Annotated in this window: 45 protein-coding genes and 3 riboswitches; of the genes, 7 read left to right on the top strand and 38 right to left on the bottom strand. The window is 38.6% G+C overall.

The genetic code is table 11. The annotated features are described in order from the left end of the window. Nucleotides 1-145 precede the first annotated feature (145 nt). Nucleotides 146-385, bottom strand: coding sequence for a YuzB family protein (locus ASU02_RS23435; RefSeq protein ID WP_057767844.1), 240 nt, complete (start codon nucleotides 383-385; stop codon nucleotides 146-148). 353 nt (nucleotides 386-738) lie between these two features. Here ASU02_RS23435 and ASU02_RS23430 point away from each other — a divergent pair, with 353 nt between their 5' ends. Further along, nucleotides 739-1806: an NAD(P)/FAD-dependent oxidoreductase gene (locus ASU02_RS23430; protein WP_057767843.1), complete on the top strand. Its 1068-nt coding sequence runs from the start codon at nucleotides 739-741 to the stop codon at nucleotides 1804-1806. Nucleotides 1807-1926: 120 nt separating this feature from the next. On the opposite strand, the gene ASU02_RS23425 is transcribed toward ASU02_RS23430, so the two are convergent. Together ASU02_RS23425 and ASU02_RS23420 are read right to left on the bottom strand one after the other, a co-directional pair. Beyond that, the gene (locus ASU02_RS23425; protein WP_057767842.1) at nucleotides 1927-2382 is read right to left on the bottom strand and encodes a helix-turn-helix domain-containing protein; all 456 of its coding nucleotides are present in this window, start codon (nucleotides 2380-2382) and stop codon (nucleotides 1927-1929) included. A gap of 308 nt (nucleotides 2383-2690) precedes the next feature. Further along, nucleotides 2691-3014, bottom strand: coding sequence for a YuzD family protein (locus ASU02_RS23420; protein WP_057767841.1), 324 nt, complete (start codon nucleotides 3012-3014; stop codon nucleotides 2691-2693). 163 nt (nucleotides 3015-3177) lie between these two features. Between ASU02_RS23420 and ASU02_RS23415 the strand changes: the two genes are divergently transcribed. Next, a complete protein-coding gene (locus tag ASU02_RS23415; RefSeq protein ID WP_057767840.1) occupies nucleotides 3178-3417 on the top strand; it encodes a NifU family protein in 240 nt (79 codons plus the stop codon). Nucleotides 3418-3556: 139 nt separating this feature from the next. Here ASU02_RS23415 and thrB read toward each other — a convergent pair whose 3' ends face one another. From thrB to yutH, 4 genes are all read right to left on the bottom strand, one after another. Then, nucleotides 3557-4480 (bottom strand): homoserine kinase, encoded by a 924-nt coding sequence (thrB, locus tag ASU02_RS23410; protein ID WP_057767839.1) that lies wholly within the window; start codon nucleotides 4478-4480, stop codon nucleotides 3557-3559. After that, on the bottom strand, nucleotides 4477-5538 hold the full coding sequence (thrC, locus tag ASU02_RS23405; RefSeq protein WP_057767838.1) for a threonine synthase: 1062 nt from the start codon (nucleotides 5536-5538) through the stop codon (nucleotides 4477-4479). The genes thrB and thrC overlap by 4 nt, the downstream gene beginning before the upstream one ends. After that, the gene (locus ASU02_RS23400) at nucleotides 5535-6833 is read right to left on the bottom strand and encodes a homoserine dehydrogenase (protein ID WP_057767837.1); all 1299 of its coding nucleotides are present in this window, start codon (nucleotides 6831-6833) and stop codon (nucleotides 5535-5537) included. Before ASU02_RS23400 ends, thrC begins: the two co-directional genes overlap by 4 nt. A gap of 192 nt (nucleotides 6834-7025) precedes the next feature. After that, the gene (gene yutH, locus ASU02_RS23395; protein ID WP_057767836.1) at nucleotides 7026-8033 is read right to left on the bottom strand and encodes a spore coat putative kinase YutH; all 1008 of its coding nucleotides are present in this window, start codon (nucleotides 8031-8033) and stop codon (nucleotides 7026-7028) included. A 390-nt stretch (nucleotides 8034-8423) separates the two neighbouring features. Here yutH and ASU02_RS23390 point away from each other — a divergent pair, with 390 nt between their 5' ends. Next, complete coding sequence (locus ASU02_RS23390) at nucleotides 8424-8924, top strand: phosphatidylglycerophosphatase A family protein (RefSeq protein ID WP_057767835.1); 501 nt, start codon at nucleotides 8424-8426, stop codon at nucleotides 8922-8924. A gap of 190 nt (nucleotides 8925-9114) precedes the next feature. Here the strand turns inward: ASU02_RS23390 and ASU02_RS23385 are convergent, their stop codons facing one another. The 3 genes from ASU02_RS23385 to ASU02_RS23375 form a co-directional block, all read right to left on the bottom strand. Next, nucleotides 9115-9882, bottom strand: coding sequence for a TIGR01457 family HAD-type hydrolase (locus ASU02_RS23385; protein ID WP_057767834.1), 768 nt, complete (start codon nucleotides 9880-9882; stop codon nucleotides 9115-9117). A gap of 89 nt (nucleotides 9883-9971) precedes the next feature. Next, the gene (gene hepT, locus ASU02_RS23380) at nucleotides 9972-10409 is read right to left on the bottom strand and encodes a type VII toxin-antitoxin system HepT family RNase toxin (protein ID WP_057767833.1); all 438 of its coding nucleotides are present in this window, start codon (nucleotides 10407-10409) and stop codon (nucleotides 9972-9974) included. Nucleotides 10410-10427: 18 nt separating this feature from the next. Further along, complete coding sequence (locus ASU02_RS23375) at nucleotides 10428-11732, bottom strand: EAL domain-containing protein (RefSeq protein ID WP_057767832.1); 1305 nt, start codon at nucleotides 11730-11732, stop codon at nucleotides 10428-10430. A gap of 182 nt (nucleotides 11733-11914) precedes the next feature. Here ASU02_RS23375 and ASU02_RS23370 point away from each other — a divergent pair, with 182 nt between their 5' ends. Continuing rightward, nucleotides 11915-12181: a DUF3055 domain-containing protein gene (locus tag ASU02_RS23370; protein WP_057767831.1), complete on the top strand. Its 267-nt coding sequence runs from the start codon at nucleotides 11915-11917 to the stop codon at nucleotides 12179-12181. 99 nt (nucleotides 12182-12280) lie between these two features. Then, nucleotides 12281-12574, top strand: coding sequence for a hypothetical protein (locus tag ASU02_RS23365; RefSeq protein WP_057767830.1), 294 nt, complete (start codon nucleotides 12281-12283; stop codon nucleotides 12572-12574). Nucleotides 12575-12765: 191 nt separating this feature from the next. Here ASU02_RS23365 and ASU02_RS23360 read toward each other — a convergent pair whose 3' ends face one another. Beyond that, nucleotides 12766-13041, bottom strand: coding sequence for a YutD family protein (locus tag ASU02_RS23360; RefSeq protein ID WP_057767829.1), 276 nt, complete (start codon nucleotides 13039-13041; stop codon nucleotides 12766-12768). An 86-nt stretch (nucleotides 13042-13127) separates the two neighbouring features. Here ASU02_RS23360 and ASU02_RS23355 point away from each other — a divergent pair, with 86 nt between their 5' ends. Beyond that, on the top strand, nucleotides 13128-13739 hold the full coding sequence (locus tag ASU02_RS23355; protein ID WP_057767828.1) for a YhcN/YlaJ family sporulation lipoprotein: 612 nt from the start codon (nucleotides 13128-13130) through the stop codon (nucleotides 13737-13739). A 128-nt stretch (nucleotides 13740-13867) separates the two neighbouring features. Here ASU02_RS23355 and lipA read toward each other — a convergent pair whose 3' ends face one another. Further along, nucleotides 13868-14785 (bottom strand): lipoyl synthase, encoded by a 918-nt coding sequence (lipA, locus tag ASU02_RS23350; RefSeq protein ID WP_057767827.1) that lies wholly within the window; start codon nucleotides 14783-14785, stop codon nucleotides 13868-13870. A gap of 489 nt (nucleotides 14786-15274) precedes the next feature. Here lipA and ASU02_RS23345 point away from each other — a divergent pair, with 489 nt between their 5' ends. Continuing rightward, on the top strand, nucleotides 15275-16210 hold the full coding sequence (locus ASU02_RS23345) for a M23 family metallopeptidase (protein ID WP_057767846.1): 936 nt from the start codon (nucleotides 15275-15277) through the stop codon (nucleotides 16208-16210). Nucleotides 16211-16259: 49 nt separating this feature from the next. Here the strand turns inward: ASU02_RS23345 and ASU02_RS23340 are convergent, their stop codons facing one another. From ASU02_RS23340 to ASU02_RS23215, 26 genes are all read right to left on the bottom strand, one after another. Further along, nucleotides 16260-16967, bottom strand: coding sequence for an ABC transporter ATP-binding protein (locus tag ASU02_RS23340; RefSeq protein ID WP_057767826.1), 708 nt, complete (start codon nucleotides 16965-16967; stop codon nucleotides 16260-16262). Next, a complete protein-coding gene (locus ASU02_RS23335) occupies nucleotides 16960-17748 on the bottom strand; it encodes an ABC transporter ATP-binding protein (RefSeq protein ID WP_057767825.1) in 789 nt (262 codons plus the stop codon). The genes ASU02_RS23340 and ASU02_RS23335 overlap by 8 nt, the downstream gene beginning before the upstream one ends. 1 nt (nucleotide 17749) lies before the next feature. Further along, the gene (locus ASU02_RS23330; RefSeq protein WP_057767824.1) at nucleotides 17750-18697 is read right to left on the bottom strand and encodes a branched-chain amino acid ABC transporter permease; all 948 of its coding nucleotides are present in this window, start codon (nucleotides 18695-18697) and stop codon (nucleotides 17750-17752) included. A gap of 12 nt (nucleotides 18698-18709) precedes the next feature. Next, nucleotides 18710-19585, bottom strand: coding sequence for a branched-chain amino acid ABC transporter permease (locus ASU02_RS23325; RefSeq protein WP_057767823.1), 876 nt, complete (start codon nucleotides 19583-19585; stop codon nucleotides 18710-18712). A 131-nt stretch (nucleotides 19586-19716) separates the two neighbouring features. Beyond that, the gene (locus ASU02_RS23320; RefSeq protein WP_057767822.1) at nucleotides 19717-20916 is read right to left on the bottom strand and encodes an ABC transporter substrate-binding protein; all 1200 of its coding nucleotides are present in this window, start codon (nucleotides 20914-20916) and stop codon (nucleotides 19717-19719) included. Between the two features lie 312 nt (nucleotides 20917-21228). After that, nucleotides 21229-22800: a Na+/H+ antiporter NhaC family protein gene (locus ASU02_RS23315; protein ID WP_057767821.1), complete on the bottom strand. Its 1572-nt coding sequence runs from the start codon at nucleotides 22798-22800 to the stop codon at nucleotides 21229-21231. Nucleotides 22801-22944: 144 nt separating this feature from the next. After that, a riboswitch (Lysine riboswitch) is annotated at nucleotides 22945-23151 on the bottom strand. A gap of 144 nt (nucleotides 23152-23295) precedes the next feature. After that, nucleotides 23296-24381: an HD-GYP domain-containing protein gene (locus ASU02_RS23310; RefSeq protein ID WP_057767820.1), complete on the bottom strand. Its 1086-nt coding sequence runs from the start codon at nucleotides 24379-24381 to the stop codon at nucleotides 23296-23298. A 203-nt stretch (nucleotides 24382-24584) separates the two neighbouring features. Continuing rightward, complete coding sequence (locus ASU02_RS23305; RefSeq protein ID WP_057767819.1) at nucleotides 24585-24887, bottom strand: YunC family protein; 303 nt, start codon at nucleotides 24885-24887, stop codon at nucleotides 24585-24587. 65 nt (nucleotides 24888-24952) lie between these two features. Continuing rightward, complete coding sequence (locus tag ASU02_RS23300; protein ID WP_057767818.1) at nucleotides 24953-25792, bottom strand: DUF72 domain-containing protein; 840 nt, start codon at nucleotides 25790-25792, stop codon at nucleotides 24953-24955. Nucleotides 25793-26312: 520 nt separating this feature from the next. Further along, complete coding sequence (gene sufB, locus ASU02_RS23295; RefSeq protein WP_057767817.1) at nucleotides 26313-27710, bottom strand: Fe-S cluster assembly protein SufB; 1398 nt, start codon at nucleotides 27708-27710, stop codon at nucleotides 26313-26315. A gap of 87 nt (nucleotides 27711-27797) precedes the next feature. Then, on the bottom strand, nucleotides 27798-28229 hold the full coding sequence (gene sufU, locus ASU02_RS23290; protein ID WP_057767816.1) for a Fe-S cluster assembly sulfur transfer protein SufU: 432 nt from the start codon (nucleotides 28227-28229) through the stop codon (nucleotides 27798-27800). Further along, nucleotides 28219-29448 (bottom strand): cysteine desulfurase, encoded by a 1230-nt coding sequence (locus ASU02_RS23285; RefSeq protein ID WP_057767815.1) that lies wholly within the window; start codon nucleotides 29446-29448, stop codon nucleotides 28219-28221. The genes sufU and ASU02_RS23285 overlap by 11 nt, the downstream gene beginning before the upstream one ends. Continuing rightward, nucleotides 29448-30758: a Fe-S cluster assembly protein SufD gene (gene sufD / locus ASU02_RS23280; RefSeq protein ID WP_057767814.1), complete on the bottom strand. Its 1311-nt coding sequence runs from the start codon at nucleotides 30756-30758 to the stop codon at nucleotides 29448-29450. The genes ASU02_RS23285 and sufD overlap by 1 nt, the downstream gene beginning before the upstream one ends. 18 nt (nucleotides 30759-30776) lie before the next feature. Next, entirely contained in the window at nucleotides 30777-31562 is a 786-nt protein-coding gene (sufC, locus tag ASU02_RS23275; protein WP_057767813.1) for a Fe-S cluster assembly ATPase SufC, read from the bottom strand. Between the two features lie 457 nt (nucleotides 31563-32019). Then, nucleotides 32020-32226, bottom strand: a complete 207-nt coding sequence (locus tag ASU02_RS23270; RefSeq protein WP_057767812.1) for a hypothetical protein — start codon at nucleotides 32224-32226, stop codon at nucleotides 32020-32022. A 221-nt stretch (nucleotides 32227-32447) separates the two neighbouring features. Next, on the bottom strand, nucleotides 32448-33287 hold the full coding sequence (locus tag ASU02_RS23265; protein WP_057767811.1) for a MetQ/NlpA family ABC transporter substrate-binding protein: 840 nt from the start codon (nucleotides 33285-33287) through the stop codon (nucleotides 32448-32450). A gap of 16 nt (nucleotides 33288-33303) precedes the next feature. Continuing rightward, entirely contained in the window at nucleotides 33304-33969 is a 666-nt protein-coding gene (locus tag ASU02_RS23260) for a methionine ABC transporter permease (protein WP_057767810.1), read from the bottom strand. After that, a complete protein-coding gene (locus tag ASU02_RS23255; RefSeq protein ID WP_057767845.1) occupies nucleotides 33962-34987 on the bottom strand; it encodes a methionine ABC transporter ATP-binding protein in 1026 nt (341 codons plus the stop codon). Before ASU02_RS23255 ends, ASU02_RS23260 begins: the two co-directional genes overlap by 8 nt. A 148-nt stretch (nucleotides 34988-35135) precedes the next feature. Then, nucleotides 35136-35242, bottom strand: a riboswitch (SAM riboswitch). 167 nt (nucleotides 35243-35409) lie between these two features. Continuing rightward, on the bottom strand, nucleotides 35410-36726 hold the full coding sequence (locus ASU02_RS23250) for an O-acetylhomoserine aminocarboxypropyltransferase/cysteine synthase family protein (RefSeq protein WP_057767809.1): 1317 nt from the start codon (nucleotides 36724-36726) through the stop codon (nucleotides 35410-35412). A gap of 147 nt (nucleotides 36727-36873) precedes the next feature. Beyond that, nucleotides 36874-36976, bottom strand: a riboswitch (SAM riboswitch). Nucleotides 36977-37063: 87 nt separating this feature from the next. Beyond that, nucleotides 37064-37432, bottom strand: a complete 369-nt coding sequence (locus ASU02_RS23245; RefSeq protein ID WP_057767808.1) for an SCP2 sterol-binding domain-containing protein — start codon at nucleotides 37430-37432, stop codon at nucleotides 37064-37066. A 119-nt stretch (nucleotides 37433-37551) separates the two neighbouring features. Beyond that, on the bottom strand, nucleotides 37552-38823 hold the full coding sequence (locus tag ASU02_RS23240; protein ID WP_057767807.1) for an MFS transporter: 1272 nt from the start codon (nucleotides 38821-38823) through the stop codon (nucleotides 37552-37554). A gap of 126 nt (nucleotides 38824-38949) precedes the next feature. Continuing rightward, nucleotides 38950-39258, bottom strand: coding sequence for a thioredoxin family protein (locus tag ASU02_RS23235; RefSeq protein ID WP_057767806.1), 309 nt, complete (start codon nucleotides 39256-39258; stop codon nucleotides 38950-38952). A 6-nt stretch (nucleotides 39259-39264) separates the two neighbouring features. Further along, nucleotides 39265-39621 (bottom strand): toprim domain-containing protein, encoded by a 357-nt coding sequence (locus ASU02_RS23230; RefSeq protein WP_057767805.1) that lies wholly within the window; start codon nucleotides 39619-39621, stop codon nucleotides 39265-39267. A gap of 377 nt (nucleotides 39622-39998) precedes the next feature. Beyond that, on the bottom strand, nucleotides 39999-40238 hold the full coding sequence (locus ASU02_RS23225; protein ID WP_057767804.1) for a YusG family protein: 240 nt from the start codon (nucleotides 40236-40238) through the stop codon (nucleotides 39999-40001). Between the two features lie 106 nt (nucleotides 40239-40344). Continuing rightward, nucleotides 40345-40728 (bottom strand): glycine cleavage system protein GcvH, encoded by a 384-nt coding sequence (gene gcvH / locus ASU02_RS23220; protein ID WP_057767803.1) that lies wholly within the window; start codon nucleotides 40726-40728, stop codon nucleotides 40345-40347. Nucleotides 40729-40797: 69 nt separating this feature from the next. After that, on the bottom strand, nucleotides 40798-41157 hold the full coding sequence (locus tag ASU02_RS23215) for an arsenate reductase family protein (RefSeq protein WP_057767802.1): 360 nt from the start codon (nucleotides 41155-41157) through the stop codon (nucleotides 40798-40800). Nucleotides 41158-41557 lie beyond the last annotated feature (400 nt).

Below are 41557 nucleotides of genomic sequence, written 5' to 3'. Positions count from 1 at the left end.
TGAGGACTTTTTTGCTCTTTTCCCGCTCATTTCGGGAATCAATACCCCTTATTGAGGAGTGTTTTGCTCTCTTCCCGTTCATTTCGGGAACCAATGCCCCTTATTGAGTACTCTCTTCCCCGCTCATTTCAGAAATCAATCCCAATTAAAACATCGGATTATCCTCTATAAATTGATATATATTTTTTACCAGCTCTTCTGGTGTTTCACCTGTTACTGGTTCTCCATTTACAAGTGCGAAAAGAGAATTTGCACACTTTCCACAATAGCCAAGACAGCCATACTCAATGACATCAAGATCATAATCCTTTTCTAGGATTTCTAAAGCCTTTTGTGAACCGCTTGCCAGATTGCTGAAACAAAACTCTATGATTGGTTTTATCACTTCGATCACCTCTTACCTAAATTGCTATCTATATAAACGCTTATTCTATGAGTAATTGATTAGTCTTCCACTGACTCGATCATATTTGCAGTCATGATAATGCTACCTTTTTTATTATTTTTCCGCAATTATTTTTACTTTAATATCCCCTCAACACTTAAGCACAATTACTATTTACTGCCTTGTTTTGTCAAGTTTCATCCTATAGTTGTTGTGATTTTGTCACAATTTCGTTATACTTTCTATGAATAAAGGGTATTAGATATTTATATTTATAGAAAGTTTTTTAATTTTTTTACAGTTATTTTTCTGAAAAATCACTACTTTAGATTTGACTTAAAGGGGAATGTAAAATGAAGAATCTTGTTATCCTTGGCGGAGGCTATGGCGGGATGAGAGTATTAGCCAGACTTTTGCCAAATCACCTTCCAGAAGATGTGTCCATTACGCTTATTGACCGTGTTCCATATCATTGTTTAAAAACGGAGTATTACGCCTTAGCTGCTGGGACCATTTCAGACCAGCATGTTCGCGTGGCATATCCTGAACATCCACGATTGACAATTAAGTATGGAGAGATTACTGGCGTAGATATTGAGAATAGACAGGTACAATTGCAGGGAGAAAATTCTGTTTCTTATGACGATTTAATTATTGGACTTGGATGTGAAGATAAGTACCATAATGTACCAGGAGCAGATGTTTATACTTACAGCATCCAAACGATTGAAAAATCCCGCGCCACTTATCAAGCGTTGAACAATTTAACTCCAGGCTCAGTTGTAGCAATCGTTGGTGCTGGCTTAAGCGGAGTAGAAATCGCTTCTGAGCTTCATGAAAGCCGTCCAGACTTAAATATTAAATTATTTGATCGTGGAAGTCACATCTTATCAGCCTTTCCTGAAAGACTTAGCAAATATGTTGAAAATTGGTTTGGTAGTCATAGTGTGGAAATTGTCAGTCACTCGAACATTACACGTGTAGAGGAAAATACTCTTTTTAATCATGATGAGCCTATCTCCTGTGACGCAATCGTTTGGACTGCAGGAATCCAGCCGAATAAAGTCGTAAGAGAGATGAAAGTTGAAAAAGATTCACAAGGTCGAGTCGTTTTAACGAAGCATCATAATATTCCAACAGATGAGCATCTTTATGTTGTCGGCGATTGCGCAAGTCTTCCACATGCACCAAGTGCCCAGCTTGCTGAAGGACAAGCTGAGCAAATTGTACAAATTCTTCTGAAGCGCTGGAAAGGTGAAGAACTACCTGAAGAAATGCCAACAATTAAGTTAAAAGGGGTTCTTGGTTCACTTGGAAAAAAACACGGATTCGGCGTTGTTGCAGAGCGTCCAATTACTGGGCGGGTTGCCAGAATGATTAAATCAGGAATTTTATGGATGTATAAAAATCATCGAGGATAAGTGGAGTCACTGTCTGCTTAAGAATAGCTAAATCGAAATTGATTTAGCATCTATTATGTCGGTAGATATAAGGCTTGTTTTAATTCACGAGAAGGCAGCACTTACGCTGCCTTTAACTTACTAATTGATATATTTATTTTTTAACTGATCTGAACCAACTCCGCCAATTATCATTAGAGCTAATGGCAAGAAATTAGAGATGATTTTTGGTACGCCACCTGAGATATTAATATTAGTACCAACAAAATAATTTAATCCCATAATAATTAACTTTGCTGCTAATAAAAATATGCCTGCTAAAAACACACTATCGAAGAATGTTTTCCATTTCGGATACGCCAATTTCTTACTATCTCGAATTACTTTTTCCTTCAATTCTTCATCACTCCTCAACATTTCATCTATTGTAATACCGAATAAATCACTCAAACCAATGATAACTTCGATACTTGGATAGTTCTTACCAGTTTCCCATTTTGAAACTGATTGACGACTAACATGAATTTTTTCAGCGAGGTCCGTTTGTGACCATCCTCTTTTTTCTCGTTCCTTCTTTATGCGTTCACTAAAAATCATGTTATACATCACCTTCTCTTATTTTCATTATTGATAGCTTATATAGCAAAGTAAAGATAGTTGTAGGTGCTTCAAGGCGCAACCTCTTGTTGCCACCAAAAAATTGTCTTCTATCCTTACTGTTTTAAAAATAAGAAAGTCTTGACGATTATGTTCTTTAAAAAAATAAAAAAGGAGCGAAGGGAAATTAGATCCTGCTCCTTTTTGCTGCTTATTATATTGTTTATTTAGTTCAGTTTTTGTATGGCAATTTATTGTTTCTTTCTTCTTTTTGCACTCAAAAGAGTTGCATCCAAGAGCTTTATTTTTTACTCTGCTTTATACCCATGCTTTTCCATTTCAGCATAGATTGTTTTCAATCTCGGATTGCCTTCACCAACTAGCTGATCTTCTATTAAGACAACAGGGTAAAACATTTCCTCTTCAATAACCTTTTCTGCATAGCTTCTTTTCTCTTCATCCGCAGGCGGATTATAAATATCTACATACATTATCTTAAATGGCTGGTTAGGATATTTCCTCTCTAGAGCTGCTTGAAGCCATTCATATGTTTCTTTTGAAGAAGGAAGGTTTACACAGCTTGGGCATAACTGCTCAGCTCCATATACATTTATTTCAACCTCTCGATTCATTTCTTTTCCCCCTTATAAAAAATGTTTATCTCCTTAATCCTATTTTACAATATTATAATAATAGAAACTCAAGTAATTTCTCATTTAGTGGAAATCCGTGTCTTTAAATAGATTTTTGCAGAGAGAATGATTATAATAATTAATAAGAAAGGGGTAGATACAAATGGCGGAACAAGCAACAATCATTGAGCAAGTTCAAGAAGTATTAGATAAATTGCGTCCATTCCTACTACGTGATGGAGGAGACTGTGAATTAGTTGATGTAGAGGATGGCATCGTTAAGCTGCGCCTGCTTGGCGCTTGCGGTTCATGCCCAAGCTCAACAATCACATTAAAGGCTGGAATTGAACGCGCGCTATTAGAAGAAGTACCTGGCGTTACAGAAGTAGAACAAGTATTTTAATATGGAAGCTGGAGTGCCTCGGTCATCCTCTACAAGCACAAGATAGGCCTATCGGAAAAGTGTTCTTTACCTTTCCTGGTGGATTGACTTGTGACCTCGAGGGGGTAGGCACTGGAGCTAGACAAGTAGAAAAGCGATGTCATTGAAGACATCGCTTTTTATTTGGAACATACACCTTGCTTCCAGATTGTTCAATGCTTAAATAGCGATACGCCATTTCTGGCAGCACCTTTTCTAGCCTCGTTGCCAAATCCATGCCAGCACCCTTTTCTGCCAAGCATAATACCGTTGGTCCTGCTCCGCTTAAAGCTACTCCAAATGCTCCTAAGTCTGGTGCCAGTTCTTCAATATCTTTTAAATGCGGCACAATTTCTTTTCGATATGGATGGTGGTATTGGTCAGCCCTCATCATCTTTCCGACCTGCTTATAATTCCCATTTAGCAGAGCAGCAATCATCACATTCCCGATCGCCCCAGCTTGTACAGCTTTTTCATATGTAAGGGTTTGCGGCAATACACCCCTTGAATGCTTTGTTAAGAGTTCTTCCTTTGGAATCACTGCTACAATATCCATTTCAAGATGATGAAAGGATTCAATACTCACTTCATCTTCAAACTGGCAGCCTATAACCAACCCGCCCAATAGGCTGGCACCCACATTATCTGGATGTCCTTCAATATTAGAAGCCCATTCCAATTTTTCTTGTATAGACAGATGAAGTTTACATAGGACATCGGCTAACTCAATTCCTGCGACAATTGCTGCCGCACTGGAACCAAGACCTCTTGCAAGCGGAATATCACTTTTCACTTTAATCCGGCATGCTGGCAGCTTTTTATTGTATTTTCCGGCAGTATCTATGGCAATTTGAAAAATATAATTTGTTTCATCCTTCGGAAAAGCGTTCAATTCTTCAGAAAGAGAAATAACCTCCCAATTCTCTGCCAATTCTACTTCTAATGTTAAATACACATTCAATGCTAAGCCAATTGAATCGAAACCTGGCCCTAAATTTGCTGAGCTTCCGGGAACTTTAATGATGAGCATTTCACCTTCACTCATACATGGACAACTCCCTTAATATGCTCGGCAACTGCAAACTCATTATTTGGCAGACAAACAGGTTTTACAGGACTGCATTCCATTGCAGCATTTGGATCTTTAAGTCCATTTCCTGTCAAAATAGCAACAACTCTGGATTTATGCGGGATTTTCCCATGACGCAGCTGTTTATATATGCCCGCAAGTGATGCACAAGAAGCAGGCTCGGCAAAGATTCCTTCGGATGAAGCTAATTTTCTATACATACAAAGGATTTCCTCATCACTCACTTCATCGATTTTTCCATCAGATTCATTTAATGCAGCTGTTGCTAAATGCCAGCTTGCAGGATTGCCAATTCGGATGGCTGTTGCCACAGTTTCTGGATTCTCAAACACTCGATTGTGCACAATCGCTGCCGCTCCTTCAGCCTCAAACCCATGCATATGAGGCAATCCTGTTTGTTTTGCTGCATGATATTCTTTGAATCCCTTCCAGTATGCACTTATATTTCCTGCATTGCCCACAGGAAGTGCCAGAATATCCGGTGCCTGCCCCAATTGATCGCAAATTTCAAATGCAGCTGTTTTTTGGCCCTCTAAACGGTAAGGATTAACTGAATTTACTAGAGTAATAGGTTCAGTCTCACTAATGGTTCTAACCATAGCCAATGCCTCATCAAAGTTTCCTTCTATAGAAATAATTTCAGCCCCATAGATGACAGCCTGAGCAAGCTTTCCCATCGCTATTTTCCCCTCTGGAATAACAATGATGCATCTTAATCCGGCTCTTGCTGCATAAGCTGCTGCCGCTGCTGACGTATTGCCTGTAGAAGCACAAATAATCGTGTCACTGCCTTCTTCCTTTGCCTTCGCAACAGCCATAACCATTCCTCTATCCTTAAATGAACCGGTTGGGTTAGCCCCCTCTGTTTTGACATACAGGTCTATCCCCCATTCATCGGATAGTTTATTAAGCCGAATGAGAGGCGTATTCCCTTCATTTAATGTAAGTAATGGCGTGTGCTCATTCACTGGCAAATACTCTTTATAGGCTCGTAATAGCCCTTCCCATCTCATACATTTGCACTCCCTTCCACCCGGTATGAACTTTCAATTGTCTGTACGGCATGCAAATCTCTTAATTTAACTAAACTATCCTCGTAATCTTGCAAGGAAGCTTGATGGGTAACAAGTACAATTTCTGCAAGTCCCTGTTTCTTTAAAGGCAGCTGGAGGATTTTTTCGAAGCTGACCCCATGTTCTGAAAAAATAGAAGTAATCTCAGCAAAAACACCAACCTCATCCTTCACATGAAGACGTAAAAAGTATTTAGAATAAATTTCTCCATGCTTCTTAAGATGTTTTTTATACTGAGGAGTAACTGCACTTTTTCCTGTTACGCCTAAACGCATATTCTTCATTACGCCTACAAGGTCTGAAACAACAGCGGTTGCAGTCGGCAAGCTGCCTGCTCCAGGGCCGTAAAACATCGTTTCCCCAACAGCTTCCCCATAAACATAAACAGCATTAAATTCATCTTGGACTGATGCAAGCGGATGTGATTCTACTAATAAAGTAGGCTGAACACTGATTTCAACCTTTTCTCCTTCTCTATGAGCAATACCGATCAACTTCATTGTATACCCAAGCTGCTTCGCATATTCTAAATCATTTTCTGTAATTCCTGTAATTCCTTTTACCTTTACATCATCCAAATCAATCTTCATCGAAAACCCAAGTGTAGACAGGATGGCCATTTTTCTCGCTGCATCCAGCCCTTCAACATCTGCGGTCGGATCCGCTTCTGCATAACCGAGCTCCTGAGCTTCCTTAAGTACATCTTCATAGGCACTTCCAAACTTAGCCATCTTCGTTAAAATAAAATTAGTTGTTCCATTCACAATTCCCATCATCTTTGTGATCCGGTCAGAGGCTAGCCCATCAACAAGACTTCTTAAGATCGGAATTCCGCCGGCGACACTCGCCTCATAGAACAAATCACAGCTATTTTCCGATGCAATTGTCAGTAGCTCAGCCCCATGTAGGGCCATTAAATCTTTATTAGCTGTAACAATATTTTTCCGATTACGCAATGCTTGTTTTAAGTACTTTTTCGTTTCATCAATTCCGCCCATGACTTCAATAATGACATCAATTTCCGGATCATTTAGAACTTCATCAGGATTTGTTGTAAGCCTTGTCTGTTCTACTTGAACAGCACGCTCTTTATTTATATCCTTCACAAGAATCTTTTTTATCTTAACAGGACAGCCTACTTGGTGAATAAGCTTATCCTGATGATTCTCAATGATTTTCACAACACCTGATCCGACTGTTCCTAAACCTAATAATCCGATTGATATTTCTTCCATTTTTATTCCCCTCTCGTTCAATCACCGTTGTTCTTTCTATGTGTACATCTGTATTTGTATAGTAGACATTATAGTGCTGATTCCAAGTGATTACAACAGTTTTCTCTAATAATTCTGACGAAATATACTTTAACCTATTTAAAGTAGAAAAAAATACACCCTTTAATAGAAAAGGTGCACAAATATACAAGCTTACTTTTTTAGCCATTCAACCAAGGGGATCTTCCACTTTTGGACTGGGACTTCAGCGAATTCATAAAAACGGCCTAGAAAGCGCTCATGATCATCTGATTGCTGCAGGAACTTATGCAGATTTTCTTCAAGGAGCTTTTTCTCTTGTTCTGATTCTGCACCATAATACGCTTCGATACAAGAAAAATAATGGAGCGGAAACAGAATACGTGCATAATAAAGCCGCCATGAAAACGAGGATAATGGGGCAATACTTTGATAATCGGCAATAAACTTACGCATCTCTGGCTCATATGTTTTTATGTTATGGAAATACTTAGCTCTTGTCCATTCGGCAAGATCTCTGGAGGAATGGTCAAAAACCCAATCAAAAGGGTTCTTAATATAATAGGAGTTTCCCCACGTATCATCTGTGAACCGGTTATGGCAGACCGTCCCGCTATCCATGAAAGAAGGTTCATCATCCAGCTCAGTATCTACCAGGTATTGAATCGAATTTTCTGCTATGCCCCGATAGTAGGGAAATGATTCTAAAAACATCCGTTCAAAATCATTATCAGGCTGCTGAAAGAGCATATCATTCCATACCTTTTCCATTTGGTCCAATCTCATTTCCCATAATTGCTTCCATTGGCCAATTCGGCTTAATTTATTGACTGAAAATGAAACGGAACGGCCCCGATAATGAAACTTTGCTAATTTTCTTCCATGACGATTGACCTTACGATTCTGAATATGCTCGTTTTTTAATACACAATATTGCCGATTTTCCCACTCACTTATTTGTTGGCCCTCTGTAGTTTTTAAAAAAGTGCTGCAATATTTTTCACCGTTCCTTACAAGATGGTCAGCTAGCATTTCTAATTCAGTCAATTCATCTGCCTCATATCCTTCTACAGGAACAATTAAATAGATTTGCCCCTGTTTTCTGCATGCGTGGTATTTACCAACACGAATTTCTTCATCAAACTGAATTCCATATTGTTTTTCAAGCATATGGTTTAACATTTCTCCACCTCTTTTTTCAGGCACCTTAGGTCATATATATGAATGAAGAAAGCAAAACTTGATCTTTTCTTGATTAATATGGAATGAGTCGGATATGATAAAGTCAAACTTCAATCAGTAAGGATTTTCTTCATCCTGACTGATCGCAGTTGAACGAATCATGCTCAGAAACGCTTTGTCCTATGGTCTAAAATCCTGTCCGCCGTCGAGCTTTTACGGTCTGTAATCCTCTAACTTTAATTTTTATGGTCCCACAGCTTCTTGAAATGGGATCTTACAGCCCCTAAATTGCGAGAAATGGGTAGATATTTCCATGAGGACTGTTATGGCATAATTCATAGCGGGATCGTATATATTTAAGGAAAATAAAACAGAAAATAGGTGGAGCCGATGAATGAAGAAAAGTCAGTTGACCCAATTGAACTAACAGCGAGAAAATGGCTGCATGACCGTGGAGTAGAAATTAAAGATATTGCTGATTTAGTCTATTTTCTACAAGAGAAGTATCATCCCGATTTGCAAATGGACGTTTGCATCGAGAATGTCGAACGCGTTCTTTCTAAAAGAGAGGTGCAAAATGCCGTTCTGACTGGCATCCAGCTCGATATGCTTGCTGAAGAAAAGAAGCTCCTTGAACCTTTGCAGCATGTAATTGAAATTGATGAAGGTCTTTATGGAGTGGATGAGGTTTTAGCATTATCTATTGTTAATGTATATGGATCGATCGGATTTACTAATTTTGGCTATATCGATAAATTAAAGCCTGGAATTTTAAAGGATCTTAATGATAAAAGCTCAGGAAAGTGCCACACTTTCTTAGATGATATTGTAGGAGCGATTGCTGCCGCTGCTTCTAGCCGGCTAGCTCATCGTGCCCAAGGGACAAAATAAGGATGGATGGCAAATCTCCATCCTTTTTCCGTTGTCCAAGAAATTGATATTGTGACCTTATGATAAACTATCTCCCCTGTAATCGCACAGAACAAGTATAACGATTATAGGAGAAGCGCCGAAGATAATCCTCGCAGGAATAATCAATTGTTTGATTATTCCAAAGGTGCTTGTCACATTTGGTTTTTATCTACAAGAATTCCCAATGATCAAGTGAATCGACCACAAATGTCGGCTGTTTCTCGTAGCTTGAGAGAAGCTCCTTCGTTGTGACTCCTGTATGGACAAGAAGTGTGTCCATTCCTGCATTCATCCCTGCTAGTATGTCTGTGTCGTAATTATCTCCCACCATCAGTGTTTCTGATTTTTTTGTACCAAGTACCTGTAACGCTTGTTCCATAATAATTGATTCTGGTTTCCCAATAAATATCGGTTTTGTTTGAGTCGATACGGTTATTACAGATGTTAATGACCCGTTACCAGGCAGAAGACCTCTTTCCGTCGGAATAGCGATATCACCATTTGTTGAAATAAAGGTTGCCCCATTCCGAACGGCTAAACAAGCAGTGGCAAGCTTTTCGTAACTTATCGAGCGATCAATCCCGACGACAACATAATCTGCATTTTCTTCTGCTGCTATTAATCCTTTGTCTGCCAGTGCTGTTCGAATCCCTTCCTCCCCAATCACATAGACAGAGGCATCATTCTTTTGTTCGTAAATGTAATTAGCCGTTGCCATACTTGTTGTAAATACTTGCTTTGATGTAGCAGGAATCGAGAACGAACAAAGCTTCTCTGCAACCTGCTGTGGAGTCCTTGAAGAGTTATTCGTGACAAAGAGATAAGGCAAATCCAGCTTGATCAGTTCATTTACAAAGTCTGCCGCTTCCTTGATGAGTTCTGTCCCTCGATACATCGTTCCGTCCAAATCAATTAAATACCCTTTATATTTTTTCATTTCCATCACTCCTGACTTTATCATCACCAATTCGTATAACAATCATTAGAAAAAGGCCGGATCATTTCCGGCCTTTTCGGCTTATATTTTTAATTTCGAAAGGCTGAAACCGGACCTAGTTCATTTAATAAGTATGCCCTTACACTCGCTGGGAATTGCTTAATAACAGGCAAATGTTTTGCAAACACCTCAGCGACTTCCGAATGATTAATCTCAGTATAATCTTGTACTAGCATTTTTCGATACTTAATGATTTCTTTACAGCTGCTACTCAATTCCTTATGTATAACCTTTTCATCGTCTAAAATATCAACAATATCTTCGTAGCTTCCAGGGTCTCGCATAATAAATCCATCAATCATTGAATTTCCAACATCAAGAATGGCTTCAATCATTAAATGACTCACACGCTCCATTGCTGCTTTTTCAATCGGTGAATCCCAATTTTTAATTTGCTCGAAAAGGAAAAATTGCTGTTCTAAAAACACAAGTGTTGTTTCAATCTTTTCCCTGTCAACAAAATACATATTTTTCACCCTTCTCAATTATGATGATTTGAGGCCTTGAGTAAGTGCAGTCGGGCGAGAATAGTAATACCCTTGCGCTAGGTCAACCTTATTTCTTGAAAGGACTGAAGCCTCATCTTTATTTTCTATTCCTTCAGCGACAACAAGTGACCCTGCCTCTCTTGCTATTAATAGCAATCCTTGAAGCATGGATTCCTTTACTGAATTTTTATCAATGTCCTGTATAACTGAACGATCAATTTTTATAATATCAGGCATAATTTCACTAATGGAATGAAGACTTGCATAGCCTGCACCTGTATCATCTACAGCAATTCGAAACCCTAATGTTCTTAACACCTTAATATTGTATAGGAAGTTCTCCATCCCATCGATCGAGTCACGTTCCGTAATTTCCAAAGTAAGCTGCCTAGGCGGAATATTTTTATTTTTTGCCAGCATTTTTTTAATATCTCTAATAAATCGTTCATTCCCCAAAGTAATCGGTGTGAAGTTAATAAAAATATCCTGTGTGCACCCAGTTGCATTAATTTGCTCCAAAATCTTCTCAAATACAATCATTTCAAGGTCATACAGCAATCCAGTTTGTTTAGCTACGGAAAAAAGCTGAAGTGGACTTTCTAATCCAGTCCCTTTTGGCCCTCTTGTCAGCATTTCCCATGCCTTCACTTCACCTGTTGCCACATTAATGATAGGCTGTGCAAGCATACGAATATCCTTTTGGGCAATAATTTTATTGATTGAATACAGCATATCATTGAATTCTGAACGCACTCGCTTCTCAGCCATTGCCAATGCCTGCTGCTGTGCCTTTAAAATTGCTTCCTGAATCGAATAATGCTTCTTCTCTATAAACATGTAACCAGTGTCAAAAGTTGGCTTTGCTACTGGCATTTCAGCATACATATTTTTTTCGGATTCCCGCAAAATCTTTTTCATTCTTTTGTCAATTTCAGTTACACTGTAGCGGTTATGATCAATCGATAAAAATAATGTTAGTCCATCGCTAGAGTAATCATGAAGGGCAATAATATCCTCTTCTTCGATTTCCTGTTTAATAACCTCCCAAAAGATTTTCTTTAAACAAGAAATAAATTTCATGTATCCTAGTTGGCCAAGCTGATTTGGAAGATCCCTTAGGTTATTAATATTGAAAACAACAATTGCCACTTCATTGCCACTTTTAAAAGCTCTTTTTACCCCGCTTGTAATTGGATCTCGAATAATAAACTGCGGGGGATAATCGCGCATCTTATGTAATGGAAGGAAAATTTTCATCCATTTGCCAAAGGCTGCTGTCTTTTCATTGCATCGATGGACCATTCGCTTCATTCCTCTTTCGGTGCTGTATTCTACATGTTCTTATTTTATCACAAAAGTAGTTTATTTTTCCGAAACTAGAAGGATTTATGGAAATAATATTAGCAAATGGAAATACTCTTTATTCTATAAGGAAGGTAGGTTACTATTAATAATAGAATATAGGCAAAAAGGAGACCTTATCTATGTCTGAGCGTTTTTTTTTATATGATGATGTCGTAAATACGAAAACAAGATTTGTTAGCTTTATGGGGGAAAACCAACGATTTGACTTGGCAATCATTCAATCTGATCGTTATTATGGAAAACAAATAGTTCTGGATATTCAAGGAAATCGATTTGCGATCATCGGGGATGATGACTTAAATGAAGAAGGATATTTAGAATATGCATTTAACCTCAGTGAAGAGAATGCAGAAGAGTTACGCTCCTTCCTCATGGAGTTAGTATAGACTTTAGAATGATTTCAATAGGAAACACAAATAATAAAGGAGAACCTGGATTTAAGGTTCTCCTTTATTTTATTGAATACATTCCAGAGGTGACTTTCTATGGATGATAAAAAGCAAAGAACCTATACTGATTTTTCAAATGTGGAATCCCAAAGAAATTTCCTGACCGCTGAAGAATACCCAGAAGGTCCTTATGGCTCCCCGATTAATAAGTATAAACCAGTTGAAAATAAAAGCACCCCATGGCTTCCAGAACAACGAAAATATAGTGCATTTACTTTCGAAAATAAAACTTTGCACGAAGACCTGCCCAGGCAAATGGAGGGGGCACACCCGCCACATGACGACCCTGACACGAGTATGCAAACACCTTATTCAGATTACCAAAAGTAAGAAAAGCGCAAGCACCTTGATCACCACCGTACAAGCTGGAAGGGCCGGTTCTTTCGATAAAGGAAACACGGTGAACGTAAGCGAACCGATGTTGACTTGCGCTAGACATCTCTGACTCAAAAGACATTCTTTCATTTGAAGTAAAGCGGAGACAAAAGGTATTTCCAATTGTCTCTGCTCAATACATCTTTTTACTTCTCTACTTTCTTCGCAACGAAATAAGCACAGCCGAAATTACAAAATTCATATAAATATTCGCTCAATGTACTAATTTTTGTATCAAAGGTTGCTTTCTGATTTTGATCATCAAAAAAGCCTCTCAGCCTCAGCTGTCCATATCCCCAATCGCCTACAATATAATCGTATCTTGTTAAAATCTCGCTGTATCTACCACGAAACGCCTCTTCATTAAACCCGTCTCGATTATCTTCTATTACTTCATAACAAATATTGTTAATACAAATCAACATTCTCACCTCACTGAAATGCGTAAGCGCTTATCATTAATTAAATTATAACTGATTCCCCATCAATTACTAAGAGAAAAAAATAAATGCTTGGCCATTCTATAAATGAGGAGGTGTTTCACATAAAAAAGACACTAGTAATTACAAGCATTTGCGCACTTGCAGCTTTAACTGCCTGCCAAAACAATAATAATCAAATGGCACAAGATAGGCTCTATGAAAAAAGCGGCAATACAATCAATGTAAATGATCAGCGTGCAGATATTTATAACAAAAATAATGGATCAACCAATAAAAGTGAAGATTTTGGCTATGTTAGACATCAAAAGAGCCCCATTCTCGGAGAAAATGTATCCTATGATCATTATGAAATGATTGATCGTGAGAAAACTGCAAATACCATTGGGCAATTTTGTACGGAAGTTCCTAATGTCGATGATGTCTCTACACTGGTTACCGACCAAGAAGTTTTGATTGTCTATGCCACTGATACAAAGGATCGGAATGCTACAGCCGATCAAGTGAAAAAAATGGCGATGTCTGTCGTTCCAAGCTGGTATAAAATCTATGTAAGTGATAATACCGCATTACGGCAGTTTGTAGAAAGCTACTCAACTTTGGATTCAGATAGCCGGACCGCTCATGACGGTATAGATAAGCTTATAAAGGAAATGAAAAAATCCCCTCAAGGAAAATAGAAATGCACAAGTGCCTTGGTTATCGCCGTAAAACTGGAGAAAGACTCAGCATTTTTTGGCTTCTTGCATTAGGTCATTCCAGTTTAAAAAGAGTTCAGCCGACAAGTAGCTGAACTCTTTCATATTTTTTATGCTTCCTTCGCTTCCTTTTCCCCTAATTCCTGTCTTCGCTGGGCTGCAGCATTGACTTGTTCATCTGCATGGTAGGAAGAGCGAACAAGTGGGCCTGCTTCACAATGGCTAAAGCCTTTGCTCAAGGCAATTTCCTTAAACTCATTAAATTCATCTGGATGATAATACTTTTGTACCTTCAAATGCTTCTTCGATGGCTGCAAATACTGACCAATTGTCATGATGTCTACATGATTTGCTCGGAGTGCGTCCATTGTTTCGATAATTTCTTCCCTTGTTTCTCCCAATCCAATCATTAAGCTCGACTTGGTTGGAATATCAGGCTGCAGCTCTTTTGCACGGCGTAAAAATTCTAAAGAGCGATCATATTTCGCGCGCGCTCTAACTCTTGGAGTAAGTCTTTCAACCGTTTCAATATTATGATTTAGGATATCTGGGCGTGCATCCATCAGTGTTTTTAAATTTTCGAGAACCCCGCCCATATCTGAAGGAAGAACCTCAATTGTTGTAAATGGGCTTTTTCTGCGGATTGCTCTTACTGTTTCAGCAAAGACTGCAGCTCCGCCATCCTTTAAATCATCTCTAGCAACAGCCGTGACAACTGCATGTTTTAAATTCATTAATGCAACAGAGTCTGCCACTCTTTCTGGCTCCTGTAAATCCAGCTCTGTTGGCAGCCCCGTTTTGACAGCACAAAAACGGCATGCCCTTGTACAAGTATCACCAAGAATCATAAATGTAGCTGTTCTTCTAACTGCCCAGCATTCATGAATATTTGGACATTTTGCTTCTTCACATACAGTATGCAGTCCTTTTTCACGCATCATTTTCTTTAAGCCCGTATAATTTTCATTCGTGTTTAATTTTATTTTCAGCCATTCTGGCTTACGTAAATATTCTTCTTGTTTGCTCATATTCCCACCCCATTATATGAAAAAAATAGCATTAGAATAAAACCAGGAATCTTCATTTTCCTATGAATTCCCTGATGTCACTTTATCACATGAAAAAGACAAGGACAAGTCGAAGTGTGAAGCGGATTACCAATAATTGATATAGATGAAATTTTTGAAATCTCACAAACTAAATAAGGAAAGCAAAAGCACCTTAATCATTCCAGAATAGACTGGAGGAGCTACTCAATCTAGATTCGGCTCTTCTCCCATTTGGGTATTGCAAGCAGGACTGCTATAAGGCAATCTTCACCACGCTGCACTGAGCCTAATCAATGAGAACATATCATAAAGAGGAGACCTGGAGCTTGATAAGTTGCTTTCGCTAGACAGTTTTCAAATTCGAAATCATCTTATTCTGTAAGAAGGCAGTAATGAGAAGGGAGGAATATTGTGCGAATTTTTCTCATTGGTATTTTTACCTTATCCATTTTCTTCTTGCCAAGTTTAATGGGACACGCGCAAACCAATAATAAAAATGATTATGAATCACGGATGGAATTATATAAGAAAATGGAATCTGTGACGAATATTCCCTGGTACTATCTTGCTGCAATTGACCAATATGAACGGAATGTCAGACAGGCTAGAAGGGATATTCCGAAAGCTGAGGGAATAACAGGCATTTATTTTAAACCAGAATTATGGACGGGGCCGTTAAATCCCAATCCTATTGATGACAATCCACGATCAATCCAATTTTTCAACGGTTTAGGAGCGGATGGAGATGGGGATGGAAAAGCCATCCTTTCCAATGATTCAGATGTACTTTTTGCTTTTGCCAAGTACCTTTTATCCTATGGGATAGATCATGACAATTTAAAAATTGGATTATGGAATTATTATAAACGAGACAAAACAGTCAGCCTTATTATAGGCAAGGCAAAAATCTATAAACAATACGGACGGCTAGAGCTTGATGACCATGCGTTTCCAGTCCCGCTTAGAAGTAATTATAGCTATAAAAGTACGTGGGGAGCTGCAAGGGGCTGGGGCGGCAGAAGATCCCATGAAGGAACAGATATCTTTGCCGATTATGGTGTTCCAGTGCGGGCAACAGCATATGGAATTGTGGAAATGAAAGGTTGGAACCGGTTTGGTGGCTGGAGAATCGGCATTCGTGATATTAATAACAATTATCATTATTTCGCTCATCTAAGCGGGTTTGCCAAAGATCTAAAGCTTGGCCAGATTGTCGAACCTGGCATGCTAATTGGCGGAGTTGGCAATTCGGGATATGGCCCTCCTGGAACATCAGGAAAATTTCCTCCCCATCTTCATTATGGCATGTACAAAGATAATGGCTATACAGAATGGTCCTATGATCCTTTTCCGCACTTACGTTTATGGGAGAGGCAAGAACGGTTAAAGACACGGAAGAAATAAATAAATAATAGTAAAAGAGGAGAAGCCCCTAATAAGGGCTTCTCCCATTTTAATGTCCGCCAAGATAGGCATTTTTTATTTCTTCACTTGCTTGAAGTTCAGCTGCTGTGCCAGAAACAGTTACTCGTCCCGTTTCAATAACATATGCCCTATTCGCTACAGATAAAGCCATATGAGCATTTTGTTCAACAAGTAAAATGGTTGTTCCACCCCGATTAATCTCTTCAATTATTTCAAAAATGGTTTTTACCATTAGGGGAGCTAGCCCCATTGAGGGTTCATCTAATAATAAGAGCTTTGGCCTTGCCATGATCGCTCTTCCCATGGCTAGCATTTGCTGTTCTCCCCCAGAAAGTGTGCCAGATAATTGCTTACGGCGCTCAAGCAGCCGAGGGAATGTTTGGTATACCTTTTGAATATCACTTTGAATCTCCTTCGAATCCTTTCTTAAAAAGGCACCAAGCTCTAGGTTTTCCTCAACTGTCATATTCGAAAACACTCGTCTGCCCTCTGGAACATGAGAGATCCCAGCTTTTACAATTTCCTGAGCTGGCTTTCCTGCTATCGTATTATTTAAATATTGAATGGTTCCACTCTTCGGTTTAAGCAGGCCAGACAGAGTTTTCAAAAGTGTGCTTTTCCCTGCTCCATTCGCTCCTATTAGCGTAACAATTTCTCCCTCTTTTACATCTAAAGAAACACCTTTCAATGCATGAATATTGCCATAAAAAACATCTAATTGATCAACTTTAAGCATGGGCGCTCGTAACCTCCTCTCCAAGGTACGCTTCGATAACTTTCGGATGGTTGCGAATGTCTTCAGGGGTCCCCTGTGCTATAAGCTGTCCATGGTCCAGCACATAAATTCTTTCGCATATTCCCATGACTAGATTCATATCATGTTCAATTAAAAGAATTGTTAAATCAAATTTTTTACGCACAAATGCAATTAATTCCATTAGTTCATGTGTTTCTTGCGGGTTCATTCCTGCAGCTGGCTCATCTAGCAATAAGAGTCGTGGTCCTGCTGCTAATGCTCTCGCAATTTCCAGTCTTCGCTGCTGGCCATAAGGCAAATTTTTAGCTGCTTCATTTTTATATTTATCTAAGTTAAAAATTTTCAGGAATTCAATCGACTTTTCCTCCATTTCCTTTTCACCAGAAAAATGTGAGGGAAGGCGTAAGATCGAACTTATTATTGAGTGCTTAGCTAAGGAATGATAAGCCACTTTCACATTATCAAGTACAGATAATTCATTAAAAAGGCGGATATTTTGGAATGTACGGCTTATCCCTTTCCTTGTAACTTGATAAGGGGCTAATCCATTTAGTTTTTGTCCATCTAATTCAATCGACCCTTCAGTTGGTACATAAACACCTGTCAATAAATTAAAGCATGTTGTTTTTCCCGCTCCATTTGGTCCAATTAACCCAATAAGCTCTCCCTGATTAATTTCCATATTCACATTCGAAACAGCCTTCAGCCCGCCAAACTGAATGCCGGTATTTCGTACTTGAAGCAAAGGTACGCTCCCCATACTAATTGCCCCCTTTCACGCTCTTTACGCTTTTCCATTTTCCAAAAATATCTGTAATTTCACGTGTTCCCATCAAACCTTGCGGGCGATAAAGCATAACAATAACGAGCACCAGGCTGTAGATGATCATTCGTGTTTCAGGATAGTCCTGTAAGAAGGTTGAAACAAGCGTAAGGAGGATAGCAGAAATAACGGCTCCTGAAAGGCTGCCGAGACCACCTAGCACAACATAAATTAAGATATCAAATGACTTTAAGAAGCCAAAGTTTGTTGGCTGGATTATATAGAAGTTATGCGCATACAGTCCCCCAGCGATTCCGGCAAAAAATGAGCCCAAAGCAAAGGCAATAACCTTATAATAAACAGTGTTAATTCCCATCGCATCTGCTGCAATTTCATTTTCTCTAACAGAAATACATGCACGTCCATGTCTAGAATTTGTAAAGTTCATAATAACTACAATCGTAATAAATAGACAAATGAACGTATATGTCCAATTTGTTAAATGGGAGACCTGCATTCCTGCCGCTCCACCGACATAGTCAATATTCAGAAAGACGATCCGAATAATTTCCGCAAAGCCTAAGGTGGCAATAGCTAAGTAGTCGCCTTTTAAGCGCAGGCTGGGAATCCCGACAATAAGGCCTGCTAATGCAGCAATTATCCCTCCAGCCAAAATCGCAATCGGAAATGGAAGCTGCAGTTTCATTGTGAATATGGCAGAGATATAAGCACCTACTGCTAAAAATCCAGCATGTCCAATGGAAAACTGCCCAGTAATTCCGATGACTAAATGAAGGCTGACAGCTAAGATAATATTAATGCCAATAAAGATGAGTGTATTGGAATAGAATTGATTTAAGATACCGGCGTTGATGAGAAGTTGAACCGTTCCATAAAGTACAATTGATAAAATTAGAAAGACCCAAAATCCTTTTACTTTTTTCATAGACTTCCTCACCTACACTTTCTCTCTTGCATTTTTACCGAAGATGCCAGACGGTCTAAATAAAAGAATTAATATAAGAATGATAAATGCTGCAGCATCTCTCCAAAGCGAATAGCCTAATGCACTAACAATCGTTTCTACCACCCCAAGAACAAGGCCGCCGACCATTGCCCCTGGAATAATTCCTATTCCACCTAGTACAGCTGCTACGAATGCTTTCAAACCTGGAATAATCCCCATTAATGGTTCAATTTTCGTATAATATACTCCAAAAAATACACCAGCAGCTCCCGCTAAAGCAGAACCTATCGCAAAAGTAGCTGAAATGGTTGTGTTAACGTTAATCCCCATTAAACGAGCTGCATCCATATCATGGGAAACCGCACGCATGGCTTTCCCAATTTTTGTCCGGTGGACAATAAATTGCAATAAAATCATTAAGACAATTGAAACAGAAAGAATCAAAATTGATTGGCTGCTAATCTGCACCCCAAATATGTCAAACGTTTTGTTAGACAATGCATCTGGATAAGCCTCTGGTTGTGCCCCTCGCACATAGATAACCACATATTGAATAAGAAGAGAAAGTCCAATTGCTGTAATTAAAGCTGCAATTCGAGAGGCATTACGAAGCCTTCTGTATGCAATCCGCTCAATCAGCACACCGAAAACGGCGCAGACTGCCATTGCCAGTATTAATGCTGGAAAGAAACCTAGGCCCCAGCCAGCAATTGCATAGAAGCCCACAAAGGCGCCAATCATAAAAACCTCACCATGAGCAAAGTTAATTAACTTAATGATTCCATAAACCATCGTATACCCTAATGCGATTAGGGCATAGATACTCCCGAGTGAAATACCATTTATTAATTGCTGTATCCATTCCATATTCATTCACTCCTTTTTAGAAAAGCGTAAGCGCCTTGCTGAAGCTGTGGACAATTGTCTAAATTGAAGAATTCCTCTCTTTAAATTAGAAATGGGAGGATACATTATCCCCCCATCTCTCCAGCCCTATCTTACGGATTCACTTTAGACTTGAAGACTTGCTTCCCATCTTTATGTTCTAGAACAGTAGCTGATTTAATAGGGTTGTGAAATTCGTCAACAGTTACGACACCAGTTACAAGCGATAAATCTTTTGTTTCTGCAAGAGCATCCTTAATTTTTGTAGCATCAGATGTATCACCCGCACGTTTCATTGCATCTACTAAGAAATAAACAGAGTCATAGCCAAGAGCATTAAATGCATCAGGAGACTTTCCGGAATATTTTTTAGAGAAGCTTGTTACGAACTTTTGAATCGTTTCATCTGGATCTTGTGCAGAATAATGGTTTGTAAGGAATGTGTTATTTAACGCTTCAGCACCAGCTAAATCAACTAGAATTGGAGAATCCCAGCCATCAGCGCCCATAAAAGGAACCGTAATTCCCATTTCACGTGCTTGCTTAATAATTAGGCCCACTTCTTCATAATAACCAGGGATAAAAATAAATTCAGGGTTAGCTGACTTGATGCGAGTTAATATTGAACGGAAATCTGTATCTTTTGCTACATAAGATTCTTCAGAAACAATTTTCCCGCCAGCAGCTTCGAACGTTTCCTTAAAAGATGCAGCTAAGCCTTTTGCGTAATCACTTGCATTATCCGCATAGATTGCTGCATTCTTTATATTTAAATCTCCTGCTGCAAAATTGGCTGCAACAGTTCCTTGGAATGGATCAATAAATGAAGTCCGGAATACAAATTCATTTACTTTTCCATTTGTCCCAACTGTTACGTTCGGGCTAGTACCAGATGGAGAAAGTAGAATGGTTTTATTGTCATTGGCAATTTGCGCTTGTGCCACTGAATTTCCACTAGTAGCTGCACCAATGATAGCTGTTACCTTATCTTGGTTTGTCAATTTTATAGCAGCGTTTGTTGCTTCAGCAGCATCTGATTTATTATCTACTTTAATGATTTCTATTTTCTTGCCGTCGACTCCGCCGCTATTATTAATCTCTTCAACAGCCAGATCAATTCCTTCGGCAATCCCTTGTCCATAAGAAGCTACAGCTCCTGAAAGCTCCAGGTTAGCACCGATTTTAATTGTATCTCCGCCACCGCCAGAGTCTTTTGAACCTTCTGTACCAGCCTTTTCCCCGCCGCAGCCAGCTAACACTCCAGCTACCAATGCCGAAGCCATAAGTACTGAAGTAATTTTCTTTCTAAACATCTCTACTCCCCCTTTTATTTCTGATTGTTCTGAACATTTAGAACGAATTGAGGTTTATTGGCTGTCCATTCACCATTTTGACTTTCACATCTACCCCCTACAAATAGTCAGTTCTGCCTTCTAATAAAAAAATAATGATGAATCCTAGTATTATCTGACTACTTGATATAATCTAAAAACAGTATAATATTTTTAGATTAATCTGTCAAAACAATATTTTAGCAAGATTATAATAATTCAAAATATTACACTATTATTTTTTTCACACTAAAAGGCTCTCTCATAAAGAGAAAGCCTTTTAATTTAGTCTACTTACGTTTCTCGCCACTCGTCTTTCGTACGACTGCCAGCTATTATTGTAAAAACAATTAGGATTACTGCTACTGTTAGAAGTGCAAGGACGGTACTTCCTGTGAACCCAATTACAACATAACCGACAGCTGCAGTAACTGCTGATATAACTGCATACGGAAGCTGCGTCATTACATGGTCTATATGATTACACCCTGCTCCTGTTGATGAAAGAATTGTTGTATCAGAAATCGGAGAACAGTGATCGCCAAACACTGCACCCGCTAAAACCGCCGCTAAGGCAGGCAGCAGAAGATTTATATCCGTTGCCGCGGCTATATCCCCAGCAATAGGAAGCAGGATACCAAACGAGCCCCATGATGTTCCTGTACTAAATGCCATAATACAAGCGATAGCAAAGAGGATTAACGGAAGAAATGATGGATTTAAATTCGTGGTCTCCACAATTCCTGCTAAATATTTTCCAGTTTCTAGACGACCGATTAAATCAGCAATGACCCATGCAAATAAAAGAATGTATACCGCTGGGAGCATTGATTTCGTACCTGCCCATACTCCCTTTCTAAACACTTTTCCATTCACACCTTTTAAAACAAAAACCTGACGGATAAAAAAACATAATGTAACAATTAAACCAAACAGCCCACCGAGAATAAGTGATTTGGTCACATCTGTATTTTCAAAAATAGCTAATACAGACACGGTTCCTTCAGTCCCTGCAATTCCAGTCCAAAGCATGGATCCAACGGTTCCAGCAATAAGTGCTATAATTGGCCAAACCAAGTCGCCAACAGTTCCTCTCGTGCTTGTCTGCAAATCGTCTTTCAGTTCACCAGCTGCTGGTTTCGTAGGATCCGCAACCAATCCTTCCCTGACAGCTCGACGTTCATGCATTTTCATTGGTCCAATTTCTACCCCTTTGAACGCAACGATAAATACCATGGCTAAAGTGGCCCAGACATATAGATTCATCGGAATGATTTGCATAAATGCAGAGAATGCAGAAAACTCCGTTATATTATGTGATGCTAGAATTGTACCGATTAGTGCAATTATAGAAGCACCCCAGCTTGATACCGGTGAAACTACACATATTGGAGCAGATGTGGAATCGATTAAATATGCCAGCTTTGCCCTTGATACTTTTTGCCGATCCGTTATTGGTTTCGAAATTTGCCCGACTGCAAGCGCGTTAAAATAGTCATCAATAAAAATGATAATGCCTAATACGATTGCAACCAGTTGTGCGCCTGTGCGGGTCTTTACTCGCTTGATCGCCCATTCGCCAAACGCACGGCTTCCGCCAGAAATAGAAATAAATGAAGTAATGATTCCTAGTATAAGTAAGAATAAAATGATATAAATATTGGATGTATTTATTTCACCATCTGCAATAAAGAGACCTTTAATTGCACCAAAAATGATATTGAACATTCCTAATATGCTGAAATCTGCAAGTAAAATAGCTGCTGATATGATACCCACACCTAAAGATAGCAATACTCTTCTCGTCAATACAACCATGAGAATTGCTAACAAAGGGGGGATTAGTGAAAAAATAGTATTTTCCATTTCTTTTCCTCCTCTTTTATTCTGGGAATCGAATGGAACGATTATCCCTTTCTTTAAAGGGGATTGGATAATGATGAAAAAATAAAAAAGAGTAACGATAGAGATGATCTATCATTACTCTTATAAGTAATAAGATTCTCCATCACGACCTGTAGCTCCCCAGTATGAAGAATTAGTAAAGCAGGTTTCCCGCTTATCCTTCATAATGACAGTGTTACCCTTATTCAAAGTAACCCCAGCAAATGATTGCTGACACAAATTCATTTGCTTCGGCAGAATTCCCTTTAGACTGTGTTCATTGTTGTCATCCTCACACAGCTTACTCTTAAATTCCGCTCCTCTACCCCATCGGATATGATAAGGTTTATTCAATTGTTTATTACTATATCAGAATAATAGGTTAGTAACAAGTTCTATAATAAATTGAAGGTATCCATTTTATTCCCAGAATAAAATGATTACCCCATTTTTGAAAACCTTTTAACTTTCTTTACGTTAGAAAGCGGTGTCACATTCCGTTATAACCACATTCAATTCTATTTTCATATCTAATTCATATGGAGTAACTTGTTCTCCTTTGTGCTCCATAATTCTTATAATCGGACGGTCCCCAAGACCAATATTTTGCCCAGTAACAATTCCTTTTCTTCCATCATTTAACTCTACCGTTATCCCAACTGGATAGATGGCAACCGCTAATCGAAAGGCTTCTACAATTTTCTGTTCAAATAAGGTTCCTGAACCAGCGTAAAGAATTTCTAACCCTTCATGCGGCAGCATGGCTTTCCGATAGACACGATTCGATGTTACTGCATCAAATACATCTGCAACCGCAATAATTTTCCCAAAAAAGTGTATATCCTGTCCCGTAATTCCTCTAGGATAGCCCGAACCATCGATCCGTTCGTGATGCTGATAAGCACAATGTGCAACTAAAAGAGGGATGGTTTGCACCTTTCTCAAAATTTGAAAACCAGCTTCCGCATGTTCTTTAATTGCAACATACTCTTCTTCCGTTAATCTCCCTGGTTTTAACAAAACATCTAACGGCACCTGCAGCTTCCCAATGTCATGGAAAATAGCCCCTAGTCCTAAAGTTTCCAATTCCTTCGGTGAAAGTTTCAGCTCCAATCCAAGCGCTAATGAGTATAATGTGACATTTAACGAATGGGTAAAGATATAGTTATCGTGTGTATAAGCATCTGAAAGTAAATTTAATAGTTCTTTATTGCTTCCTAACTCCGTCATTAGAAAGCGAATCAAGTCAGATAGACGTCTTGAAGCCTTTTCCACTACAAAGGAACTTGATATACTTGAATCCTTTTGGATCTCCAAAAAGGTCGAATTTATTGTCTGAATAGCTTTTCTTCGGATTGGATCAGACAGTGTTCCTTTGTATTCAATATCATCCGTTTGACTATCTTTTATAAAAATATAACTAATTCCTAATGAATTTAAGCGCTGAATCATACTTTCTTTCAGTTCAACACCCTCACTAAGCAAGATTTGCCCTGTTTCATTATAAATGGTCTTTGCTAGTATCGTACCAGCTTCTACGGATGAGGTTGTTACTAATCGCATAAATTACTCCTATAACATTCCAGAAGTTTTTCCATTGTCGTTCTCATACATTATCACCTTTAACTATAATAACCTTTTTCGCTAAAAAGTGACAGATAAGACACTAATTATGTCGAAAAATATTGAAATGAGAAAACATAAGAAAAGGCATGCCAATCAAAGTCTATTCCACAAAATTTTGTGGACGCTCGATTGGCTTGCCTTTATACCATTTTAAGTAAAGCTTCTTTTCCTATCATTCCTCGATGAATGCCCAACGACTCTGCCTCATACGTGACGGATTCCAGCGGTGCTTCAAGAAGCTGTTCAATTGTTTTTACCCCAACTGCCCTGCCAGCGATTACTTTCCGATCCTTTAATTTCTCATTTAGTAATGCGACATCAAGTGCACCACACATAATATATCCTTTATCATTTGTCACAACAAGTAAATTTGTTTTCGGCAGCTCCACGGAGACGCATAGGAATGTATACCCCTTTATATCAATAGGTTTTAAATCAATCATGAATCAAGCACTCCTTTCCCTCTCTATCAAATTATGCTAGTGGTTAGAAATGCGTGTAATGATTTTTAAAATAACTCCAATTGCCTTGGGGCAAGATCTCTATATTCAATATTTAACATGTGTATAAGCTGTTTCGCATTGTCAGCCGCATCTCCGCCTGAATTATTGTTAAAAACTGCATATACCGTTTTGCACCTTTTTTCTAATTCTTTTAGCCGCTCTGCCCATTCAGTAAGTTCATTCTCATTGTACCGATACAAATATCTGACTTCTCGCCAATTCTCTGCATTTTTCTTTTGCCAGCCATGAATATTACGTCCGTGAAACCTTACTAAAACCTTTTCTTTATTAGTTGGTTCAAGCACAATCGGAATGGAGCCAGTGCCTGCCTGTGGCTCATCACAAATACTATGAATCCACCCTTCCTCTTTCATAAAGCGGATGGTTTTATCCTTAAATGCAGGATGAAACCAGGACTGATGCCGGAATTCTAATGCACAGGGGATATCGCCCATTTGCGCTTTACACCAGCGCAAATAATCGACATTTTGCTTTTTACAGTCAAACCATGGAGGAAATTGAAAAAGCACCATCGCAAGCTTATTCCTATAGGGCTCTAAAGAATCCTTAAAAGCGGCAAACATTTCACCCTTATCCTGGAATGGAATTTCCCCTCTTTCATGACCTGTCATTCCTTGATAAGCTTTCACAATAAATTGAAAGGTCTTCGGAGTGTCTTTCATCCATTTTTCTGCATTCCGCTTTGGCTGGACAGCATAAAAGGAAGCATCAACTTCAACTGTTGGAAAATGACTCCCATACACCCTCAACTTCTCACCTTGGGAAATTGGATTAGTATATAAGGTATCGTGGTCTCCCCATCCAGTTACTCCAATTACAATCATCCTGCACACCTCCAATGTGATAGCAGTAAGTTAAATAGAATCGGCTCTCTTCCCTAAATTGGCTATTGAACATATTTTTCAGTATCTTATTCATTGTCACATAGTAAGCTGCACGGGGGAATACTATTCATTTTCTTATTAAAGCTAGCTATGGGACACTTTCTTTTAGTTTTCATGTGAATTGTCTCATTAAGGCTGGCTGTGAGACATTTTCTTTTGGTTTTTCATGTTCCTTGTCTCATTGAAGATGGCTATGAGACATTTTCTTTTGATTTATCACGTTCCTTGTCTCATTGAAGATGGCTATGGGACACTTTCTTTTGGTTTTTCATGTTCCTTGTCTCATTGAAGATGGCTATGGGACACTTTCCTTTGGATCATCATGCTCCTTGTCTCATTAAAGCTGATTATGGAATTTTAAACGGTATGCCGCTCTCGCTACCTTTAAAATTATATAACCAACTGTATATAAAATTAAACCACTCACCAATTTAGTGAGTGGTTTAATTTTAATTATTTATTAACCGATTGAGCCTTCCATTTCGAACTTGATCAAACGGTTCATTTCTACCGCATACTCCATTGGAAGTTCTTTCGTAAATGGCTCAATAAAGCCCATTACAATCATTTCAGTTGCTTCTTGTTCAGAGATTCCGCGGCTCATTAGATAGAATAATTGCTCTTCTGAAACCTTGGAAACCTTCGCTTCATGCTCTAACGAGATATTATCGTTCATGATTTCGTTATATGGAATCGTATCTGAAGTTGATTGATTATCCATAATTAACGTATCACACTCAATATTTGCACGAGCACCATCAGCCTTACGGCCAAATTGAACAATCCCACGATATGTTACTTTACCGCCGTGCTTAGAAATCGATTTAGATACAATCGTAGAAGATGTATTTGGTGCAAGGTGAATCATTTTTGCACCAGCATCCTGGTGCTGACCTTTACCTGCAATCGCAATTGAAAGTGTCATTCCACGAGCGCCTTCACCTTTTAGAATAACAGCTGGATACTTCATTGTTAATTTTGATCCAATATTCCCGTCAATCCATTCCATTGTTGCATTGGCTTCACAAACAGCACGCTTTGTAACAAGATTGTATACGTTGTTTGCCCAGTTTTGGATTGTTGTATAGCGGCAATATGCATCCTTTTTGATGATGATTTCAACTACCGCACTATGAAGGGAGTTTGTCGTATAAACAGGAGCTGTACATCCCTCAACATAGTGTACATGAGCACCTTCATCAACAATGATTAATGTACGCTCAAATTGGCCCATATTCTCAGAGTTGATGCGGAAGTATGCTTGTAACGGAGTTTCCACTTTAATTCCTTTTGGAACATAGATGAAAGAACCGCCTGACCAAACAGCAGAGTTTAGTGCAGCAAACTTATTATCTGTTGGCGGAATCACTTTCGCCCAATGCTCACGGAAAAGGTCTTCGTTCTCACGTAGAGCAGAATCTGTATCCTTAAATACGATCCCTTGTGCTTCAAGATCTTCCTGCATGTTATGATAAACAACCTCTGATTCGTATTGAGCGGATACACCAGCTAAATACTTTTGCTCAGCTTCTGGAATCCCGAGCTTATCAAACGTTTGTTTAATTTCCTCAGGTACTTCATCCCATGATTTCTCTGTCTTTTCAGATGGTTTTACATAATATGTGATTTCATCAAAGTTTAATGACGCTAAATCTCCGCCCCATTGCGGCATAGGCATGTTGTAGAAATGCTCCAATGATTTTAAACGGAAGTCAAGCATCCATTGTGGCTCTTGCTTCATTTTTGAAATCTCTTCAACAATCTCTTTCGTTAAACCGCGTTTTGATCGGAAAATGGAAACGTCCTTATCGGCAAAACCATATTTATAATCGCCAATTTCCGGCATCTTTTTTGCCATCGTCGTATTCCTCCATTCATTTGCGATTGGACCTTAAAGGCCCAATCAACTATAATTTATCGGCCTAGGATCAATTTATTAAGGAGATTATTCTTCCTTTAATCCCTTCTCCATAGCCTTCCACGCTAATGTTGCACACTTTATTCTAGCTGGAAACTTCGCAACACCCTGCAATGCTTCAATATCCCCAAGATCAATATCATCTTCATAGTCTTTTCCCTGCATAATCAGAGAGAAAACCTCTGAAAGCTTTAAAGCATCTTCAATATTTCTTCCTTTAATTGCTTGAGTCATCATAGAAGCGGAAGACATCGAAATCGAACAGCCTTCTCCTTCGAATTTCGCATCTATAACCTTGTCACCTTCCAGCTTTAATGTTAATTGAATACGGTCCCCACAAGTGGGGTTATTCATATTAATTGTTAAGCTGTCGTCTGCAAGCACCCCTTTATTGCGGGGGTTTTTATAATGGTCCATAATCACTTGCCGATAGAGAGTATCTAAATTGTTAGAAGACATCGCTGAAATACTCCTTTGTTTTGAGAAGCCCACTAACAAGCTTATCAATCTCTTCTTCTGTATTGTACAGATAGAAGCTAGCCCGTGCAGTTGCTGATTGCTTTAGCCATTTCATTAACGGCTGTGCACAATGATGACCCGCACGAACAGCAATTCCTTCAGCGTCCAATACAGTTGCCACATCATGAGGATGGACATCATCAAGATTAAACGTGACTAACCCCGCACGTTTAGATGCTTCTTTCGGTCCAAAAATAGTTAATCCCTCAACAGCAGACATTTTTTCTATCGCATATGCAGCTAATCTATGCTCGTGAGCTTCAATTTGATCTAACCCAACTTCTTCTAAGAAATCGATCGCCGCACCTAAGCCAATGGCTCCAGCAATGATCGGTGTGCCCCCCTCAAACTTCCAAGGAAGCTCCTTCCAAGTAGATTCGTATAAACCTACAAAATCAATCATTTCTCCGCCAAATTCGATCGGTTCCATATTTTCAAGAAGCTGTTTCCTACCATATAATACGCCAATGCCAGTCGGCCCGCACATCTTATGGCCCGAAAAAGCAAAGAAATCACAATCTAAATCTTGGACATCTACTTTCAAATGAGGTGTACTTTGCGCACCATCAACGACCATAATCGCCCCATTTTCATGAGCAATTTTTGCGATATCTTTAATAGGATTTACAACACCCAGCACATTTGATACTTGCATAATAGAAACAATTTTCGTATTAGAAGTAACAGTTTCTCTAACGTCTTCGAGAGAAATGGTGCCGTCCTCCTGAAGAGGCAAATATTTTAACACAGCGCCAGTTTGTTTCGCGACCTGCTGCCATGGAATAATATTGCTATGATGCTCCATATAGGAAATAACGATTTCATCTCCTTCATGGAGATTTGCCCGCCCATAGCTTGCAGCAACCGTATTTAAAGCAGTTGTTGTTCCTCTTGTAAAAATGATTTCTTCTGTTGATTTAGCATTAATAAACTTGCGAACCTTTTCTCTTGCACCTTCATATCCATCTGTAGCCCTTGTGCCAAGTGTATGGACTCCGCGATGAACATTTGAATTTATTTCACGATAATACGTATCGATTGCCTCAATAACCTGAACAGGCTTTTGGGATGTTGCTGCACTGTCTAGGTATACAAGCGGCTTCCCATTGACTTCCTGATGTAAGATTGGAAACAGTTGACGAATATCATGGATATCCATTACTTTACTTTCCTTTCAATAACGGACGTAAGCTGTTTTTTAACTCCTTCAATATGAAGTGCGTTCACGACTGGAGCAAGGAATCCATGAATAACAAGTCGCTCAGCTTCAGTCTTTGGAATTCCACGGCTCATTAGGTAGTACAATTGGAGTGGGTCAACACGTCCAACAGAGGCAGCATGACCTGCAGTTACATCGTCCTCATCAATTAATAAAATTGGATTCGCATCTCCCCGTGCCTTTTCACTAAGCATAAGAACACGTGATTCTTGTTCAGCATTTGACTTAGAAGCGCCATGCTCGATTTTACCAATTCCATTAAAGATAGATGTAGCAGCGTCCTTCATAACACCGTGCTTAAGAATATAGCCTTCCGTATTCTTACCAAAGTGTACGATGCTTGTTGTAAAGTTTTGCGTTTGTTCTCCACGGCCTACTACAACCGTTTTTGTATCTCCGAAAGAACCATCGCCAATTAAGTTTGTTACGTTTTCATAAATGGTATTGCTGTCATTCATTAAGCCAAGCGCCCATTCAATGCGAGCATCTCTATCAGCTATTCCGCGGCGATTCACATAGCCAGTTAGTCCCTTTGCAAGGGTATCAACCGCTCCATATTGTACTTTTGCATTTGCTTTCGCAAGTACTTCAGTCACAATATTGAATACACCATTTGCAGTGTCCATTGTAGAAACATAGTTTTCCACATAAGTAACCGAACTATTGTCTTCAGCGACAACAATCACATGATTAAAAAGAGCCGCCTCTTCGTTGTCATGAATAAATACAGCTTGAATTGGTTCTGCAACTTCAACGTTTTTTGGAACGTATAAGAAAATTCCACCATTCACTAGTGCTGCATGAAGAGCAGTTAATCGATGCTCATCCACCTTCACACCATCTTGCATGAAATATTTTTGAAGCAAATCCCCATGCTCTCTTGCTGCTGTAAAGATATCAGTGAAAATAACGCCCTTTGACTGAACATCCTTTGATACAGATAAGTAAGATGGTCTGTTATTGCGTTGTATATACAAGTTTTGTTCAGCAGCTTCTAGATCAATTAAAGTCTTCACTTCTTCAGGAAGTTCATTTAATGATGAAAAATCCTCGCTGCTAACGATATGCTTATTGAACTGTGTAAAGTTCCATTTATCAATTTTTGTTTTATCAGGCTTTGGCATTGGCAAATTCTCAGCATTTGCTAGTGCGTTTAAACGAAGCTCTGTCAGCCAAGCCGGCTCGCCCATTTCTTTTGAAAAGGAACTTACATATTCCTTATCAAACGGTAACTTTGTTTCTGTTGACATAATGATCCTCCTAACAAATTACGCTTCTTGGCCAACTGTTTCGTCTTCAATACCGAGTTCTTTCTTAATCCAGTCATATCCTTCTGACTCTAGGCGCTGTGCAAGTTCAGGACCGCCAGATTTCACAATGCGGCCTTGCATCATTACGTGTACATAGTCAGGAGTAATGTAGTTTAATAAACGTTGATAGTGAGTGATGATTAGGCATCCAAACTCTTCTCCACGCATTTCGTTAATTCCTTTTGAAACAACCTTTAATGCATCAATATCAAGACCTGAATCAATTTCATCAAGAATAGCAATCTTTGGTTCGATCATCATAAGCTGAAGAATTTCATTGCGCTTCTTCTCTCCGCCTGAGAATCCTTCATTTAAATAGCGTTGAGCCATATCCTGGTCCATCTCAAGGAATTCCATTTTGCTATCCATCTTGCGAATAAATTTCATTAATGAAATTTCATTTCCCTCTTCAAGACGGCTATTGATTGCTGAACGCAAGAAATCCGCGTTCGTTACACCAGTAATTTCACTTGGGTATTGCATAGCAAGAAATAGACCCGCGCGTGCACGTTCGTCAACTTCCATTTCTAATACATCTTCCCCATCTAAAGTTACACTTCCGCTTGTTACTTCATATTTTGGATGGCCCATGATAGCAGATGATAGGGTTGACTTCCCTGTTCCATTCGGCCCCATGATCGCATGGATTTCTCCGCCTTTAATTTCAAGATTGACACCTTTTAATATTTCTTTGTCTTCAATAGAAACATGAAGATCTTTAATTGTTAATTTTGAACCTGCCATTACTATACCTCCATCAATAAAAGAAGATTTATATTACGGCCATGCCGCAACCTTCTATTCTCATTTTATTCTCATTACAATCTTATAACAAATGAAATCTGTTAGCAACTCTTTCAACCCATTAACAACATATTTATACAGAAATACTAAAGCGCTTGAAACCTAGTTTCTTTCCTATCTCTCACTGAAATAATAATCCTATTCTTTTACCTATTTATTCTTACCATCCTGCATTTTTTTCATGTAATAAAATTAGCTAATTGAGAATCATTCTTTATAACTCAATCACTAATAAGAAAACATGAATTTTCAGTATAATAATACCACAAGATTTTTGGTACAAAAAGCAGAGCCGGCTTTTTCAGAGACGAGAAAAAAACGGCAAATAAAAAGAGAAATCAGCAATGTATATTTTTTTGCTGATTTCTCTCTTTCTTCATTATTATATAGTGCAGCTTTAGGAATGAACCTTCTTCTCTAAATTAGCAATCATTTGCTGACATTTAATATGTTCTTCCTGGCGTCTTTTTTCAACCTTCATTCGAACCTCATGCTTTCTACTGTAAGTTTCATACCCTACACCATGGGCTCCATGCATTGCCTTTTCCATATCGCTTGTGTAATTCAACTGTAGCTGGTTAATAAAAACCAATCCTTTCGTCATTGCGATTTAATTTACGTTCAAATTTTAACATCTCCACTAGATGTAATACAATGACGAAATTAGCTGAAATTAAATGCAGAAAATTGAATTATTGCGTTTAAAACGCTTTCATTTATATCATGCTTACAATACGAGCAAATTCCGCATATATCATTCAATATTCATGTGAATAAAATCAAATGAAAAGGCAAGTGCTTGTTGTTCGCACTTGCCTTCATACCTTATTGTACTGAAATAACAGCACCTTGATATTTTTCTTTAATAAAATCTTGAATTTCTTTAGATTTAAGAACTTCAACTAATGTTTTGATTTCTTCTCGATCTTTGTCTTCTGAACGAACCACCACTAAGTTAGCCGGAACAACATCACTGCCCTCAAAAGCAATTCCATCTTCTTTAATATTGATTCCGCCTTCCAGTGCATAGTTTGTGTTGATCGCTACAGCGTCGCCTTCACCGCTTTCAAAAGATGAAGCCAGTAATTTCGCCTCTATTAAAGTAGTGAAATCAAAATTTTTCGGATTCTCAACAATATCCTCAACACGTGCATTTGCTCCAACGCCTTCTTTTAACTTGATAACCCCTGCCTTTTCAAAAATCGGTAAAATACGGCCATGATCACTAAATGAATCACTCATAATAATCTTTGCTCCATCTGGAAGATCTTCTAGGCTATCATATTTCTTAGAATAAATCCCAATTGGCTCCTGATGAATTTCACCCACACTTACAAAGTCGAAATCTTTATTTTCTTCCATTTGCAATGCTAAATAGCCCGGTGTTTGGAAATAATTCGCATCAAGTTCCTTATCTTTTAATGTAACGTTTGGCAGCACATAGTCTGTAAACACTTGAACTTCTAAGTCAATGCCTTTTTCAGCTAATAAAGGCTTAGCTTCTTCTAAAACCTCTGCATGCGGCACAGCAGATGCTCCAACAACTAACTTTTTATTTCCGTCTTTGCTTTCCCCGCCAGAGGATCCTTTTTCTTCACTACTGCCGCAAGCAGCTAAGGATACTGTTAATAAAGCAATAATAAATAAAGCAAATAATTTTTTCATTTGTTCTTCTCCTTTGTTATCGTTTGTCTGTAATTTTTGTAAAATAATCACCAATAAATTGAATGATGAAGACTACTATTAATATAGCGACAGTGGCAGCTGCTGTTACGACAGAGTTATTTCGCTGGAAACCTTCTAGATAAGCAAAGTGTCCGAGTCCCCCTGCACCGATTACCCCCGCCATTGCTGTAAAACCAACTAATGAAATGGCTGTTACGGTTATACCTGAAATTAAAGCTGGCATCGATTCTGGGATTAATACCTTGAAGATAATATGCCCGTTATTTGCACCCATTGATTGTGAAGCTTCTATAACTCCCCTATCTATCTCCCGAAGTGCGATTTCAACCATTCTTGCATAAAAAGGGGCTGCCCCGATGATAAGAGCAGGCAATGCTGCATTTGCCCCAAGCATCGTACCAACAAGAATTTTTGTAAAAGGAATAAGTAAGACAATTAATATGATAAAGGGAATGGACCGGAAAACATTCACAATAACTGAAATAATGGAGTTAACCAATTTATTCTCCCACATATTCCCTTTAGCAGTTAAAAACAATAGCAGTCCAAGCAATAAACCGATAAGAAAAGTAGCAATGACTGAGATGGATGTCATATAAATGGTTTCTTTCATTGCTAAAATTAATTTTTCCCATTTGATTAATTCGAGTAAATTATCCATTTGCAATCACCTCCACACCTACTTGATGTGTGTTAATAAATGCGATCGCTTTTTCTACTTCGCCTTTGGGTCCATCAAGATGAATAAATAGTGTTCCATAAGATCCATTTTGAGTATGAGAAATCTTCCCTTGTAATATATTAACGGTTATATCATGTTTTCTGATTAACTGTGTGATTAGCGGCTGATCAGCTGTATCACCTACAAATGACAGCTGTACAACCTTCCCTTCAGGATATTTTTCATGTAGATGCCGAGTAGTTTCTTTTGTTTCCTCCGGTTCAGTCACCTGCTGAACAAAACGCTTTGTAATTTGTTCCTGCGGATTTTTAAATACATCCAGCACCGGTCCCATCTCAACCACTTTTCCTTCTTCCATAACCGCAACTCTGTGACAGATTTTACGGATCACATGCATCTCATGAGTAATTAGTACAATCGTTAACCCAAGACGGCTATTAATATCTACAAGTAAATCAAGAATGGCGTCTGTTGTTTGCGGGTCTAACGCGGAAGTAGCCTCATCGCATAATAATACTTTCGGGTTATTCGCTAATGCTCTTGCAATACCCACACGCTGCTTTTGTCCTCCACTTAATTGTGAAGGATACGCATCCTCTCTTCCTTCAAGACCAACAAGTTTGATTAATTCGTCGACACGCTTTTTACGTTCAGTCTTTGACACACCTGCAATTTCAAGAGGAAACGAAATGTTCTGTCTAACTGTCCTTGACCATAACAGATTGAAATGCTGAAAGATCATACTGATTTCTTGTCGAGCCTTTCTTAGCTTGCTGCCCTTTATTTTCGACACTTCATTATTTGCGACAACCACGGTTCCCTCGGTCGGAAGTTCAAGCCCATTTAACATTCTAATTAACGTGCTTTTTCCTGCTCCGCTATAGCCAATTACGCCGAAGATTTCTCCCTCGTTAATCTCAAGATTAACATTATCTACAGCTTTTACCTGGCCTTTTGGAGAAGGGTATATTTTTTGTACCTTTTTGATTGAAATCATCGTCATGCTGCACACCCTCTTTAAATCCTATTTTGCTTATCACTTTTAAAAAACTTAATATATTGCTTTCACTCTAGTATTTTTCTTTTTGAAAAGAAAAATGCCTTTCTGACAATGAGCAGAAAGGCATAAAATAATCTTGTCCTTTCTCTCATCTCCCAAAGCAAGCTTGCTTTGTGTGAATTGGCACCATTTCATTTTCATGACGGTTGCCGGGCTTCATAGGGCACTTCCCTCCACCTCTCTTGATAAGAGCGTAACATCTATATTCAATTAACACTTTAAATTAGTTTAGTGATAACAATTTCGAAAATTATCGTATCATGGATTTATTAAGGGTGTCAACGATTTAAATTATAATTTAGTATTTTTAAAAGATAGTATTTTTATCCAACTTTCAAAAAACTTAGATATATCAAAGCTTATGCCTTAGCAATTAACGATGTAATTCCTGTTGCAGCCTGGATAGCTTGCTCTAAGTCATCAATTAAATCCTCTGCATTTTCAATTCCAACCGAAATACGAATTAAATCCTCTGGTACACCTGCAGCTTTTAGCCCTTGTTCATCTAATTGCTGATGTGTAGTGCTGGCTGGATGGATGATCAAACTCTTAGCATCTCCTACATTTGCTACATGAGCCCATAGCTCCAGATTATTTATTAAACTCGCTCCAGCTTTTCTTCCTCCGGATATACCAAAGACCACAACAGAGCCAGCACCTTTAGGCAAATATTTATCTGCTAACGGTTTATCAGGGTGATTGTCACTTCCAGGATATAGAATCCAATTAATAGCAGGATGTGCCTCTAAATATTCTATGATTCTTTTCGTATTTGCAATATGCTCTTTCATTCGCACATGCAGCGTTTCTAATCCAAGTGTAAATTGGAATGCATTCTGCGGACTCAATGCAGGTCCTAAATCCCTCAGCAGCTGAACCCTAGCTTTTGTAATGTATGCAACCGGTCCAAGTGCCTCGCTATAAACAAGATCATGATAACTGGAATCCGGTTCAGTAAATCCTGGGAACTTAGGTGAATTCCAATCAAATTTACCGCCATCTACGATAATTCCTCCCAATGTCGTCCCATTCCCTAACAGCCATTTAGTAGCAGAGTGTATGACAATATCTGCTCCATGTTCAATTGGTCTGCAAAGATATGGAGTAGCGAATGTATTGTCAATTAGAAGAGGAATCCCATTTTCATGAGCAATTTCAGCTACTTTTTCAATATCAAGCACTTTTAGACTTGGATTGCCAATCGTTTCTGCGAATACCGCTTTCGTCTTTTCTGTTATCGCTTCTCTGAAGTTTTCTGGCTTTTCTGGATCAACTAGCTTTACTTGTATTCCGTATTTTGGAAGTGTTACCGCAAAGAGATTGTAGGTTCCTCCATAAAGGTTAGATGCTGCAACAATCTCATCGCCTGCCTGAGCAAGGTTAAGAATTGCTAGCGTAATTGCCGCCATCCCACTTGAGACGGCTAGTGCACCGACGCCGCCTTCTAACAAAGCAACTCTCTCTTCAAACACGGTTACCGTTGGATTGTGAATCCTTGTATAAATATATCCAGATTCCTTTAACCCAAAAAGATTTGCTGCATGCTCAGTATCTTTAAATTGGTAGGCATTATTTTGATAGATTGGTACAGCCCTTGCACCAGTGACAGGATCAGGCTGTAATCCGCCATGTACACCAAGTGTTTCCAAACGATAGTTTTTTTGTTTTCCACTCATTTTTCATCTCTCCCTTTTTTAGTGCATGAAGGTCATGCTTTATCCTCTGATGTGCAAATACAATAGAATCACTGACTTAAAGGACAACCCCATTTAAAAGAAGAGCGAAAAAAACCCTCTTCACAAGAAGAGGGTTGATATCATCTCTTCTTATCTTCCAGAGCAATGATGCTCTGCTGGAATTAGCACCGTGTAAATTACCGGTTGCCGGGCTTCGTCGGGCCAGTCCCTCCGCCTCTCTTGATAAGAATATTCAGTTTTTTCAGTCAGTTAATTAATTCCAATAATAGCATATTGATGATTTAAAGGTCAAGTGGAATTTTGAATTTTTTATAACTCAACTTACACGCTGCCTTGAAAGAAGAAATAATGATTCTAGAAAGAGGAGTCTTCTGAAAGTAGAATCTACAAGTATATTTTTCGCTCGTATTGCATTTCTTAATTTTTCATTTCCCATTAATATCGAGGAAATTCTCTCCTCAGTGCCAGTAATAATTACATCATAAGTATTAGCAGGCTCAGAAGGGCAAATTTTCACATCCCCATTCTGAAATCGAATATATAGGATATCATCCTTTGTCCGAATACATAAAGTGAACGAAACACCCTTTAAAAACACGGCCAAATGCCCTTTTGTTTTTACCTCATGAATAAATGCAGCAGTCACTTCCTTCAAGCCCTCACCCCAGGTTAAACGAATAGACAACAGGTTTTCATCCATTTGTCTTACAATACTATTTCTTCAATTCATGTAACATTCCTGCATAATTTGTTCGACATTAACTATGGAACATTTCCTGAGAAATATGTCATTTTATTTATTTTTCAGACTGTTTTTGCCGTTTTAACAGCTGAGTTTGTCTTATTATAGCTTCGAAAGACAATAAAGAAGTACACAGATCCTACCAAATATAAAGAGGCAGTAATCGTAAATACAACAGCATATCCCCAATATGCGCCATATTTTATAACAATCCCCGTTGATACAGGACCCATGATTGCCCATCCTAAATTAAAAACCATTTGGTTAACCGAATTTGCCAGCCCCTTCATCGAATCTCCAACTTTAGACATCATTAGGGACATTTGAATAGGATTTCCTGCATTCATAAGGGCTTGTCTGAATAAAAAGCCGATTGCTGCAAGCCAAAGACTTTCCGTATATGCTGTCATTAGCAGAAACGGCAAAGAGGATAGTTGAAGAATAACAACTGCTTTCACTTCACCAAACTTCCTGACAACCATTGGTCCAATAATCATAGCAATTGCCGTTGCAGCTTGACCCATTGAAATGATAAAACCGATTGCTGAGTTAGAAGCAGAAAAACGATCAGCAAAATATAAATTTAAATAGGGAATGACAAGTCCTGCCCCCACACCAATTAGCAGCTGTGCGAATGCAAATAAAAATATAATTTTCACATTCTCTTTTTTATTTAAAATGCTTTTAGCCGAAACTATTTTCTTATCTCTTTTGTTCTTTCTAGGATTGCGCTGTTCATTAAATTTAGTTACTGGGATAATGCCTATCAGGAAAATAATGCTTCCAATCAGCAGGGTAAAACGAATGCTATTTAATTCTGTGGTGATCAAGGAAAATAAATCTGTTAGTATGCCGCCGCCTAAGTTTCCAATAACATTTGCACCTGTCATAACAGCAAAGTGGATACTGAATAAATGAACCCTTTGTTCAGGCTTTGAGTTCTCTGCTAGCCAGGGAATTCCCGAAACCTGAAAGAAAGCTGTCGCAAGACCAGTTGCAAATGCAGTCAGCACCAGTACGGATTGAGCTTCGATTACACTTCGCGATAATAAAACAAGTCCGGTAGCAGCCGCACCATACAGCATCGCCTTTCTTCGTCCGATTCGGTCACTAAAAATCCCTGCTGGAACTAGTGCGATAGCTGTGGCAAGCGCGGTCATCGATATTACTTGCCCGTTGATTTGCTCATTGTAGCCTAACTCCCTAATATAAAAATTATAAATAACCATAAAGATTCCAAAACCAATTTGCGTAAAAATATTTGCCATAAATGCCAGCCGAATATTGCGATTATACCCTTTAATTTGGTTGGCCCATTCCTTATAAAATGCCATTTTTACACCTGCTCCACAAATATTTCGCATCCCTAAATATAATAATCCCTTACAGAAGGTTTTGTAAATATATTAGTTGGATAATTTAGAAAATAAAAAAAGAGCAGGTGTTTACACCTAACTCTTTTAGATGAAGCTCTTTATTTTATTTAATAAGAATGGAACCGACTGAAATGCATACACCTTTTCTTCAAGCCTGCCCATTTTAAAAATAAGAAGGCATGGAACGCTTTCAATCTCCCACTTTTCTGCTAAGTCTGGCATATAATTTAAATCACTTTTTCCAATTAATAAACTTGGCAATAGTTCGTTTATTACCGTCAGCATTTTCCCAGCTACCTGACAGGTACCACATAAAGGGGTGTATAAATATATCAAGCTTACCTGTTCCCCTGCTATTGCCTCATTTATCATTTCCCGTGACCATTCCTGCAATACAAATCATCCTCTATCTAAAAACTCCATATTTACATCAATATTGGCACCCAATAATACAGTTGCTAAATGGTGTTCAGGTGCTGTAGCTACTTCCCGATACATCCGGTCAATATAAAGATGCTCCGCTTCTGGAAACTCTCGTTTAAACTGTTTCCGAAGCTTTTCACCTGCATCATCAGCATCAACCAAAATAAATACATCCTTATCAAGCAGCGTTTCAATCAGCTCATCAAGCTTGGTAAGACTAATAGTTCCATTTGTACAAATAATCTCGACAGGCTCACTTACGATTGCTTTCACCTTTCTTTTATCCGAAGTACCCTCTACAATAATGACCTTCTCTGGTATTGCTTCATTCATTTTCATCACCTGAACCTGAGTTGAAGTTTTAGGTATAACCCTAATATGTTTGAAAGGAAAATCCAATTGATATGTGTAACTTTATCGCAGATTAACGGGCTGTCAGCCCCCTCACTACATCGAGTTAAAAAAAAGTTCTGAGGTGAGGATCAGCAGACCGCAAATGTCCGATTCGTTCAACTTACAATCATCAAGATATGCCCTCCTGATTGAAGTTTCACTTTATCTTACCATATTCAATATTCGAGATAATGGTGTTCAACTCCTGCTAAGATAAAAATACTATAGTAAATAGGCTTGCTCGTATACATCCATTATATCCATTTATCTATGGTAAATAAAATAAATAAGAACAGCGGAAACTTCCGCTGTTCTTACTAACACCAACCACCCTCGTCACAATCTGTATAACGTGCTTGCGGACTATCTGTCGTTGTTACATGCTGGTAAATCTTTTGCTTATCTGACTCGAAATGGTGGTCCATTTGAATGGAAGACTCTTGAGGCAGATGAATACTTCCGATCTTTTCATTTTCTAAATAAAGTTCAATTTCTCCATCCTTCAGCTTTCCAACAACACGGTCAGTAATATCAATTTTATTACTCTTTAATACCACTATAACCACCCTTTCTCATTTTAATGATTATAGTGTTTCCCTTATTAGAGAAATAAAAAAGCCAAATAAAGGGAGGTACCGCTTTGTGCAGCACCTCCCGCATTTATTAGTCTTCTTTAACCATTTCTTCGTATTGTTCTGAGGTCATTAGGTTTTCAATTTCACCTGCATCTGATGGCTCAATAACAATCATCCATGCTTTCTCATACGGTGATTCATTCACAAATTCAGGGCTGTCGCTTAAATCTTCGTTAACAGCAACAACTTTTCCGCTGATTGGTGCATAAAGCTCAGATACCGTCTTAACTGATTCTACACTTCCGAAAGGCTCGTCTGCAGTAACCTCATCTCCTACTTCTGGAAGCTCAACGAAAACAATGTCCCCAAGCTCAGATTGAGCAAAGTCGGTAATTCCAATACGCACTTGCTCTCCTTCTGTTTTTACCCATTCATGCTCTTCTGAATAACGCAATTCCTTTGGTGTGTTCATTCCTAATCCCTCCATTTTTTCATTTCAATCTATGATCGTTATATCGATCTCTTTTCCATCATGGCCATTTTACGCAAGCCATGTTTTTTCATAATCCTCTTCTTTAAAGCCAACCGTCACTTTTTTCCCATCCGTTACTATTGGACGTTTAATAAGCATTCCATCGGTTGCCAAAAGATGCAGCAGTTCATCATCTGTTGATGACTTCACTTTATCTTTTAAGCCGAGCTCACGGTATTTCTGACCGCTTGTATTAAAAAACTTCTTAATATCTAAGCCGCTTTTCTCATACAAGCTTTTCAGATCACTTACAGAAGGCGGATTATCTGCGATATGTATTGCTTCATAAGCTAAATTATGGTCATCGAGCCATTTCTTAGCTTTTCGGCATGTCCCGCATTTCGGGTACCAATAAAAGGTTAGACTCACTGTTCCACCACCTAGATTATCATGTCCAATTTTAAAAAGAAAGTAACTTCATCCACTCAATACTATCATAATTATAGTATATTTCCTATCCAATGACTAAAGATGATAATTCGACAAAATTCTCTTTTCTCCTTCTAGTTAAAAGAATATTTTCATGTAAAATAGCCAGAATTAACGATTCTATCAAGCAGCTTTTTTTGTTTATCAAGCATTTGCTCTGTTTTATCGTGCATTCTTGAGATTTATCTAGCACTTGCTCTGTTTTATCGTGCATTCTTGAGATTTATCTAGCACTTGCTCTGTTTTATCGTGCATTCTAAAGTTTTATCTAGCACTTGCTCTGTTTTATCGTGCATTCTTGAGATTTATCTAGCACTTGCTCAGTTTTATCGTGTATTCT

The sequence above is a fragment of the Cytobacillus praedii genome, from assembly GCF_001439605.1.
Lineage (GTDB): Bacteria > Bacillota > Bacilli > Bacillales > Cytobacillaceae > Cytobacillus > Cytobacillus praedii.
The sequence above is the reverse complement of the archived record's forward strand: the minus strand, read 5'-3'. Positions and strand labels throughout refer to the sequence as shown.

Excerpts from the sequence above, each read along its gene's own strand:
- ASU02_RS23430 (WP_057767843.1), top strand. The coding sequence starts at position 739 with ATGAAGAATCTTGTTATCCTTGGCGGAGGCTATGGCGGGATGAGAGTA.
- ASU02_RS23425 (WP_057767842.1), bottom strand. The coding sequence starts at position 2,382 with ATGATTTTTAGTGAACGCATAAAGAAGGAACGAGAAAAAAGAGGATGG.
- ASU02_RS23420 (WP_057767841.1), bottom strand. The coding sequence starts at position 3,014 with ATGAATCGAGAGGTTGAAATAAATGTATATGGAGCTGAGCAGTTATGC.
- ASU02_RS23415 (WP_057767840.1), top strand. The coding sequence starts at position 3,178 with ATGGCGGAACAAGCAACAATCATTGAGCAAGTTCAAGAAGTATTAGAT.
- thrB (WP_057767839.1), bottom strand. The coding sequence starts at position 4,480 with ATGAGTGAAGGTGAAATGCTCATCATTAAAGTTCCCGGAAGCTCAGCA.
- thrC (WP_057767838.1), bottom strand. The coding sequence starts at position 5,538 with ATGAGATGGGAAGGGCTATTACGAGCCTATAAAGAGTATTTGCCAGTG.
- ASU02_RS23400 (WP_057767837.1), bottom strand. The coding sequence starts at position 6,833 with ATGGAAGAAATATCAATCGGATTATTAGGTTTAGGAACAGTCGGATCA.
- yutH (WP_057767836.1), bottom strand. The coding sequence starts at position 8,033 with ATGTTAAACCATATGCTTGAAAAACAATATGGAATTCAGTTTGATGAA.
- ASU02_RS23390 (WP_057767835.1), top strand. The coding sequence starts at position 8,424 with ATGAATGAAGAAAAGTCAGTTGACCCAATTGAACTAACAGCGAGAAAA.
- ASU02_RS23385 (WP_057767834.1), bottom strand. The coding sequence starts at position 9,882 with ATGAAAAAATATAAAGGGTATTTAATTGATTTGGACGGAACGATGTAT.
- hepT (WP_057767833.1), bottom strand. The coding sequence starts at position 10,409 with ATGTATTTTGTTGACAGGGAAAAGATTGAAACAACACTTGTGTTTTTA.
- ASU02_RS23375 (WP_057767832.1), bottom strand. The coding sequence starts at position 11,732 with ATGGTCCATCGATGCAATGAAAAGACAGCAGCCTTTGGCAAATGGATG.
- ASU02_RS23370 (WP_057767831.1), top strand. The coding sequence starts at position 11,915 with ATGTCTGAGCGTTTTTTTTTATATGATGATGTCGTAAATACGAAAACA.
- ASU02_RS23365 (WP_057767830.1), top strand. The coding sequence starts at position 12,281 with ATGGATGATAAAAAGCAAAGAACCTATACTGATTTTTCAAATGTGGAA.
- ASU02_RS23355 (WP_057767828.1), top strand. The coding sequence starts at position 13,128 with ATGCTTGGCCATTCTATAAATGAGGAGGTGTTTCACATAAAAAAGACA.
- lipA (WP_057767827.1), bottom strand. The coding sequence starts at position 14,785 with ATGAGCAAACAAGAAGAATATTTACGTAAGCCAGAATGGCTGAAAATA.
- ASU02_RS23345 (WP_057767846.1), top strand. The coding sequence starts at position 15,275 with ATGGGACACGCGCAAACCAATAATAAAAATGATTATGAATCACGGATG.
- ASU02_RS23340 (WP_057767826.1), bottom strand. The coding sequence starts at position 16,967 with ATGCTTAAAGTTGATCAATTAGATGTTTTTTATGGCAATATTCATGCA.
- ASU02_RS23335 (WP_057767825.1), bottom strand. The coding sequence starts at position 17,748 with ATGGGGAGCGTACCTTTGCTTCAAGTACGAAATACCGGCATTCAGTTT.
- ASU02_RS23330 (WP_057767824.1), bottom strand. The coding sequence starts at position 18,697 with ATGAAAAAAGTAAAAGGATTTTGGGTCTTTCTAATTTTATCAATTGTA.
- ASU02_RS23325 (WP_057767823.1), bottom strand. The coding sequence starts at position 19,585 with ATGGAATGGATACAGCAATTAATAAATGGTATTTCACTCGGGAGTATC.
- ASU02_RS23320 (WP_057767822.1), bottom strand. The coding sequence starts at position 20,916 with ATGTTTAGAAAGAAAATTACTTCAGTACTTATGGCTTCGGCATTGGTA.
- ASU02_RS23315 (WP_057767821.1), bottom strand. The coding sequence starts at position 22,800 with ATGGAAAATACTATTTTTTCACTAATCCCCCCTTTGTTAGCAATTCTC.
- ASU02_RS23310 (WP_057767820.1), bottom strand. The coding sequence starts at position 24,381 with ATGCGATTAGTAACAACCTCATCCGTAGAAGCTGGTACGATACTAGCA.
- ASU02_RS23305 (WP_057767819.1), bottom strand. The coding sequence starts at position 24,887 with ATGATTGATTTAAAACCTATTGATATAAAGGGGTATACATTCCTATGC.
- ASU02_RS23300 (WP_057767818.1), bottom strand. The coding sequence starts at position 25,792 with ATGATTGTAATTGGAGTAACTGGATGGGGAGACCACGATACCTTATAT.
- sufB (WP_057767817.1), bottom strand. The coding sequence starts at position 27,710 with ATGGCAAAAAAGATGCCGGAAATTGGCGATTATAAATATGGTTTTGCC.
- sufU (WP_057767816.1), bottom strand. The coding sequence starts at position 28,229 with ATGTCTTCTAACAATTTAGATACTCTCTATCGGCAAGTGATTATGGAC.
- ASU02_RS23285 (WP_057767815.1), bottom strand. The coding sequence starts at position 29,448 with ATGGATATCCATGATATTCGTCAACTGTTTCCAATCTTACATCAGGAA.
- sufD (WP_057767814.1), bottom strand. The coding sequence starts at position 30,758 with ATGTCAACAGAAACAAAGTTACCGTTTGATAAGGAATATGTAAGTTCC.
- sufC (WP_057767813.1), bottom strand. The coding sequence starts at position 31,562 with ATGGCAGGTTCAAAATTAACAATTAAAGATCTTCATGTTTCTATTGAA.
- ASU02_RS23270 (WP_057767812.1), bottom strand. The coding sequence starts at position 32,226 with ATGACGAAAGGATTGGTTTTTATTAACCAGCTACAGTTGAATTACACA.
- ASU02_RS23265 (WP_057767811.1), bottom strand. The coding sequence starts at position 33,287 with ATGAAAAAATTATTTGCTTTATTTATTATTGCTTTATTAACAGTATCC.
- ASU02_RS23260 (WP_057767810.1), bottom strand. The coding sequence starts at position 33,969 with ATGGATAATTTACTCGAATTAATCAAATGGGAAAAATTAATTTTAGCA.
- ASU02_RS23255 (WP_057767845.1), bottom strand. The coding sequence starts at position 34,987 with ATGATTTCAATCAAAAAGGTACAAAAAATATACCCTTCTCCAAAAGGC.
- ASU02_RS23250 (WP_057767809.1), bottom strand. The coding sequence starts at position 36,726 with ATGAGTGGAAAACAAAAAAACTATCGTTTGGAAACACTTGGTGTACAT.
- ASU02_RS23240 (WP_057767807.1), bottom strand. The coding sequence starts at position 38,823 with ATGGCATTTTATAAGGAATGGGCCAACCAAATTAAAGGGTATAATCGC.
- ASU02_RS23230 (WP_057767805.1), bottom strand. The coding sequence starts at position 39,621 with ATGAATGAAGCAATACCAGAGAAGGTCATTATTGTAGAGGGTACTTCG.
- gcvH (WP_057767803.1), bottom strand. The coding sequence starts at position 40,728 with ATGAACACACCAAAGGAATTGCGTTATTCAGAAGAGCATGAATGGGTA.